This window comes from Kitasatospora sp. NPDC097605, assembly GCF_040302725.1.
In the GTDB taxonomy this organism is placed as follows: Bacteria; Actinomycetota; Actinomycetes; order Streptomycetales; family Streptomycetaceae; genus Kitasatospora.
This window is the reverse complement of the sequence record NZ_JBEOSF010000008.1, coordinates 55,130-111,406: the sequence shown is the minus strand read 5'-3', so window position 1 is coordinate 111,406 and position 56,277 is coordinate 55,130. Positions and strand designations below refer to the sequence as shown.

Annotated in this window: 52 protein-coding genes and 2 pseudogenes (2 of these 54 only partly in view); 33 read left to right on the top strand and 21 right to left on the bottom strand. The window is 74.6% G+C overall.

Annotation, left to right across the window (positions count from 1 at the left end; all coding sequences use genetic code 11):
* Positions 1-919 carry the 3' portion of a cytochrome P450 gene (locus tag ABTX81_RS12035; RefSeq protein WP_350543463.1) on the top strand. It extends 398 nt beyond the left edge of the window, so only the last 919 of its 1,317 coding nucleotides appear in the window; the start codon falls outside the window, past its left edge; it ends in the stop codon at positions 917-919.
* A 36-nt stretch (positions 920-955) separates the two neighbouring features.
* Here ABTX81_RS12035 and ABTX81_RS12030 read toward each other — a convergent pair.
* Positions 956-1,649: pseudogene (locus ABTX81_RS12030) on the bottom strand (MBL fold metallo-hydrolase).
* A gap of 105 nt (positions 1,650-1,754) precedes the next feature.
* On the opposite strand from ABTX81_RS12030, the gene ABTX81_RS12025 reads away from it, so the two are divergent.
* Positions 1,755-3,173, top strand: coding sequence for a CoA transferase (locus tag ABTX81_RS12025; RefSeq protein ID WP_350543459.1), 1,419 nt, complete (start codon positions 1,755-1,757; stop codon positions 3,171-3,173).
* A gap of 16 nt (positions 3,174-3,189) precedes the next feature.
* Here the strand turns inward: ABTX81_RS12025 and ABTX81_RS12020 are convergent, their stop codons facing one another.
* Entirely contained in the window at positions 3,190-3,867 is a 678-nt protein-coding gene (locus tag ABTX81_RS12020; RefSeq protein WP_350543457.1) for an HdeD family acid-resistance protein, read from the bottom strand.
* 121 nt (positions 3,868-3,988) lie between these two features.
* Here ABTX81_RS12020 and ABTX81_RS12015 point away from each other — a divergent pair, with 121 nt between their 5' ends.
* From ABTX81_RS12015 to ABTX81_RS12005, 3 genes are all read left to right on the top strand, one after another.
* Positions 3,989-5,797: an NAD-binding protein gene (locus tag ABTX81_RS12015; protein WP_350543455.1), complete on the top strand. Its 1,809-nt coding sequence runs from the start codon at positions 3,989-3,991 to the stop codon at positions 5,795-5,797.
* 183 nt (positions 5,798-5,980) lie between these two features.
* On the top strand, positions 5,981-8,743 hold the full coding sequence (locus ABTX81_RS12010) for an IPT/TIG domain-containing protein (RefSeq protein WP_350543453.1): 2,763 nt from the start codon (positions 5,981-5,983) through the stop codon (positions 8,741-8,743).
* A gap of 100 nt (positions 8,744-8,843) precedes the next feature.
* Positions 8,844-9,281, top strand: a complete 438-nt coding sequence (locus ABTX81_RS12005) for a hypothetical protein (protein WP_350543451.1) — start codon at positions 8,844-8,846, stop codon at positions 9,279-9,281.
* A 38-nt stretch (positions 9,282-9,319) separates the two neighbouring features.
* Here ABTX81_RS12005 and ABTX81_RS12000 read toward each other — a convergent pair whose 3' ends face one another.
* Entirely contained in the window at positions 9,320-10,168 is an 849-nt protein-coding gene (locus tag ABTX81_RS12000; RefSeq protein ID WP_350543449.1) for an SDR family NAD(P)-dependent oxidoreductase, read from the bottom strand.
* Between the two features lie 104 nt (positions 10,169-10,272).
* Between ABTX81_RS12000 and ABTX81_RS11995 the strand changes: the two genes are divergently transcribed.
* From ABTX81_RS11995 to ABTX81_RS11985, 3 genes are all read left to right on the top strand, one after another.
* Positions 10,273-10,884, top strand: coding sequence for a CGNR zinc finger domain-containing protein (locus ABTX81_RS11995; protein ID WP_350543447.1), 612 nt, complete (start codon positions 10,273-10,275; stop codon positions 10,882-10,884).
* Between the two features lie 85 nt (positions 10,885-10,969).
* The gene (locus tag ABTX81_RS11990; RefSeq protein ID WP_350543445.1) at positions 10,970-11,482 is read left to right on the top strand and encodes a hypothetical protein; all 513 of its coding nucleotides are present in this window, start codon (positions 10,970-10,972) and stop codon (positions 11,480-11,482) included.
* A gap of 132 nt (positions 11,483-11,614) precedes the next feature.
* On the top strand, positions 11,615-12,445 hold the full coding sequence (locus ABTX81_RS11985; RefSeq protein WP_350543443.1) for an APH(3'') family aminoglycoside O-phosphotransferase: 831 nt from the start codon (positions 11,615-11,617) through the stop codon (positions 12,443-12,445).
* 28 nt (positions 12,446-12,473) lie between these two features.
* Here the strand turns inward: ABTX81_RS11985 and ABTX81_RS11980 are convergent, their stop codons facing one another.
* The 3 genes and pseudogenes from ABTX81_RS11980 to ABTX81_RS11975 form a co-directional block, all read right to left on the bottom strand.
* On the bottom strand, positions 12,474-13,229 hold the full coding sequence (locus ABTX81_RS11980; RefSeq protein ID WP_350543441.1) for a methyltransferase domain-containing protein: 756 nt from the start codon (positions 13,227-13,229) through the stop codon (positions 12,474-12,476).
* A 245-nt stretch (positions 13,230-13,474) separates the two neighbouring features.
* A pseudogene (locus tag ABTX81_RS39630) lies at positions 13,475-13,576 on the bottom strand (NUDIX hydrolase); the annotation flags it as partial.
* Between the two features lie 201 nt (positions 13,577-13,777).
* A complete protein-coding gene (locus ABTX81_RS11975) occupies positions 13,778-14,335 on the bottom strand; it encodes a flavoprotein (RefSeq protein ID WP_350543439.1) in 558 nt (185 codons plus the stop codon).
* Between the two features lie 84 nt (positions 14,336-14,419).
* On the opposite strand from ABTX81_RS11975, the gene ABTX81_RS11970 reads away from it, so the two are divergent.
* From ABTX81_RS11970 to ABTX81_RS11950, 5 genes are all read left to right on the top strand, one after another.
* Positions 14,420-15,604 (top strand): helix-turn-helix domain-containing protein, encoded by a 1,185-nt coding sequence (locus ABTX81_RS11970; RefSeq protein ID WP_350543437.1) that lies wholly within the window; start codon positions 14,420-14,422, stop codon positions 15,602-15,604.
* Between the two features lie 104 nt (positions 15,605-15,708).
* Positions 15,709-16,257 (top strand): ATP-binding protein, encoded by a 549-nt coding sequence (locus ABTX81_RS11965; protein ID WP_350543436.1) that lies wholly within the window; start codon positions 15,709-15,711, stop codon positions 16,255-16,257.
* Between the two features lie 40 nt (positions 16,258-16,297).
* Positions 16,298-17,803, top strand: a complete 1,506-nt coding sequence (locus tag ABTX81_RS11960; protein ID WP_350543435.1) for a tetratricopeptide repeat protein — start codon at positions 16,298-16,300, stop codon at positions 17,801-17,803.
* Between the two features lie 234 nt (positions 17,804-18,037).
* Positions 18,038-18,172: a hypothetical protein gene (locus tag ABTX81_RS11955; RefSeq protein WP_350543434.1), complete on the top strand. Its 135-nt coding sequence runs from the start codon at positions 18,038-18,040 to the stop codon at positions 18,170-18,172.
* Positions 18,173-18,180: 8 nt separating this feature from the next.
* The gene (locus ABTX81_RS11950) at positions 18,181-19,293 is read left to right on the top strand and encodes a methyltransferase domain-containing protein (protein ID WP_350543433.1); all 1,113 of its coding nucleotides are present in this window, start codon (positions 18,181-18,183) and stop codon (positions 19,291-19,293) included.
* 42 nt (positions 19,294-19,335) lie between these two features.
* Here the strand turns inward: ABTX81_RS11950 and ABTX81_RS11945 are convergent, their stop codons facing one another.
* The 7 genes from ABTX81_RS11945 to ABTX81_RS11915 form a co-directional block, all read right to left on the bottom strand.
* A complete protein-coding gene (locus ABTX81_RS11945) occupies positions 19,336-20,115 on the bottom strand; it encodes an enoyl-CoA hydratase (RefSeq protein ID WP_350543432.1) in 780 nt (259 codons plus the stop codon).
* Between the two features lie 108 nt (positions 20,116-20,223).
* Positions 20,224-21,258 (bottom strand): enoyl-CoA hydratase/isomerase family protein, encoded by a 1,035-nt coding sequence (locus tag ABTX81_RS11940; RefSeq protein ID WP_350543431.1) that lies wholly within the window; start codon positions 21,256-21,258, stop codon positions 20,224-20,226.
* 138 nt (positions 21,259-21,396) lie between these two features.
* Complete coding sequence (gene fahA, locus ABTX81_RS11935; protein ID WP_350543430.1) at positions 21,397-22,617, bottom strand: fumarylacetoacetase; 1,221 nt, start codon at positions 22,615-22,617, stop codon at positions 21,397-21,399.
* Positions 22,614-23,468 (bottom strand): hypothetical protein, encoded by an 855-nt coding sequence (locus ABTX81_RS11930; protein ID WP_350543429.1) that lies wholly within the window; start codon positions 23,466-23,468, stop codon positions 22,614-22,616. Before ABTX81_RS11930 ends, fahA begins: the two co-directional genes overlap by 4 nt.
* Positions 23,465-24,667: a homogentisate 1,2-dioxygenase gene (locus tag ABTX81_RS11925; RefSeq protein ID WP_350543428.1), complete on the bottom strand. Its 1,203-nt coding sequence runs from the start codon at positions 24,665-24,667 to the stop codon at positions 23,465-23,467. The genes ABTX81_RS11930 and ABTX81_RS11925 overlap by 4 nt, the downstream gene beginning before the upstream one ends.
* Before the next feature lie 126 nt (positions 24,668-24,793).
* Complete coding sequence (gene hppD, locus ABTX81_RS11920) at positions 24,794-26,008, bottom strand: 4-hydroxyphenylpyruvate dioxygenase (RefSeq protein ID WP_350543427.1); 1,215 nt, start codon at positions 26,006-26,008, stop codon at positions 24,794-24,796.
* Between the two features lie 331 nt (positions 26,009-26,339).
* On the bottom strand, positions 26,340-27,701 hold the full coding sequence (locus ABTX81_RS11915; RefSeq protein ID WP_350543425.1) for a phosphoribosyltransferase family protein: 1,362 nt from the start codon (positions 27,699-27,701) through the stop codon (positions 26,340-26,342).
* Between the two features lie 237 nt (positions 27,702-27,938).
* On the opposite strand from ABTX81_RS11915, the gene ABTX81_RS11910 reads away from it, so the two are divergent.
* The 12 genes from ABTX81_RS11910 to ABTX81_RS11855 all read left to right on the top strand — a co-directional run bounded on the left by ABTX81_RS11910 (position 27,939) and on the right by ABTX81_RS11855 (position 37,921).
* On the top strand, positions 27,939-29,285 hold the full coding sequence (locus tag ABTX81_RS11910; RefSeq protein WP_350543423.1) for a sedoheptulose 7-phosphate cyclase: 1,347 nt from the start codon (positions 27,939-27,941) through the stop codon (positions 29,283-29,285).
* Positions 29,278-29,982 (top strand): cupin domain-containing protein, encoded by a 705-nt coding sequence (locus ABTX81_RS11905; protein WP_350543421.1) that lies wholly within the window; start codon positions 29,278-29,280, stop codon positions 29,980-29,982. The genes ABTX81_RS11910 and ABTX81_RS11905 overlap by 8 nt, the downstream gene beginning before the upstream one ends.
* Positions 29,979-30,395: a hypothetical protein gene (locus tag ABTX81_RS11900; RefSeq protein WP_350543419.1), complete on the top strand. Its 417-nt coding sequence runs from the start codon at positions 29,979-29,981 to the stop codon at positions 30,393-30,395. Before ABTX81_RS11905 ends, ABTX81_RS11900 begins: the two co-directional genes overlap by 4 nt.
* Positions 30,396-30,644: 249 nt before the next feature.
* Entirely contained in the window at positions 30,645-31,712 is a 1,068-nt protein-coding gene (locus ABTX81_RS11895) for a dehydroquinate synthase/iron-containing alcohol dehydrogenase family protein (protein ID WP_350543417.1), read from the top strand.
* 195 nt (positions 31,713-31,907) lie between these two features.
* A complete protein-coding gene (locus ABTX81_RS11890; RefSeq protein ID WP_350543415.1) occupies positions 31,908-32,540 on the top strand; it encodes a hypothetical protein in 633 nt (210 codons plus the stop codon).
* Complete coding sequence (locus ABTX81_RS11885; protein WP_350543413.1) at positions 32,537-32,947, top strand: pirin family protein; 411 nt, start codon at positions 32,537-32,539, stop codon at positions 32,945-32,947. Before ABTX81_RS11890 ends, ABTX81_RS11885 begins: the two co-directional genes overlap by 4 nt.
* The gene (locus ABTX81_RS11880) at positions 32,944-34,140 is read left to right on the top strand and encodes a zinc-dependent alcohol dehydrogenase (RefSeq protein WP_350543411.1); all 1,197 of its coding nucleotides are present in this window, start codon (positions 32,944-32,946) and stop codon (positions 34,138-34,140) included. Before ABTX81_RS11885 ends, ABTX81_RS11880 begins: the two co-directional genes overlap by 4 nt.
* On the top strand, positions 34,137-34,961 hold the full coding sequence (locus ABTX81_RS11875; RefSeq protein WP_350543409.1) for a cupin domain-containing protein: 825 nt from the start codon (positions 34,137-34,139) through the stop codon (positions 34,959-34,961). Before ABTX81_RS11880 ends, ABTX81_RS11875 begins: the two co-directional genes overlap by 4 nt.
* Positions 34,958-35,890: an SDR family oxidoreductase gene (locus ABTX81_RS11870; RefSeq protein WP_350543407.1), complete on the top strand. Its 933-nt coding sequence runs from the start codon at positions 34,958-34,960 to the stop codon at positions 35,888-35,890. The genes ABTX81_RS11875 and ABTX81_RS11870 overlap by 4 nt, the downstream gene beginning before the upstream one ends.
* Entirely contained in the window at positions 35,887-36,465 is a 579-nt protein-coding gene (locus tag ABTX81_RS11865) for a VOC family protein (protein ID WP_350543406.1), read from the top strand. The genes ABTX81_RS11870 and ABTX81_RS11865 overlap by 4 nt, the downstream gene beginning before the upstream one ends.
* A complete protein-coding gene (locus ABTX81_RS11860; protein ID WP_350543404.1) occupies positions 36,462-37,586 on the top strand; it encodes an NAD(P)-dependent alcohol dehydrogenase in 1,125 nt (374 codons plus the stop codon). The genes ABTX81_RS11865 and ABTX81_RS11860 overlap by 4 nt, the downstream gene beginning before the upstream one ends.
* 158 nt (positions 37,587-37,744) lie before the next feature.
* Positions 37,745-37,921 carry a hypothetical protein gene (locus tag ABTX81_RS11855; RefSeq protein ID WP_350543402.1) on the top strand — a complete coding sequence of 59 codons (177 nt, stop codon included), beginning with the start codon at positions 37,745-37,747 and terminating at the stop codon, positions 37,919-37,921.
* 218 nt (positions 37,922-38,139) lie between these two features.
* On the opposite strand, the gene ABTX81_RS11850 is transcribed toward ABTX81_RS11855, so the two are convergent.
* Entirely contained in the window at positions 38,140-40,407 is a 2,268-nt protein-coding gene (locus tag ABTX81_RS11850) for a sensor histidine kinase (protein ID WP_350543400.1), read from the bottom strand.
* Positions 40,408-40,738: 331 nt separating this feature from the next.
* Between ABTX81_RS11850 and ABTX81_RS11845 the strand changes: the two genes are divergently transcribed.
* The 3 genes from ABTX81_RS11845 to ABTX81_RS11835 all read left to right on the top strand — a co-directional run bounded on the left by ABTX81_RS11845 (position 40,739) and on the right by ABTX81_RS11835 (position 45,334).
* Positions 40,739-41,380: a response regulator gene (locus ABTX81_RS11845; RefSeq protein WP_350543698.1), complete on the top strand. Its 642-nt coding sequence runs from the start codon at positions 40,739-40,741 to the stop codon at positions 41,378-41,380.
* Between the two features lie 119 nt (positions 41,381-41,499).
* Positions 41,500-43,734, top strand: coding sequence for a sensor histidine kinase (locus ABTX81_RS11840; protein ID WP_350543399.1), 2,235 nt, complete (start codon positions 41,500-41,502; stop codon positions 43,732-43,734).
* Between the two features lie 271 nt (positions 43,735-44,005).
* The gene (locus tag ABTX81_RS11835; protein ID WP_502892762.1) at positions 44,006-45,334 is read left to right on the top strand and encodes a M28 family metallopeptidase; all 1,329 of its coding nucleotides are present in this window, start codon (positions 44,006-44,008) and stop codon (positions 45,332-45,334) included.
* Between the two features lie 96 nt (positions 45,335-45,430).
* On the opposite strand, the gene ABTX81_RS11830 is transcribed toward ABTX81_RS11835, so the two are convergent.
* Both ABTX81_RS11830 and ABTX81_RS11825 read right to left on the bottom strand, forming a co-directional pair.
* Positions 45,431-47,131 carry an acyl-CoA dehydrogenase family protein gene (locus ABTX81_RS11830; RefSeq protein WP_350543395.1) on the bottom strand — a complete coding sequence of 567 codons (1,701 nt, stop codon included), beginning with the start codon at positions 47,129-47,131 and terminating at the stop codon, positions 45,431-45,433.
* A 67-nt stretch (positions 47,132-47,198) separates the two neighbouring features.
* Complete coding sequence (locus ABTX81_RS11825; RefSeq protein ID WP_350543393.1) at positions 47,199-47,786, bottom strand: PadR family transcriptional regulator; 588 nt, start codon at positions 47,784-47,786, stop codon at positions 47,199-47,201.
* 287 nt (positions 47,787-48,073) lie between these two features.
* Here ABTX81_RS11825 and ABTX81_RS11820 point away from each other — a divergent pair, with 287 nt between their 5' ends.
* Positions 48,074-48,544: an SPW repeat protein gene (locus ABTX81_RS11820; protein ID WP_350543391.1), complete on the top strand. Its 471-nt coding sequence runs from the start codon at positions 48,074-48,076 to the stop codon at positions 48,542-48,544.
* An 87-nt stretch (positions 48,545-48,631) separates the two neighbouring features.
* Here the strand turns inward: ABTX81_RS11820 and ABTX81_RS11815 are convergent, their stop codons facing one another.
* Entirely contained in the window at positions 48,632-50,035 is a 1,404-nt protein-coding gene (locus tag ABTX81_RS11815; protein WP_350543390.1) for a class II fumarate hydratase, read from the bottom strand.
* Between the two features lie 150 nt (positions 50,036-50,185).
* A complete protein-coding gene (locus ABTX81_RS11810; RefSeq protein ID WP_350543388.1) occupies positions 50,186-50,908 on the bottom strand; it encodes a carbon-nitrogen hydrolase family protein in 723 nt (240 codons plus the stop codon).
* 215 nt (positions 50,909-51,123) lie between these two features.
* On the opposite strand from ABTX81_RS11810, the gene ABTX81_RS11805 reads away from it, so the two are divergent.
* Positions 51,124-53,031, top strand: coding sequence for a cholesterol oxidase substrate-binding domain-containing protein (locus ABTX81_RS11805; protein ID WP_350543387.1), 1,908 nt, complete (start codon positions 51,124-51,126; stop codon positions 53,029-53,031).
* A 33-nt stretch (positions 53,032-53,064) separates the two neighbouring features.
* Here the strand turns inward: ABTX81_RS11805 and ABTX81_RS11800 are convergent, their stop codons facing one another.
* Positions 53,065-53,643, bottom strand: coding sequence for a helix-turn-helix domain-containing protein (locus tag ABTX81_RS11800; RefSeq protein WP_350543385.1), 579 nt, complete (start codon positions 53,641-53,643; stop codon positions 53,065-53,067).
* A 111-nt stretch (positions 53,644-53,754) separates the two neighbouring features.
* Between ABTX81_RS11800 and ABTX81_RS11795 the strand changes: the two genes are divergently transcribed.
* Together ABTX81_RS11795 and ABTX81_RS11790 are read left to right on the top strand one after the other, a co-directional pair.
* A complete protein-coding gene (locus ABTX81_RS11795) occupies positions 53,755-54,483 on the top strand; it encodes an AzlC family ABC transporter permease (protein WP_350543383.1) in 729 nt (242 codons plus the stop codon).
* On the top strand, positions 54,483-54,791 hold the full coding sequence (locus ABTX81_RS11790; protein WP_350543382.1) for an AzlD domain-containing protein: 309 nt from the start codon (positions 54,483-54,485) through the stop codon (positions 54,789-54,791). The genes ABTX81_RS11795 and ABTX81_RS11790 overlap by 1 nt, the downstream gene beginning before the upstream one ends.
* A 53-nt stretch (positions 54,792-54,844) precedes the next feature.
* Here ABTX81_RS11790 and ABTX81_RS11785 read toward each other — a convergent pair whose 3' ends face one another.
* Both ABTX81_RS11785 and ABTX81_RS11780 read right to left on the bottom strand, forming a co-directional pair.
* Positions 54,845-55,174 carry a hypothetical protein gene (locus ABTX81_RS11785; RefSeq protein WP_350543380.1) on the bottom strand — a complete coding sequence of 110 codons (330 nt, stop codon included), beginning with the start codon at positions 55,172-55,174 and terminating at the stop codon, positions 54,845-54,847.
* Positions 55,175-55,226: 52 nt separating this feature from the next.
* A complete protein-coding gene (locus ABTX81_RS11780) occupies positions 55,227-55,778 on the bottom strand; it encodes a GNAT family N-acetyltransferase (RefSeq protein WP_350543379.1) in 552 nt (183 codons plus the stop codon).
* A 102-nt stretch (positions 55,779-55,880) separates the two neighbouring features.
* Between ABTX81_RS11780 and ABTX81_RS11775 the strand changes: the two genes are divergently transcribed.
* Positions 55,881-56,277: the 5' end (the start) of an acyl-CoA dehydrogenase family protein gene (locus ABTX81_RS11775; RefSeq protein ID WP_350543377.1), read on the top strand. The gene runs 794 nt beyond the window's last position; only the first 397 of its 1,191 coding nucleotides appear in the window; its start codon is at positions 55,881-55,883; its stop codon lies beyond the right edge, outside the window.

Genomic DNA, 56,277 nt, shown 5'->3' with positions numbered 1-56,277 from the left:
CGCCTTCACCCCGCGCCTGATCGCCCGGGTCGAGGACGACATCCGCCTGGTCGCCACCGACCTGGTCGACCGGGTGGAGCGCGAGCGTCCCGCCGACTTCGTCAACGCGGTGGCCGCCGAACTCCCCTTCCGGGTGATCTGCAACATGATGGGCATCCCGGAGGAGCCCCGCCGCGCCATCCTCGCGCAGGTCGACCACGCCTCCGAGAACACCGGTGTCGCCCGTCCGCTGCGCCGGAGGATCCGGATGCCCGGCCGAGGGCTGCGGGCCCTGGCCCGGATGCAGGGCATGGTCGCCGACCTCGGCCGTGAACGCCGCCGCCGGCCCACCGATGACCTGATCTCCGCCCTGGTCACCGCCGACGTCGACGGCCGCCGCCTCACCGGCCGCGAGCTCGGCGCCTTCTTCTCCCTGCTGCTCGTCGCCGGCGTCGAGACGACCCGCAACGCCCTCGCGCACGGCCTCCACCTGCTCACCGCCCACCCCGAGCAGCGCGCCCTGCTCCTCGGCGACCTCGACCGGCACCTCGGCGGCGCGGTCGACGAGATCGTCCGCCACGCCACGCCGATCATCCAGTTCCGCCGCACCCTGGCCGTCGACCACCGGCTCGGCGGCCCCGACGGCCCGCTGCTGCGGGCGGGCGAGAAGGTGGTGCTCTACTACGGCTCCGCCAATCGCGACGAGACCGTCTTCACCGACCCCGAGGCCTTCGACATCACCCGCAGCCCCAACCCCCACCTCGGCTTCGGCGGCGGCGGGCCGCACTACTGCCTCGGCGCGCACCTCGCCCGGCAGGAGATGAAGGTGCTCTACCGGGAGCTGTTCACCCGGCTCCCCGAGGTGCGCTCCCTCGGCGAACCGGACTTCGTCCCGTCCAGCTTCGACCACCGGATCCGCTCGCTGCGCTTCACCTTCTGAGCCTCGCGGACCCTCCCCGCCCCCGCCTGCGCCCGCTCACACCGGCTCGGCCGGCTCCCGGACCGCGTGGTCGTGCGCGAGCAGCACCCGGCGCGGACCGGACGCCGCCGGCCGCTCCGGCCAAGCCGGGTACCCGGGCAGCCCGGCGCGCCGACCACCCCCTCCCGGGCCGCCCGCCGCGCCGGCACCGCCGCACCGTACGCGGACGCGGTGTCGTACGCCTGCCCGGCCGGCACCGTGCAGCCGTCCGGACCGGCCACCGTCAGCGACTGGTGCCCGGCGGTGTGACCGGGCGTCGGTACCACCCGCACACCCGGCCACACCTCCGCCTCCCCGTCCAGCTCCCGGTCACGGACGCCCGGGAAGTCCACCAGCGCGTCGATCGTGTACCCGCCCGCCCGGGCCCGCGCCGGTTCCGCCGCCTGCGTCCACACCGGCACCCCGGCGAGCAGCGGGTTGCCGCCGCAGTGGTCGAAGTGCAGATGGCAGTTGACGACCACGTCCACGTCCCCCGGAGCCGCACCCGCCGCCGCCGGCGCCGCCGTCAGCGGCCGCCGCACCGGGCGGTAGTGCGCGTCGGCCTCCGGATCGCCCTCGCCGAGGCCGGTGTCCAAAAGCAGCAGCCCCTCCGGCCGGCGCACCGGGTACGCCGGCACCGGCTCCACCCGCGGCTCCGGATTGCCGCCTCCCCGGCCGGACGGACGAAGCAGCCGAGATCGAGCCGCCGGATCGCGGGCGCCGGAGCGGGGGCGGGGACTGGCCATGCGGGTCCTCCCGGGGGAAGCGGTGGCGGACGTCACTGCGTCCACCCCACCGCACGGGCCACAATGCCGACATGACCAACCGTCCGCTCCCCGTCCCGTCAGGCCCCGCTGAAGGCCCCACGGAAGGCCCCGTCGACGTCCCCACCGCCGACGCCTGGCGCGCCCTCGGCGGGCCGGCCGCGCTGCTGGAGCGGGTCTCCTTCCACGGCCCCGACGCGGTGCTGCCCTCCCGGCTGCCCGTGCGGCGCCTCGCCCGGGCCACCGTCGCCGCCTGCTCGCTGGCCGCCGCCGAACTCGCCGCGCTGCGCTCCGGCGGCCCCGTGCCGCGGGTCCGGATCGACCAGGGCGCCGTCGCCACGGCCTTCGTCAGCGAGCGCCACCTGCGGATCGACGGCCGCGCCCCGGTCTCCTTCGCGCCGCTCTCCGGCTTCTGGCCGACCGCCGACGGCTGGCTGCGCACCCACGCCAACTACCCCCACCACCGCGACCGCCTGCTCACCGCCCTCGGCCTGCCCGACGACACCGGGCCCGAACGGCTCGCCGCCGTGCTGCGCGAGCTGCCGGCCGCGGCCGTCCAGGAGCGCGCGTACGCGGCGGGGGCGCTCGCCGTCGCCGTCGCGCCGGTCCGGGACACCCTCCTGCCGCTGGTCGACGTCCGCGCCGCCGACGAGGCCGCGCCCCGGCCGCTCGACGCCGCACCCGCCGACCGGCCCGCCGCCGGGATCCGCGTCCTCGACCTCACCCGGGTGATCGCCGGCCCCGTCGCCACCCGCACCCTCGCCCTGCTCGGCGCCGACGTGCTGCGCCTCGATTCGCCGCACCTGCCCGAGGCCGACGACGCCCACGCCGACACCGGCTTCGGCAAGCGCTCCGCCCGCCTCGACCTCGCCGACGGCGCCGACCGGGCCGTCTTCGAGGAACTGCTCGCCACCGCCGACGCCGTCGTCACCGGCTACCGCCCCGGCGCGCTGGACGCCTACGGCCTGGCCCCCGCGACCCTGCTCGCCCGCCGGCCGGGCCTGGTCGTCGCCGAGCTGAACGCCTGGGGCTGGAGCGGCCCGTGGGCCGGGCGGCGCGGCTTCGACAGCCTCGTCCAGGCCGGCGTCGGCATCGCCGCCACCGAGGCCGGCGCCGACGGCCGCCCCGGCGCCCTGCCCGCCCAGGCCCTCGACCACGGCACCGGCTACCTCGTCGCGGCCGGCGTGCTGCGCGCCCTCACCGAGCAGCGCACCGGCCGCCCCGGCGGGCGCCACCTGCGCTACTCGCTGGCCGGCACCGCCTCCTGGCTGCTGCACGGCATCGCCCCCACCGCCGACCCGCACCTGCCGCCCAACGGCGAGCCCTACGACCCGGCCCGGTGGCTCACCGAGACCGACTCGCCGTACGGGCGGCTGCGCCACGCGCTGTCGCCCGTCGGGTACGAGGGCGCCCCGGCGGACTGGACGCGCCCGCCGGGGCGCTGGGGCACGGACGCGCCGCGCTGGGCCTGAGGACCGGTCGGCGAGGTCAGACGCCGGAGGGGAGCTGCTTGGCGGTGCTCCGCACCTGGAAGGCCGTCGCGATCTCGATCAGCCCGAGGATCACCAGCCAGCAGCCGGCCAGCACGGTCAGCGCGGTGATCGAACCGGCCGGCCAGACCATCAGCAGCACACCGGCGAGGGTGTTCGCCGCGCCCGCGAACGCCTGCCAGCCGCGGGCCGGCATGGCCTCGTCCGAGAGGGCGGCGGCGAGCTGCGTGATGCCGCGGAACAGCCAGCCGATGCCGATCCAGATCGCGAGCAGCAGCACCGACCGCGCCGCGCTGCGGAAGCAGAGCAGGCCGAGCAGCACGCAGATCGCGCCGCTGATGAACGCCAGCACCCGCATCGCGGTGGTGGCGTGCGTGCCGAACGCGGCGACCAGCTGCACGATGCCGATGACCAGCAGATAGAGGCCGAACAGCACGCCGACCACCAGCAGCGTCTCCTCCGGCCAGACGAACACGACGATCCCGAGGCCGAGCGAGACGAGCCCGGCGACCAGCAGGACCTGCCAGGCGGCCTTGGCGAGCAGGCCCAGCGGGCCCTGGACCGGGGATCCGTCGGGGGTGATGATCGGGGAGACCACGGTGGCGTCCTCCAGGGGAGCGGACGCCCCGGAGTGTGCGCGGGCGCCCTCGGCGTGCGGGTGACGGGCGCTCCTCACGATCGCCCCGCACGCCCCCGTCCGCGCGCCGGATACACCCGTTCGGGCGACCGAACGGGTTTCCCCCGGGATCTCCGGAACGTCATCTGCGCCTCACCCGGCGTCGATAAGATCCGTCGATATGACTTCTGAAGGGTGGGGGGCCCCTCCGGTCGAGCCGATCAGCCAGCACTACATCGTCTGCGGCGGCAACGCGCTCGCCCACCGCCTGGCACTGGAACTCGTCGAACACTACGAAGTCCCGGTCGTCGTCCTCGTCCCGGACCGCGCCCGCGACCACGCGCCCCGGATCGAACGGCTGGAGGGCGTCGCCGCCGTCGTCGAGTACAGCAGCGTCACCGAGGAGGCACTGCGCGCCGTCCGGGTGGAGACCGCCCGCGGCATCGCCTTCGTCGACGGCCACGACCAGGAGAACATCCACGCCGCGCTGTCCGCGCAGGGACACAACCCCGCCATCCGCATCGTCCTGCGGATGTTCAACCAGCGGCTCGGCGCCAACATCGAACGCCTGCTCAGGAACGGCACCGCGCTGTCCGGCTCCGCCACCGCCGCCCCCGCCTTCGCCGACGCCGCCCTCTCGCGCCCCGACTCCGTCCAGGTCGGCGACCGCTTCCTGCACATCGCCTACGACGACGACATCGGCTCCGACCGGCTCTGCGTCGTCGCCGACCGGATCGACCGCCAGGACCTCGGCCGGATCCGCCTGCTGCCCGCCCAGGAGGGCGACGCCGCCTCCTTCGTCCGGCTGGCCAGCGAGTTCGGCGACGACGGCCCCATCCGCTCCGGCGCCGAGGCCCGCCGCGCCGCCGACACGCCCGACCCCGCCGAGCCGGACGGCGGCGTCGCCGCCCTGCAGACCCTGCGCAGCGAACCCGCCGTACGGATCGCCTGGTGGCGGCGGCTGCGCTGGCGGCTGCTCGACACCCTGCGCTTCTTCACCAGCGCCCGGCTTCGGGTGGTGCTGATCACCGCCCTGGCCGCGGTGCTGCTCGCCTTCGGCCTGCTCTGGCACCTCAACGGCAACGTCGCCTGGACCCTCTACACCTCGCTGCTCGACCTCGCCGGCGCCGCCCAGCCCGACCAGCCCGGCGCCCCGGGCGGGACCGGCGGCACCTGGCAGCGGGTCGCCCAGGTCGTGATCACCTTCTGCGGCATCACCTTCGCCCCCGTCGCCACCGCCATCATGGTCGAGGTGCTCGCCTCCGGCCGGCGCGGCCAGCCCCGCAACCCCGGCGCCGGCACCCGCGACCACGTCGTCGTGGTCGGCCTCGGCAACGTCGGCACCCGGGTGGTCAGCCGGCTGCACGCCCTCGGCGTGCCCGTGGTCGGCCTGGAGAGCGACCCGCAGGCCCGCGGCATCTCCGCCGCCCGCGCGCTCGGCGTCCCGGTGGTGGTCGACGACGGGCCGCTCGCCGAACAGCTGCGCCGGGCCAGGCTCAAGCACAGCCGCGCCGTGGTCGCGGTCAGCGGCGACGACGCCACCAACCTGGAGGCGGCCCTGGAGGCGCGCGCCGTGCGGCCCGACGTCCGGGTGGTGCTTCGGCTGTTCGACGACTCCTTCGCGAGCCACGTCTACGCCACCCTGGACAACGTGGCCTCCCGCTCCACCTCCTACCTCGCCGCCCCGGCCTTCGCCGCCGCGCTGATGGGCCGCGAGGTGCTCGGCACGCTGGCGGTGTTCCGGCACGTGCTGCTGATCGCCGAGTTGTCCGCCGAGCTCGGCAGCGGCCTGATCGGCCGCAACCGCCACGACCTGGAGGACGGCGGCGGCGTGCGCGTCCTCGCCGTCCGGCTGGCCCGCCGCCCGCGGCTCTACCAGTGGAACTACGCCGACCGCACCCGCGCCCTCGAACCCGGCGACAGCGTCGTGGTCGCCGCCACCCGCAGTGGCCTGGCCCGGCTCAACACCACGCCGGCGGGCGGTGACTGAGCCCGCGAACCCGACCGGCGCGGACCCGGGGGCATATCACGGACGGTCACGTTCCGCTTGTGAATGGACGGAGACGGTCATCGTCCGCCATTCTGTGTGTCGTCAAATGTCGTGAACAGGGCGCGATTTGACGCCGCCTGGCCGGGGGGTCGGGCGGTCCTGGCCCGCGGAGAGGCGGAGTACATGGCACTGGTCCCCGACATCGGGGCGACTCGTTCGAGCCGCTGGCGAAGGCTGCGGCGCGGTACGGCGGCGGCGGTGACGGCCATGGTGCTGGGCACCCTGGGCGCGGTCGTCCCGGCCGCGACCGGGCACGCGGCGCCTCCGGCGAAGCTCGTCTACATCGCCAACTCCGCCGAGAACACGGTCACCGTCTACGACCCGGCGGCCAAGTCGGTGGTCGCCACCGTCCCGGTCGGCCGCCGTCCGCAGAACCCCGCCATGTCGCCGGACGGCTCGGAGGTGTACGTTCCCAACGTCAACGGCGGTAGCGTCTCGGTGATCGACACCGTGACCAACACCGTCTCCGGCATGATCACGGTCGACCTCTCCCCCTTCGCGGTGGCCTTCTCGCCGGACGGCAAGTACGCCTACCTGGCCACCTACAGCGGAATCAACACGGTCAACGTGATCGACACCGCCACCCGGACGACCGTCGCCCGGGTCCAGGGGGGCCGCCAGGTGGCCGCCCTGGCGGTGACCCCGGACGGCAGCCGGATCTACACCGCGAATTTCGGGGCCGACTCGGTGTCGGTGATCGACACGGCCAGTAACACGGTCGTCGCCACCGTCACCCCGCCCAGCGGCGCCAGTAAGCCGACCGGGGTGGCGATCACGCCCAACGGCAAGCTCGCGTTCATCCCCTTCGGGGCCACCAACAACATCTCGGCCATCGACACCGCCAGCAACACGATCGTGGCGACCGTCGGCGTCGGCTCCCTGCCGCAGGACGTGGCCATCACTCCGGACGGTGCGCTCGCGTACGTCGTCAACGGCTCGTCCAACTCGGTGTCGATCCTGGACGTCGCGACCCTTACCGTCGTCGCCACGGTGCCGGTCGGCGGCCGGCCGATCTCGGCCTCGGTCGATGTGGACGGTGCCCACGTCTACGTCGCCAACTTCGGCGACAACACGGTCTCGGTGATCGACACCGCGACCAACACCGTCACCGGCACCGTTCCCACCGGTGCATCCCCGTACGGTTCGGCGGTCGGCAAGGTCGCCCAGCCCGCGGTCACCGGCATCAGCCCCGCCCACGGGCCGGTCGCCGGCGGCACCACCGTCACCCTCACCGGCAAGTTCCTGACCGGCGCCACCGCGGTCAGCTTCGGCGGCACCCCGGCGACCGACGTGAAGGTGGTCGACCGCACCACCGTCACCGCCACCGTCCCGGCGCACGCCGCCGGTGCCGTCGACGTCACCGCGACCGTCGCGGGCCGCGACGTCGCCGCCGGGACGTACACCTACGACGCACCGGCGCCCGTCGTGAGCGGCATCGCGCCCGACCACGGGCCGCTCGCCGGCGGCACCACCGCCACCCTCACGGGCACCAACCTGGCTGGTGCCACCGCGGTGACCTTCGGTACCAAGAAGGCCGCCGCGTTCACGATCGACAGTGACACCCGGATCACCGCCACCGTCCCCGCCGGGACCACCCCGGGCGCGGTCGACGTCACCGTCACCACCCCCGGCGGCACCAGCGCCATCCAGAAGTACACCTACGACACTCCGGCGCCCACGGTGACCGCCGTCGCACCCGGCCACGGCCCGCTGGCCGGCGCTACCACGGTGACCCTCACCGGCACGTACCTGACCGGTGCGACCGCGGTGGCCTTCGGCGCCACCCCAGCGACCGCGTTCACGGTGGACAGCGACACGCAGATCACGGCGACCGTCCCCGCCGGGACGGTTCCCGGCAAGGTCGACATCACCGTCACCACCCCCGCCGGCACCGGCGCGGCCCCGTACACGTACGACATCCCGGCGCCCGCCGTCACCTCGATCGCCCCCGGCCATGGCCCGCTCGTCGGTGGTACCACCGTCACCCTCACCGGCACGTACCTGACGGGGGCGACCGCGGTGAACTTCGGTGCGACCCCGGCGTCGTCGTTCACGGTCGACAGTGACACGCAGATCACCGCGACCGTCCCCGCCGGGACCACCCCCGGGAAGGTCGACATCACCATCACCACCCCCGCCGGCACCGGCGCGGCCGGGACGTACACCTATGAGGAAGGCTCCTACGTCTTCGCCAAGACCGCCGACCCCGCCCCGGGTTCGACGGTCAAGGCCGGCGACAAGGTCACCTACACCGTCACCGTCGCCCAGCACGGCGCGGGCGAGGTCAAGGGCGCGACCCTGACCGACGACCTGGCGAAGGTCCTCGACGACGCCACCTACAACAACGACGCCAAGGCCACCACCGGCACCACCGAAGTCAAGGACGGCAAGCTCACCTGGACCGGCGACCTGCCCCAGGACGCCACCGCCACCATCACCTACTCCGTCACCGTCACCGCCAACGGCGACAGGCAGCTGCGCAACACCGTCACCACCGCCGACGACAAGCGCGGCACCTGCGACACCGCCAAGACCTGCACCACCGACCACACCGCCACGCCCACGAGCACCCCCTCGCCCACCGCGACGCCGTCCTCGACCCCGACCCCGACCCCGACGGCCACCACGGGCACTCCCGGCCCCACCCCGTCGAACCCGCAGGGCTCATCGGCTCCGGCCGTGCCGGGAACCTCGCCCGCCCCGCAGGCCCCGCGGCTTCCGGGAGCCCCGGCGGCCCCGGCCGCTGCGGCACCCCCGCGGTCCTCGGACGGCACCCTCGCCAGCACCGGCACCACCACGCTCGCCACCGCGACGGCCAGCGCCACCCTGCTGATCCTCGGCGGCCTCACCGTCGCCTTCACCCGCCGCCGTCGCCACCACGGCTGACCGAGCAGACCTGACCGGTGGGGTGGTCGTGGCAGCCGGCCACGACCACCCCACCGGCGTTTGAAGCGGACACGGGTGCACCCGAACCGAGTTGACCGGAGTGGTCGATGGACGGTCGCGCCGCATCCACCCCCTCACCCGGATCGGTCTCGGCGGCGCATGGCTGCCTGTCACCACCGGCGAGTCGGGTGCCCTCGTCTTCCGCAGCGCCGACGCCGCCAGGTACGCCACGTGCGTACCCGCCGCCGGCGCAGCCGACCTGACGGCCGAGCGGACCGGATCGGGGGACCTCTGCCTGCCCAGCATCGTGCTCGATCCACGGAGCCTGGACGTGTCCGGATCCGTCGACCTGGGGCGCCTCGGTCAGGCCGACCGCCACGCCGACCTGGCGCTGCTCCTGGCCAACGCGCGGGAGACCTGGACGAACGAGCTCCAGGCGCAGGCGGCGGACACGGCGTTCGCCGAGAGCTACGGCCTCGTCCTCGACCACGACCGCCTGCGCTTCTACCTCCACCTGGACCCGCTCACCTGGGGCTGACCGGGATCGTCAGCGACCCTGCGGCCGACGGGACGTGACTACCGGTCGACGGCGTCGGTCACCTGCTTCCAGCCGTCCAGGTCGGCGAGGCGCGCCTCCAGCGCGGTACGCATGCCCGTGGCGCCGGCGGTACCGAGGGCCAGGCGCAGCGGAGGGTTCGGGCTGTCGACCGCGGCCCGGATGCCTTCGGCGACCCGCGCCGCCGAGGAGAACGCGGACGCCGGCAGCTCTCCGATGCCCTTCTGGACCTCGCGGACGGTCCGGTCGTAGTCGGCCAGGCCGGCCGCGACGTCGAGGTTGGCGAGGAAGGGGGTCGCGGTCATCCCGGGCTGGATGACGGTCACCCTGATGCCGAGCGGTGCGACCTCGGCCACCAGGGCGTCGGACAGGCCCTCGATCGCGTGTTTGGTCGCGGCCAGCAGCCCCACGCCGGGGTGGGCGGACTGCCCGTAGACGGACGAGCCCTGGAGGATGTGCCCGGAGCGCTGGGCGCGGAGCACCGGCAGTGTCGCGCGGAGCACGTTGAGGACTCCGAAGACGTTGGTGTCGAACACGGCGCGAACCTGCGCGTCGGAGGCCTCCTCGACGGCTCCGAACAGTCCGTAGCCGGCGTTGTTGGCCACCACGTCGATCCGGCCGAACCGCGTGAGCGCGCGCTCCACCGCCTCGCGGACGGCCTGCTCGTCCCGCACGTCCGCCCGGACGGGGAGCAGGCGCTCGCCGTGCGCCTCGGCCAGCCGGTCGAGGGGGGCGGTGTCGCGGGCGAGCGCCGCGACGGGGTCGCCGCTTTCGAGCACCTGGCGCGTCAGTTCGAGGCCGATGCCGGACGTCGCGCCGGTGATCAGCCAGACACGGGGGCGGGTCTGCTGGTTGGGTATTCCGTTCATGTTGCGACCGTAGTGAGTTAGAAAGCAACGGGTCAAGGCTGATGGCGCTCTTGGTTGCCCGCTACTCGAATTAGCACCTGTTCCTTTTGCTGTAGGGTGAGGCCATGAGCAGCGCGGCATCCGGATCCCCCAAGCCCAGCCCGCGGACCGTCACACCGGCGGTGGAGACCGTGCTCGCGTTCGTGAACACGCGCGCGGACGGAGCGGGTGGGCGGGAACTGTTCGGGGACGGGGACGCGTTCGCGGCGTGGCTGGCGGCGTGCGACGCGTTCGACGACGCGGGCGTGGTGACCGATGCCGACGCGGCGGCCGCGCGCGAACTGCGCGACGCCCTGGTGACCGTGCTGCTCGCGCACGCGGGCGACGAGGAGGGCCGGGGCGAGCCGCTGCGGCGCGCCGAGCGGCACCTGCGGCGCGCCGGCGCGCTCCACCCGCTGGCGACGGTGGTCACGGCCGGCGGTGTCGAACTGGCGTCGCCGCAGGCGGGGGTGGAGCGGGTGTTCGGAACCGTGCTGGCCGCCGTGACGACCTTCGCCCAGAGCGGCGACTGGGGGCGCGTCAAGGCCTGCCGGAACCCCCCGTGCCATCTCGGCTTCTTCGACCGCACCCGCAACGGGGGCGGCCTGTACTGCAGCCCCGGCTGCGGTTCCCAGGTGTCCATGCGCAACTACCGCCGGCGGCAACGCCAGGAGGTCCAGGCGCCACCCCCGGCGTGACCATCGGGGAGTGCTCCGGCGGGCGGTCCGCATCGTGGCGTTCAATGGTCTCGGCACCGCAGCACGACGGAGAGGACACCAGCCGATGGGACGCAGGAAGCCGGGCAAGCCACGCCGCGAGCGCGGACCGGTCGAGTACACCCTGCAACAGCTCCGGCCGCCCGGCTACGACGAGTGGATGACCCCCGCCGCCGGCTTCGACCCCGAACGGGCCGCCGCCGACCCCAGGCTCAGCCCCCGGGCCGTCGACCTCATGCGGCGACTGGCCCGGCTGCGCCCCGCCTACGGGCCGAAGGTCCCACTGCAGGCCGCGTGGCTGGACATGGCCCTGGACCGCGGCAGCCTGCGGCTGCGCCACCCGGACGGCAGCATCGGCGACCTGCCCGCCGACGAACTCGCGAGCGTGATCGGCGGCGCGGCCGAGGGGTCGGACGTGCGGAACGCGGTGCACGAACTCCACGCCGCCGGTGCGCTCCTGGTCGACCCGGACGGTGGCGACGACACCGTTCTGCGGGTCGTCGTAAGCAAGCCCGCGAAGCCCGGCGATCCGTGGCTGTTCGCCGGCGACATCCCTGGCGACCCGGTACCCGGCGCCTGAACGTGCGAAGGTAGAAGTCCTCACGGTGGTCGGTGGTCGGTGGTCGGTGGTCATGGCAGCCGGCCGCGGCCATCCCGCAGCATCCGGAGCGGACACCGGTGCACCCGAACCGAGTTGACTGGAGTGGTCGCCATGGACGGTCGCGCCGCATCCACCCCCGCACCCGGATCCGTCTCGCCGGCGCTGCTCGGCATCGGCGGCGCATGGCTGCCTGTCACCACCGGCGAGTCGGGTGCCCTCGTCTTCCGCAGCGCCGACGCCGCCAGGTACGCCAAGTGCGTACCCGCCGCCGGCGCAGCCGACCTGACGGCCGAGCGGGACCGGATCGCGTGGCTGGACGGCCAGGGCGTTCCCGGCCCGCGCGTGCTCGACTGGTACGACGGCGACGCGGGAGCCTGCCTGGTCACCGGCGCCGTCCCCGGCGTACCCGCGGACCAGGTGGCACCCGAGGACCTGCGCGGCGCCTGGGGCCGCATCGCGGAGGCGGTCCGTCGGCTGCACGAACTCCCGGTGCGGAGCTGCCCGTTCGGCCGGCGCCTGGACAGCATGGTCGCCCGGGCACGGGACGTGGTGGTCCGTGACGCCGTGAACCCGGAGTTCCTCCCGGACGAGCAGCGGCGGACTCCTCCCACGGAGCTGCTGGCCGCCGTCACCCGGGAAGTCCCCCGACGACTGGTCCAGGAGAGCGCCGACACGGTCGTCTGCCACGGGGACCTCTGCCTGCCCAACATCGTGCTCGATCCACGGACCCTGGACGTGTCCGGATTCGTCGACCTGGGGCGTCTCGGTCAGGCCGACCGCCACGCCGACCTGGCGCTGCTCCTGGCCAACGCCCGGGAGACCTGGACGGACGAGGTCCAGGCGCAGGCGGCGGACACGGCGTTCGCCGACCGGTACGGCATGCCCCTGGACCACGACCGCCTGCGCTTTTACCTCGGCCTGGATCCGCTCACCTGGGGCTGACCGGCGGCGCCGCACCCCGCGACCGGGGTCAGGCTCGGGCCGTCACCACCACCGCGGTCTCGGCGAGGAAGAAGCGCCCGTGATCCGCGGCGAGTTGCAGCGCCTCGTGCCAGGTCTCGATGTCCGCGAGGGACACCGTCCCCCGCCCCTCCGACGCGGCACTGGTCAGCGCATGCCGGATGCCCTCGATCCGGCGGCGCGCATGACCGCTCAGCTCGGTCGAGCTCGTCACCAACGGGTGGACCCGTTCCACCAGCAGCGGCGAGTCCTGCACCAAGCCGGGCAGCTTGCGCCCGATCCTTCCGTCCACGTGGTCCATCCACGGCTGCTGGTCGTCGGTGAAGGCGTGGCAGACCCGCCGGTCGAGGTCGCGGCCGGCGCCCGCGATCACGAGGGAATCGAAGTCGACGTGCGCCACCACCGCCCGGCCGCCGGGCCTGAGGACACGCGCGATCTCGGCAAGGGAGGCGGCAGGGTCCGGAAGGCATTCGAGGACGTTGTAGGAGACCACGGCATCGACACTGTCGTCGGGCAACGGGAGTGGCTCGGCCAGATCCGCCACCTCGATCTCGGCGCCGCCCTCGTGGTCCGCCAACAGGCCTCGGGCGGCCTCGACGCTCTCCGCCGACCGGTCGAAGCCGATCAGCCGGGCGCCGGGCAGCCGGCGCGCGAAGGCCGCGAGGGTGGGACCTCGTCCGCACCCCAGATCGACGACGCACCCGCCCTCGCGCACCGCCGCCGAATCCACCAGGTACTCGTGGATCAGCTCATCGGCGTCCGACATTCGCTCTCCCCTCCCCGACCCCGCCCGCCCGGCGGGTCCGCCGGTCAGGCTCTCGGTGTCCCGCCCGCGAAGATCAGCGTACCGATGTGCCCCTCGGTCGGGGTATCGAGAATCGTGGCCTCCACCGACTCGACTCCACACCACCGAAGCAGCCCGGCCCAGCCGCGAGGAGTGCAGGAGCAGCGGTACGCGTACAGCGCCTTCCCGGCGAAGCCGCCCTTGTCCATGCGATGACCGAGGACCCGTCACCCGCTGAGGTGGCGGCCGTCGTGCGTCCGTACGGCCGGTGCCGCGTCGCCCCGTAGGGCGTCCAGGACGCGGATGGCGTACACCTCTGCCATCCGATCCGCGCTCGACGGCGGGCAGGTGGTCGGCGGTGTAGTAGCTGACGCTCAGGGGCAGGGCCACGGCAAGTGCTCCATGTGGACGCCGAGCAATAGCTGCCGGAAGCCCTCGGGCAGCGCCGCCTTCTCGTAGTGGTGCAGCTCGATCACATTCGTCTCCATTCGCCCGATCCTCACACAGCCGAGTGGTCGACGCGGGTGGGATCACTGACCACGTTGTTCCTGGCTCGAAATCCTCACAGGCCTGAGCAGTTCGAGGGCATGGGTCCAGTCGTACTGGTCGCGTGCGCCGCCGGACTTGGGTGGGTGGGGCGGGTGGTCGCTGATGAGGACGCCCATGGAGCGGAGGCGGGCCAGGCTCTCGGCGTAGGCGGGGTGGGCGGCGAGGGCGGAGTTGACGTAGGGCTGGGCGGCCACGGGGACGCCCAGCCCGTAGGCCTCGCAGAGGATGCCGAGGGCGAGGTTGTCGGCGATGCCCTGGGCCCATTTGTTGATCGTATTGAAGGTGGCGGAGACGACGGCGATGGCGTCCGCCGGTGGCAGCGGGCGGGGGCTGCCGGGTGTGCGCCAGGCGGAGCGGATCGGGTGGCCGGTCTGTGCTTCGACGGCTGTCTGGTCGAGGAACGCGAGCGCGTTGGGTGTGGCGATCACCCCGACCCGCCAGCCTTCGGCGTGAGCGGCGGTGATCAGTTCGCCGACCCCGTCGGCGACGCCGGAGGCGCAGACGACGACGTAGAGGAACGGCTCGTGCTGCTCGGCCAAGCCTGAACTCCTTTACGGTGATGGCACGTCCCGGCCGCATCGGCAGGTATCGTCCGCACTGGTCGCTACGAACGGAGTACCAGTATGCCCAGGCACACCTCCGAGCACATCGGCGAACGCATCGCGCACTACCGCAAGCTCCGCCGTCTGACCCAGCGCGAACTCGCCTCCCGTGCCCACATCTCCTACAGCATGCTGACCAAGGTCGAGCAGGGTGCCAAGCCGGCCACGCCGGCCGTGATCGCCGCCGTCGCGCGGGCGTTGTTCGTGCAGACCGCCGACCTCACCGGCCAGCCGTACCTGACCGAGCTTCGCCAGGACGAGTTGGACGTGCTGATCCAGCCGATCCGCGAAGCATTGGACCTCTACGACCTCGGCGCCGATCCCGATGTCGATCCCCGGCCGGTGGACGAACTGCACGCCGCCGCCGAACAGTTGTGTGCCCTCGTCCGTGAGACCCGCATCAAGGACGCGGCCCGCGCCCTGCCGGGCCTGATGGCAGAGGTCACGACGGCTGCGCACTCATACCCGTCCGAGAAGGCGTGGCAGGTGCTGGCGAGCACGTACCGCACGGCCTACGACATCACCACGAAACTGGGCTTCAGCGACCTCTGCGTCGTCGCGCTGGACCGGATGGCATGGGCCGCCGAGCGCGCATCCGATCCGATTCTCGTCGGAATCCGCCAATATCTTCGTTCGATCCTCTATCTCCGCTCGGGCCAGTTCGACCTAGGAAGGCGACTGGTCGGTGTCGGGATGGCCACCCTCGAACAGGCCAACGTCGGCCCGGTCCGGGATGTCGCAGTCGGGCAACTCCATCTCGGGGCCGCCATGCTGGCCGCGCGTTCGGGTGACGGCGACACGGCAGCCGGGCACTTGTCGGAGGCGGCCCGGCTCTCCGAGGCGACGGGCGAAGCCGTCCGAGTGCACTGGCTCTCATTCGGCCCGACGAACGTGGCCGTGCACCGGGTGGCGACGCTCGCAGAGCAGTACAAGTACGCGGAAGCGGTCCGAGTCGCCGAGGAGGTCCGGATCTCGGAGGACTGGCCGGCCTCGCGGGCTGCTGCCCACATCGCGGAGGTGGCGCGCGCACAGCTGTGGATCGGACGGGCGGAAGCATCGTTGAGGTCGCTTCAGCGCGCCCGGGAGCTCGCCCCCCAGCAGATGCGCTATCACCCGATGGTGCGCGAGACGATCACCGGCCTCGTCTCGGCGCACCGGACCACACCGGGCACGCTGACCGGCATGGCGCACTGGGTGGGAATCTGATGATCACTCAATGGAGCCGGACTATCACTGAGGAGTGATAGTCCGGCCCTTCTCCAGTGGCGATGCTTTCTGCAACGAGCCGGCCAAGCCATGGAGACGTACTGATGAACGTCGCTTCCGACAACGTCCGCGGTGATGCGGAGCCCCGACGGCACATCACGTCGGTGGTCGCGACGGCCGGGGCGGAACGCTGTCCGCGAGCCCCGTACGGCTTGCCGCAGGCTTCCTGGTCGATCGACCGTGAGCCTGCCGCCGTCCCCGGCCTTCGGGTCAATGTCGCTGGTGTTCTCCGCGCGTGGGGGCTCGATCCGGACGGTGACCAGACGTTCGCCGTGGTCCTGGTCCTCACGGAGTTGGTGACCAATGCTGCCCGTTACGGTCGGCCCCGCCTCGGGCTGATCGAGGTGGACATGTGGCTGGACGGTGACCGTGTCGCCGTCACGGTCACGGACAGCAGCACCGCTACCCCGGTGATGCGGGAGGCTGACGCCGGTGACGAGTCCGGGCGCGGGCTCCAGCTGATCACCGCGTACGCCGAGGCGAATGGCTACGAACTCCACCGGACCGGCAAGAGGGTCTGGGCCGTGATCAGCCCGCGCCCCGCCCCCGAGGCCGGCGCCGCACTGCTGGACGCCGCACAGATCGCGGTCTGACCTCGGTCGAACGCGGCTGATCCCCTCCGGTTCCAGCCCCGTGATCATCACCGCGCGGCGGGCGTTGCCGGAACTCATCGCCGCCGGCGTACGCCACCACCGGCTCGGCCCGCTGTCCGCCGACGCCTCCCGAGAGCTGCTCCTCAGCATTGTCGGCTCCCTACCGCGCCCTCGCATCGCCGAACTCACCGCAGCCTGCCAGGGCATACCGCAAGCGCTCGTCCTGGCCGGCGCCACCGTCCACCCGACACCCCGCACCAACACGGAGACCGCCGTGTCCGCCGCCTTCGCCGACACCTACAGCGCCCTCAACACCCAAGCAGCCCGCATCTATCGGATCGCCGCCCTGCTGCCCAGCGCAGACCTCACCATCGACCTCGCGATGGCCGGTGCCGCCGCCGGGCTCGACCCGGCGGCGGCCGCGAGCGCGTTCAGCGACCTTGCCAAGGCACGGTTACTGTGCGCCCCGGTCACGGACGGCGGCCGGTGGGAGTTCGTCTCCTCGGGAGCCCGCGCGCACGCCGCTTCGCTCGCAGGCGAGGAGCAAATTATCGCGATCCGACGGGCCCTCGACTGGCTGACCGCCGAGACCACAGCTGCCGCCCGCCTGGCCGTCCCCTACCGGGACCCGCTCGACGCGCCCCTCGCCTTCCCCCCGCCGCATCGCATCGGGATCACGACGGCGAGCCAGGCGCTCGACTTCCTCCGCCTACGCGGCGCCCACCTCGACGCCGCGCTGACCGCCGCCGAGGGCCACCACCCCGGGATCGTCCCCTTCCTCGTCTTCGCGGCCTGGCCGTACTACCTTCGCACCCGCCATTACCGCGAGTGGCTCGATCACCACGACCGCGCGCTCACCGCCCTCGGCACCCCGGCCCACGACACCGAACGACGCCTCTACCGCGAGTTGCTCGGCGCCCGTGCGACCGTCCTGCGCGCCCTCGACCGCATCCCCGAGGCACTGGCCGACTGCCATCAGGCCCTCGCCACCGCCAAGGAGACCGGCGACCGCGCCGGGATCGCCCAGCACCACTACGGCCTCGGCGCGACCTACCGCCAGGGCGCCGCGCACGTCCTCGCCCGCCAGCACTTCGACCGGGCCCGGAGGCTCTACCTCGACCTCGGCCGCCACCGTGGCGCGGCCCTCGCCCACCTCGAACTGGCCCTCACCGACGCCGACCTGGGCGAGGGCACCGCGACCGTCGCCGACCGGCTCTCGGTCGCCGAGCGCGGCCTCCTGGCGACCGGCGACCCCCTCAACTCCCACAAGGCCCGGGCATGGCGCGGCCGCATCCTCGCCACCGACGGCCGCCTCAAGGACGCCCGGCCGGTCCTCACCTCCGCCCTGGAAGGCTTCCGCGAGCAGGAAGCCCGGCTGTGGGAGGCCCGCACCCTGGCGTGGATCGCCGACATCGACAAACAGTGCGGCCACACCGGCAACGCGATCACGCTGCTCCGCCACGCCGCCACTCTCTACGAGCGCCACAGTCCCGCCGACCACGCCAAGGTCACCGCCGCTCTTCGAGACCTCCAGAGCCGGACGTGAACGACGGCTCCGAGGAGGACGGTTCCGACCGGCTCTGGGCCGCCTGCGGAGTGTCGGTGGCGGCGCTCCTGCACCTCATCGCCACCGCCCTGGTGCTCATCAACCGCTCGCACTGAGAGGAGGAACGCACCCATGCCCACGCCCGACCAGAAGCCCCCCGGACCGAAGCCCGCGAACCCGCCCACGCCCCGCCCGCCGGACCGGTAGGCGCAGCACCACACGAAGGAGACCCCCATGGCCTGGGGAACCGACAAGAACAGCAGCGGCAAGCACGGGGGCAAGAAGGACCCCGACACCGCCAAGTCGTCGCCGGACGGTGCGCAGCCGCTGCCCGAGCCCAAGCATAAGAAGGACGACGACAAGAAGTGACGGACTCCGTGCATCGACCGGAGCAGGCCGCCGTGCGCGGCCTGCTCCGGGCCGTCGGCGAAGCGTTCGGCGGCCCCGTTCCCCGCGAGTGGCAGGAAGCGCTCGAAGCCGTCCCACGGCATCGCTTCCTGCCGGAGCGGATCTGGTTGGAGAACGGCCAGGGCGGCTACGAGCCGTGTGATCTCCAGGACAACCACCTGCGATGGTTCGACGCGGCCCATGCCGACGTACCGCTCGTCACCCAGCTGAACGACGGCCGGGCATCGGCCGACGCGTGGCCGTCCTCCTCCGCCTCGGCGCCCTCGGTCGTCGTGCGGATGCTGTGCGACCTCGACGTCCGGCCGGGCATGCGGGTGCTGGAGGTCGGCACCGGGACCGGGTGGAACGCGGCGCTGCTGGCCCACCGGGTCGGGGCGGGGAACGTCGTGTCGGTCGAGATCGATGCCGACGTCGCGAGGCAGGCAGGAGAGGCGTTGAGCGGCGTGGAGGTCATCTGCGGGGACGGCGCCGACGGGTGGAGCCGACGCGCGCCCTACGACCGGGTCGTCTCCACCTGCTCGGTGCGCCGCGTGCCGTGGGCGTGGATCGAGCAGACCAGGCCCGGCGGCATCGTCCTGACGCCGTGGGACAACCCGATGATCTGCTGGGGGTTGCTCAGGCTCACGGTCGGAAGAAATCAGGCAGAAGGGCGGTTCAGCCCGCACTCGGCGTTCATGCTGATGCGCACCCAACGCCAGGACCTGCGGATCTTCCGTGACGTCGTCCGCGACGAGCACGTGCCCGCCGAGAGCCGCGCCTCGCTCTCCCCGCGGCTGGTCACCGGAGACGCGTGGGAGGCCCGGTTCGCCCTCGGACTCCGGCTCGGCGATGTGTGGACCGCCTGGGAGGAGGACGCCGCCCGGCTCTGGGTGGCGACCACCGATGCCCGGTGCTGGGCCGCCGTCGACGACGACGGCGCCGTGTGGCAGTACGGGCCGCGCCGGCTCTGGGACGAGGTGGAGGAGGCCCACCGCTGGTGGGAGGAGCGGGACCGGCCGGGGCCCGAGCGGTTCGGGTTGACCGTCGGTGCGCAGGGGCAGCGGGCCTGGTTGGACGTGCCCGCACAGCCCGTCCGGACGTGAGCGGGGAGGCCCCCGGTGGCCCGGGGGCCTCCCGCCGGCGCGTCAGCGGTGCTTGAACTCGGCGGGGCGCTTCTCGGCGAAGGCGGCCATGCCTTCCTTCTGGTCGGCGGTGGCGAAGGCGGCGTGGAAGAGGCGGCGTTCGAAGCGGACGCCCTCGGCGAGGGTGGTCTCGAAGGCGCGGTTGACGCTCTCCTTCATCATGATCGCGGCCGGGGTGGACATCGCGGCGACCTTCTCGGCGGTGGCGACGGCCTCGGCGAGGAGGTCGTCGGCGGGGACGACGCGGGAGACCAGGCCGGCCCGTTCGGCCTCCTCGGCGCCCATCATCCGGCCGGTCAGGCACAGCTCCATCGCCTTCGCCTTGCCGACGGCCCTCGTGAGGCGCTGCGAGCCGCCGATGCCCGGGATGACACCCAGCTTGATCTCCGGCTGGCCGAACTTCGCGGTGTCGGCGGCGATCAGGATGTCGCAGAGCATCGCCAGCTCGCAGCCGCCGCCGAGCGCGAAGCCGGCCACCGCCGCGACGACCGGCTTGCGCAGTTGGCCCAGGCGGTCCCACGGGCCCAGCCAGTCGTCCAGGTAGACGTCCGGGAACTCGTTGCCCTGCATCTCCTTGATGTCGGCGCCGGCCGCGAAGGCCTTCGCCGAGCCGGTGATCACCAGACAGCCGATCTCCGGGTCGCGGTCGAACGCGGTGGCGGCGGCCACGACCTCGTTCATCAGCTGGTTGTTCAGCGCGTTCAGCGCCTCCGGCCGGTTGAGCGTGATCAGCCCGACCCGGCCCTTGCGGTCGACCAGGATCGTCTCGTAGGTCTCGGTCATCGCCGTTGACTCCCATTCGGTTGCGCGCTCTGACGGACCCCACGATCTACGAACCGGCCCGCCTCGCGCCAGTCTCGGTCCGCGAGACGGTCGTCACCCGTTCGCAGGTCAGGCGACGGACCAGTCCCCGCCGGCCGGCGGTTCGAAGAACGCGGCGACCGCCCCCTCGCCGACCCCGGCGAGGGTGGCCGGCGACCAGTGCGGGTCGCGGTCCTTGTCGACGACCTGCGCGCGGATGCCCTCGACCAGGTCGTGGTGGGTCAGCGCGGCGCAGGACACCCGGTATTCCTGCGTCAGGCTCTCGTCCAGGGAGCCGTGCGTCCGGGCCCGGCGCAGGGCGGCGAGCGTGACCTTGAGCATGGTCGGCGAGCGCTCGGCCAGCTCCTCGGCGGCCTGCTTGGCCGCCGGGACGCCGCTCGCCACCAGCCGCGCCGTGATCTCCTCGACGCTGTCGGCCGCGTAACAGGCGTCGATCCAGTCGCGCTGTTCGGCGAGCGGCGCGGCCGGGGCCGGCTCCGCGTACCGGGCCAGGACCTCGTCGACCGGCGCGTCGGCGAGGCCGGCCAGCAGCGCGGGCAGGCTCGCCGACGGCACGAAGTTGTCGGCGAACCCGCACAGCAGCGCGTCCCCGGCGGTCATCGAGGCGGCGGTGAGCCCCAGGTGGGTGCCCAGCTCGCCGGGCGCGCGCGACAGCAGCCACGTCCCGCCGACGTCCGGCACCAGGCCGATCCGGGTCTCCGGCATGGCCACCACCGAGCGCTCGGTGACGATCCGCACCGAGCCGTGGGCGGAGACCCCGACGCCGCCGCCCATGGTGATGCCGTCCATCACCGCGACGTACGGCTTCGGGTAGCGCGAGACCAGCGCGTTCAGCCGGTACTCGTCGCGGAAGAACGCGCGCGTCCCGGCGCCGCCCGCCTTGGCGTCGTCGTGCATGGTCCGGATGTCGCCGCCCGCGCACAGGCCGCGCTCGCCGGCGCCGGTCAGCACCACCGCCCGCACCGCGTCGTCCCCGGCCCACCGCTCCAGCACCGCCCGCAGCTCCACGACCATGCCGTGCGTCAGCGAGTTGAGCGCCCGCGGCCGGTCGAGCACGATCCGTCCCACCCCGCCGTCCCGCGACGCCCGCACCTCGTCCGCCATCGTCCCCACTCCCGTTCGTTCTCGACCGGCTGTACTCAAGACTTCAAGATTCAAGGCTTCAAGACAAGCACGAAGGGCGGCACCGGCCGGTGACCGGGGCCGCCCTTCGTCCGGCGGGTGAAAATGGTTCAGGGGGCCTCAGGGGACGATGCGGCCGGTGACCTCGCCGAAGCCGATGACGGTGCCGTCGGGGCCGGGGGCGGTGGCGGTGATGGCCACCTCGTCGTCGTTCTCCAGGAAGGTGCGGGTCGAGCCGTCCGGGAGCTTGAGCGGGTTCTCGCCGTTCCAGGTGAGCTCGATCAGCGCGCCGCGGGTCTCGGGCTCGGGGCCGCTGACGGTGCCGGAGGCGAACAGGTCGCCGGTGCGCAGCGAGGCGCCGTTGACCGTCATGTGGGTGAGCTGCTGGGCGGCCGTCCAGTACATCGAGGCGAACGGCGGGCGGGAGACGGTGTGGCCGTTGAGGCGGACCTCCAGGGCGAGGTCCAGGCCCCAGGGTTCGCCGTCGCGGTCGTCGAGGTAGGGGAGCGGTTCGACGTCGCGGGCCGGCGGGGTGACCCGGGCGTGCTCCAGGGCGTCCAGCGGCACGATCCAGGGCGAGACGGAGGTGGCGAAGGACTTGCCGAGGAACGGGCCGAGCGGCACGTACTCCCAGGCCTGGATGTCGCGCGCGGACCAGTCGTTGACCAGGCAGACGCCGAAGACGTGCTCGCGGAAGCGGTCCAGGGGGACGGGCGTGCCGAGCGCGGAGGGCGCGCCGACGACGAAGCCGACCTCGGCCTCGATGTCCAGCCGGCGGGTCGCGCCGAAGGACGGAACGGCGTCCGCCGGCGCCTTGCGCTGCCCGTGCGGGCGGACCACCGGCGTGCCGGAGATCACCACGGTGCCGGAGCGGCCGTGGTAACCGATCGGCAGGTGCTTCCAGTTGGGGGTGAGCGGCTCCGAGCCGGGGCGGAAGATCCGGCCCAGGTTGGTGGCGTGGTGCTCGGAGGCGTAGAAGTCGACGTAGTCGGCGACCTCGAACGGCAGGTGCAGTTCCACCTCGGCGAGCGGCAGCAGCAGCGGCGTGAGGGCGTCCCGGTGGGACTCCTCGCTCAGCCAGCGGGTGAGCGAGGCGCGCACCTCGGTCCACACCGGACGGCCCGCCGCCAGCAGCGGGTTGAGCGAGTCCGCGTCGAGCAGGACCGAGGGCTCCCCGGCGGCGCGGGCGGCGGCGCCGGCGTCCAGGACGAACTCGCCGACGCGCACGCCGATCCGCCGCCGGCCCGGCCGGTCGCCGGCCGTGAAGACGCCGTACGGCAGGTTGTGCAGGCCGAACGGCGAGTCGTTCGCGGGGGCGAGCCAGCTGCGGGGGGTGGTCAACGGTCCTCCTGGGGCGTCGGATCGGGCGACAGCAGGCCGAGGGCGGCCAGGTCGTCCAGGGGCTCGGCGATGCTACAGGTGCCGAACGCGGTGAACGAGTTGCGGATCACCGTGACCTGACGGTCAGTCAGTGACAGGACGGCCTTGGCGAGCACCTCGCCGGAGCGCTCGGCGAGCACCTCGGCGGCCGCCGTCCGGTCGGTCTCCTGCGCGGCCAGCAGCACGTTCAGGAAGCCGTGGTGCTCGAAGCCGGTCGCCGGATCGGTGTGCCGGACGGCGTGGTGCAGCCCGGCCGTGCACTTGTACGGCAGGCCGCGCTGCGCGCACCCGGTGAGGAAGCCGGCCAGCTCCCGCTCGTCCGGGAAGGCGCCGGCGACGATCCCGCCGGTGCGGAACTTGGCCCGGTACGGGCTGTCGACCAGCACGTCCAGGACCTCGTCCAGGCCGTCGCCGCGCAGCAGTTCGCGCGGCAGCTCGACGGCCGCCGGCACGTCGGCCGGCAGCAGCAGGTCGAGCGCGGCGACCGCCTCGCGGGCGTCCCGGGTGGCGAGTTCGACGCCGGCCACCTCGAAGGGCGCGGCGGCGGCCAGCGCCGGGCCGAGCTCGGAGCTGCCCCCCGGCAGCACCAGCCCGACCCGGAGAACGGGTCCGGGGCCCTGCGCCGCGGCCGCCAACTCGCCCAGCCGGCCCGCCCCGCAGAGGAACGGGCCGACCGCGGCGGCGTACCAGGCGGTGCGGTGCGCGCGGTGCGCGGGCACCGCCTCGGCGACCGGAAGGTTCCCGGGCGGGAACACCGCCGCGTCGTCGAACAGCCCCTGGAACAGCGGGGGGACCGTGAGGGTGGCGCTCACTGCCGCGGCCCCCGGCCGGCCCAGGTCCAGGCGTAGCCGGAGTCCTCCGACGCCCGGCCGCCCTCGCCCAGCTCCAGCGGGCGGAAGGTGTCCACCATCACCGCGAGCTCGTCGAAGAACTCCGCGCCGATGGACCGCTCGTAGGCGCCCGGCTGCGGGCCGTGGGTGTGGCCGCCCGGGTGCAGCGAGATCGAGCCCTGGCCGATGCCCGAGCCCTTGCGCGCCGCGTAGTCGCCGCCGCAGTAGAACATGACCTCGTCGCTGTCCACGTTGGCGTGGTAGTACGGCACCGGGATCGACAGCGGGTGGTAGTCCACCTTGCGCGGAACGAAGTTGCAGATCACGAACCCGTTGCCCTCGAACACCTGGTGGGCCGGCGGCGGCTGGTGGATCCGCCCGGTGATCGGCTCGAAGTCCCGGATGTTGAACGCGTACGGGTACAGGCAGCCGTCCCAGCCGACCACGTCGAACGGGTGGTGCGGCACGGTGTACCGGGTGCCCGAAATGCCGTTCGGGCCGCGGTGCTTGACCAGCACGTCGACGTCCCCGGCGTCCTCGGCCAGCAGCGGGCCGGACGGCCCCCGCAGGTCCCGCTCGCAGTACGGCGCGTGCTCCAGCAGCTGGCCGTACTTGGAGAGGTAGCGCTTGACCGGGGTGATGTGGCTGTTCGCCTCGATGCAGTAGGCGCGCAGCGGCTCGTCGCCGGCCGGCACCCAGCGGTGGGTGGTCGCCCGGGGGATGACCACGTAGTCGCCCTGGCCGACCTCCAGCGCGCCGAAGACCGTCTCCACGGTGCCGGAGCCGGACTCCACGTACACGCACTCGTCGCCGAGCCCGTTGCGGTAGAGCTCGCTCGGCGCCCCGGCGGCGACGTACGAGATCCGCACGTCGCCGTTGCCGAGGACGAGCCGGCGCCCGGCGACGACGTCCGCGGACTTCCACTCCTGGCCGGCGAACAGCTCGTGCAGCTTGAGGTGGCGGGGGAGCAGGGGATGGTTGGGCACCGTCGACTGGTCGGGCAGCTCCCACGGCACGGCGTTCACGACGGCCGAGGGGATGCCCCGGTGGTAGAGCAGCGAGGAGTCCGAGGAGAACCCCTCCTCGCCCATCAACTCCTCGTAGTACAGCCCGCCTTCGGGTGTGCGGTGCTGCGTGTGCCGCTTGGGCGGGATGCTGCCCAGCTGCCGGTAGTACGCCATCGTCCCTGCTCCTCCCGGACCTTCCTGTGGCCCAGAGCTGCCTTGAGCTTGCTACGGCTTCTGCGGTGGCAGCCACTGCGGTGGCCGCCGCGGTGGCTGCCGCGCCCCGGGGGGCGCGGCCCGGCCTCAGAGGTTGCCGCGGCGCTCCTGCTCGCGCTCGATGGCCTCGAAGAGCGCCTTGAAGTTGCCCTTCCCGAAACCGAGCGAGCCATGCCGCTCGATGAACTCGTAGAAGACGGTCGGACGGTCGCCGATCGGCTTGGTGAAGATCTGCAGCAGGTAGCCGTCCTCGTCGCGGTCGACCAGGATGCCGCGGCTCTTCAGCTCCTCGATCGGCACCCGGACCTTGCCGATCCGCTCGCGCAGCTCGGGGTCGTCGTAGTACGAGTCGGGGGTGTTGAGGAACTCGACGCCGCGCGAGCGCAGCACGTCGACGGTGGTGAGGATGTCGTTGGTGGCCAGCGCCATGTGCTGGCAGCCCGCGCCGGTGTAGAACTCCAGGTACTCGTCGATCTGCGACTTCTTCTTGGCGACGGCCGGCTCGTTGAGCGGGAACTTCACCCGGTGGTTGCCGCTGGCGACGACCTTGGACATCAGCGCGGAGTAGTCGGTGGCGATGTCGTCGCCCACGAACTCGGCCATGTTCACGAAGCCCATGACCTTGTTGTAGAAGGTGACCCACTCGTCCATCTTGCCGAGCTCGACGTTGCCGACCGCGTGGTCCAGGGCCTGGAACAGGCGGCGCGGCGAGCCCTCCGGGTGCTGCACCTTGCTCTTGGCGACGATGTAGCCGGGCAGGTACGGGCCGGTGTAGCGGGAGCGGTCGACCAGGGTGTGGCGGGTCTCGCCGTAGGTGGCGATCGCGGCGCGGCGCACGGTGCCGTTCTCGTCGGAGACGTCGTTCGGCTCCTCCAGGATCGTGGCACCCTGGGCGCGGGCGTGCGCGACGCACTTGTCGACGTCCGGGACTTCCAGGGCCAGATCGACGACGCCGTCGCCGTGGCGGCGGTGGTGGTCCAGCAGCGGGCTGTCCGGGGAGACGCCGCCCTTGATCACGAAGCGGCAGGAGCCGGAGCGCAGCACGAAGGCCTTGCGGTCGCGGCGGCCGGTCTCCGGGCCCGAGTAGGCGACCAGCTCCATGCCGAAGACGGCCTGGTAGAACTGGGCCGTCTGGGTGGCGTTGCCGACCACGAACACGACGGCGTCCTGCGCGGTGACCGGGAACGGGTCGGCGGCCGGGTCGTGCTCGACGAGGCCGACGAGGCGGCGCAGCTGCTCGGCGTCGAGACCGGCCTCCCGCTCCTCGGGGGTCAGCTCAAGGGCGTGGGACTGCGGGGTCATCGGTCGTTCCTCCACATTGAGGCCTCGGCATTGAGGCATCCGCTTGAGGCGGCCGCTCCGCGGGGTCGGGGTGGGGGCCGGTGCGGGCGGCTGAGCGCTGAGCTTGCTCCAGTCGGGCGGATTGGGCAACAGATCGGGTTTTCACTGTTCAATGTGTACAAGGTGATCAGGAAATCGCTGGTCGGGCTGTGCAGAATGTTCGGTGGATCCGGGGGGTTTCACGAGTTCTGCGTATCGGCCCGGATCGGGCGAGTGCGCTGGTCAGGGCGGGGGTCGGTCGGAGGATTGCGGCCGTTCGGGTCGTTCGGGCCGTTCGGGTCGTTCGGGCCGCTCAGCCGGGCGGCCCGCACGGGACGAGGTGGCCGTCGAACCAGTCGCGGGCCAGCTCGGCGACCCGGTCCAGCGTTCCGGGCTCCTCGAAGAGGTGACCGGCGTGCGGGACCACCGCCAGCTCACTCTCGCAGCGCAGCCGCTCGCGCGCCCGCCGGTTCAGGTCGGTCACCGCCTCGTCCCGGCCGCCGACGATCAGCAGCGTCGGGGCGCGCACGGCCGCCAGCGCGCCCTCCCCGGCCAGGTCCGGGCGCCCGCCCCGGGAGACCACCGCGCCCACGCCGTCGCCCAGCCGGGCGGCCGTCCACAGCGCGGCGGCGGCCCCGGTGCTCGCGCCGAACAGGCCGAGCGGCAGGTACGGGCCCCCGTCGGCGCGGGCCTGCTCGGCCGGCAGCGCGCGGGCCACGTCCGTCAGCCGGCTGCCCAGCAGCTCGACGTCGAAGACGTTGCGCCGGTCCTCCTCCTCGTCCTCGGTGAGCAGGTCGAACAGGAAGGTGGCGAGCCCGGAGCGGTTCAGGAACTCGGCCACCCGGCGGTTGCGGGGGCTGTGGCGGCCGCTGCCGCTGCCGTGCGCGAACACCACGACGCCGCGGGCGCCGGCGGGGACCGTCAGCCGGCCGGTCAGCCGGACGCCGGCGGCGGGCAGCGTCAACTCGCGGTCGGACGCGGACGCCCCGCCGTCGGACCCCGCCCCGTCGTCGGACCCCGCCCCGGCGGCACGGGCCGCGGCGAGATGGCGCAGCACCTCCGCGTCCTCGGTCTGCGTGAAGTCCGCGTAGAACTCGCCGATCGCGAAGAACGGCGACGGCGTGCCCACGCACACCAGTTCGTCGGCGACCCCGCTCAGCCGCTCCGTCCAGTCCCGCGGCGCCACCGGCACGGCGAGCACCACCCGCGCCGCGCCGCGCGCCCGCACGATCAGGCAGGCCGCCCGGGCGGTCGAGCCGGTGGCGATGCCGTCGTCGACCACGACCACCGTCCGCCCGCGCAGGTCCACCGGCGGGCGCCCGCCCCGGTAGCGCCGCGCCCGGCGCTCCAGCTCCGCCCGCTCGCGGACCTCCACGGCGGCCAGCTGCTCCGGCGTCACCCCGGCGGGCCGCACCACCTGGTCGTTGATCACCCGCACCCCGTCCTCGCCGATCGCCCCCATGCCCAGCTCCGGCTGGTACGGGACGCCCAGCTTGCGGATCACGCAGATGTCCAGCGGCGCGCCGAGCGCGGCGGCGACCTCGGCGGCCACCGGGACACCGCCGCGCGGCAGGGCCACCACCACGGTGCCGGGGCCGCGCAGGTGGTCCAGCAGGGCGGCCAGCCGGCGGCCCGCGTCGGTGCGGTCGGAGAAGTGGGTACCGGTGGCGTGCATGGTTCGGCCTCCGTTCTCCACCGTACGTCGCCGGGGCGGCGCGTGGCGCGAACGGACCCGGGGGCCCCGGGGGCTCGGCGGGGGCGGTCCCGGGCGGGGCCGGGACGCGGATGGGTCCGGCCGCCCGTGCGTCCGGGACGGCGGGCGGTCCAGCGTGGTGCACACCGGCCCGGTGGTCGCTCCCTCAGCCACCGGGCCGGCCGACTCGACCCGCAGCCCCGCCGAAGGAGCCGACCTGTGTCCATCCCCCACCCCCAGCACCGTTCCGCCGTGACCGCGGCCTCCGCCGTGTCCGCGGCCTCCGCCGTGTCCGCGGCCTCCGCCGCTTCCCTCGGGTCCGCCGCGCCCGCGCCCGCGTCCGGGCCCGGCGCGCACGACCACGACCACGACCACGGCCTGCACGCCACCGGCGACCCGGTGAACGGCGCCCCCGCCACCGGCTGGACGGTCGCCACCGCCCTGCCGGTCAGCTACCGGGTCCGCTTCACCCCCGGCGTGCTGGACCCGGACAACCCGGCGCTCGCCGCGGCCGGCGGCCCGCCCGGACGCCGGCTCGTCGTCGTCGACGCCCGCGTCCACGAGCTGCACGGCGACCGCCTGCGCCGCTACCTCGACGCCAGGGGCGTCGCGTACGAGACGCACGTCCTGCTCGCCCACGAGCAGGTGAAGACCATGGACGCGGTGTTCCAGGTCGCCGACCGGATGGACTCCTTCGGGATCTCCCGCCGCGGCGAACCGGTGATCGCGGTCGGCGGCGGCGTGCTCACCGACGTCGTCGGCCTCGCCTGCAGCCTCTACCGCCGCTCCACCCCCTTCGTGCGCGTCCCGACCACGCTGATCGGCCTGGTCGACGCGGGCGTCGGCGCCAAGACCGGCGTCAACCACGGCCGCCACAAGAACCGCCTGGGCACCTACCACCCCGCCGTCGACACCCTGCTCGACCCGGCCTTCCTCGCCACCCTGGACCGGCGCCACATCGGCAACGGCCTCGCCGAGATCCTCAAGATCGCGCTGATCAAGGACGCGGACCTGTTCGCCCTGCTGGAACGGCACGGCCGCGACCTGCTCGACACCGGCTTCCAGTCCCCGGGCGCCGGCGCCGCCGTCCTCGGCCGCGCCGTCCACGGCATGCTCCAGGAACTCCAGCCCAACCTCTGGGAGCACCGCCTGGAGCGCCTGATGGACTACGGCCACTCGTTCAGCCCGACGGTCGAGATGCGCGCGCTGCCCGAACTCCTGCACGGCGAGGCGGTCTGCGTCGACATGGCGCTCACCACCGTCGTCGCCCGGCGCCGCGGCCTGCTCGACGACGGGCAGACCGAACGGATCCTGCGGCTGATGCGCCGGCTCGAACTGCCCGTCTGGCACCCGCTGATGGAGCCGGTCACGCTCGGCGAGGCGCTCGCCGACACGGTCCGCCACCGCGACGGAAGGCAACGGCTGCCGCTGCCCCGCGGGATCGGCGCGGGCGTCTTCGTCGACGACCTCGACACGGCCGAACTCGCCGCCGCGGCCGGCCGGCTGCGCATCTGGTCGGCCGGCGAGGACGCCGGCGCGGCCGTGGGGAGTGGGACACGTGCGTAGCGCCGTCGTGATCGCCGACACCACCGCGCCCGCCGACGTCCACGGTGTGCACGGCGCGGCCGGGACCACCCAGTGGACCTGCCTCGCCCGCCGCGCCGGACTCACCGGCGACTGGGAGGCCGTCGAATGGGCTCGCGTCCCGGCCGGCGGGGTCAGCGGCGAACACCTGCACACCCGCACCCGCGAGGTGTACGTGCTGCTCACCGGGGAGGGCGAGGTCACCCTCGACGGCCGCCCGCACGCCGTCCGCGCCGGCGACGCCGTCCTGACGGCCGTCGGCACCCGGCACGGCCTGCGCAACACCGGGGCCGGGCCGCTGGAGTGGCTGGTGATCGAACTGCCCGCCGGACCGCCGGCCCCGGACCCCGGCCGCCGCGTCGGCAGCACCGTCGTCCGCGACCTGCGGCGCGCCGGCCCGCTCGACCCGTCCGCCGTCCTCGGCGGACCGCTGTGCCTGCTGCGGCACGTCGAACTCGCCACCGGCGAAGGCGACTTCCTGCTCGCGGACGGCGTCGAGCACACCGCCTTCGTGATCGGCGGCACCGGCCGCGCGGGCACCGGGGGCCTCCGGGTGCCGCTGCGCCCCGGCACGGCGTTCACCCTGCCGCTGGGCACCGCGCTCGACCTCGCGGCCGGCGCCGGCGGGCTCGTCTACCTGCACGCGGAACTCGTGCCGGGGGGCGGTGGGCCGCGATGATCGTCACCCCGACCGCCGGGCCCCGCCTGCTCGTCGGCCCCGGCGCCCAGCGGATCCGCACCCGCTGCCTCGCCCGCCGCGGCATGCTGCACAGCGAGTGCGAGGCCTTCGAACACGTCAGCCTCGGCCCGGGCGCCTGCTACGACCTCACCGGCCGCGACGCCACCGAGGCCGCCTGGTACGTGCTGCGCGGGCCCGTCGTCCTGGTCGACTGCCCGGACCAACCGCTGCGCCTGCTCCAGCGCGGCACCCTGCTGCTCGCGCCGCGCGGCGAATCCGTCCATCTGCACGGCGGCCCGCTCGGCGCGGACCTGCTCTGCCTGACCGTCCTGCCGGAACACGTGAGCACCGCCCTGCCGGAACGCCGCCCGGAGGCCGGCGGGCGGGCGACGCCGGCGGGCGGGCGGCGGTAGCGGCCGTACCGGAGGGGAACGGCCGTGCCGCCGGGGAACCGCGGTGCCGGGCAGGACGTCCCAGGCCGGCCCCGAGGCCGCCCCACGGCCGCCCCACCGCGCCCCGCGTCCCCGCCCGGACCGTCCCGGGCGCGGGCGCGGGACGCGGTGGGGGCCGGCGGCTCAGGCGGGCGGGGCGGTGGGCGGCGCAGCGTGGAGCCGTTCGAACGGTCCGGAGGGTCCGGGCGGTCCGGACGGCAGGAGGCCACCATGCGTCGCAGTGTCCGGCTCGACCGGCGGATCCAGGCCGGTGCCGCGCAGGTCTTCCTCGCGGTGCGCGCCGGCGAGCCGTCCTGGGCCGAACTCGGGGTGCGGCTCGCCGCGCTCGCGGCCGACCGGTTCCTCGTGGTGACCGACGGTACGGCGCCCGCCGACCAGGCGGCCCGCGTCCACGCGCTCGCCGCCGGGCTGGCGCCCACCACCGCGCACGACCTGCGCGACGGGCCGCCGGCCACCGCCCCCACCGGGGCCGGCCGCACCGTCGTCGTCGCCGTCGGCGGCGAGCGGGCCTGCGGGCTCCCGGCCGACGTCCGGGTGCCCACCGACCTGGCCGCCGCCTGCGGCCCCGCGCTGGCCCTGCACCGCCCCGTCCCCACCGCGCTGGTCTGGGTCCGGGCCGACCTGCTCGCCGCCCGCCCCGCCGGCCTGACCCGCGCCGGGATGGTCGCCGTCGTCCGCCATGTGCTCGCCGTCTGCCCCGCCCAGTACCCGATGCTCGCCGCCCTGCTCCACCCCGAGGCCCGCTACGACGCCTCGACGCTCACCGCGCTGCTCGCCCTGTGCGCCGACGCGCGCGCCGTCCTGGTGTGCTTCGACCCCGACGAGACCGGCCCCGCGCTGGCCCTCGGCTACGGCCGGAGCCTCGCCGCCGCCGTACGGGCCGTCGCCGGCCCCGCCCTCGCGCCCGGCGACGCCGAGGCGCTCGGCCTGCTGCTCGCCGCCCGGGTGGCGGTGCGCCTCGGCGTGGCGGCCGGGGCCACCGGCTGGGCCCACCGGGACCTGCTGGCCCGCAACGGCTCGGCGACCGCCCTGCCCGGCGGCGTCGACCCCGACCGGCTGACCGCCGCGCTGGTCGCCGCGACCGCGCCCGGGCTGCTGCTCCTCGCCGAGCCCGGCCGCCCGTACTGCGCCGACGGCAGGCTGCTCACCCCGGTGGACGCCGCGGTGCTGCGGGCCGCGGTGGAGGGACTGGGCGACCTCGCCGGGGCGGGCGTCCCGCGCAGCCGCACCGCCGCCGCCGGACCCGTCCGGGACCCGGTGGTCCCGGGTGCGCGGTGAGCCCTCGGGGACACGGCCCCGGGCCGTGGCCGGGCGGCGGCCGGGCCAGGTCCGGGAAGGGGTCGGGAGCGGGCCGGGCGCGGGTCGGGAACAGGACGGGACCGGGTTCCCGTGCGACCGGGACGACAGGCGGCACACCGTGGAGATCGGAAGCGGCCCCGAACGGACCGCAGGAGACCAGAAGGAGTTCCCGTCATGTCGGGCACCGTCATCACCGACCTCCGCCGACGCGGCGCCGTCGACCCCAGCCGGGTGCTGACCGGACCGCTGCGCGCCGTCGGACTGCAGTGGCTCGACCCGGGCCGCAGCGTCGAGATCACCGCCGAGGGCGTCGAGCGCGCGCTGTACATCACGGCGGGCTCGGGCACCGCCACGGTGCCGCAGGCCGAGGCCACTGCCGAGGCCACTGCCGAGGCCGGGCCCGGAAGCGAGGCGACGGCCGCCGACGCCGGAATCCCCCTGGTCGAGGGTACCGCCGTCACCCTGCCGCTCGGCGCGCACACCGTGTTCACCGCCGGCACCGCCGGACTGGAGTTCTTCCACGCGGTGCTCGCCGTCGCCGGCCACCCGGGCCGGGCCCGCGCCCACCCGGCGGCGGAGCGGCCGACCACCGAACGGCCGCGGACCGGGAGCCAGGAGAGCGAGTGTCCCGGGGCCGAGCGTCCCGGGGCCGAGCCTCCCGGGGCCGCGCGCCCCGGGGCCGCGCGTCCCGGCGCGGAACGTCCCGGCGCGGAACGTCCGGCCGCCGAGCCGGACGGCCGCACCGCCGACCACCACCCGGACCACCCCGAAACCCCTCCGAGTCAGAAGGGAGGCGAGACAAGGTGATCGTCACCACCGCGACGGCCTCGGCCGCCGTCATCCTCGGCCCGCACGGCGAGCGCGTGCGCGTGCGCTGCCTGGCGCGCCGCTCCATGCTCACCAGTGCCTGCGAGACCTTCGACCACCTGCGGCTCAGCCCCGGCGCCCACCACACACTGCCGGGACAGCCCGAGGGCGAGACCGTCCTGTTCGTGGCACGCGGCTCCCTGCTCGTCGGCCAGAACCACGACGAGCCGGACCACCTGGCCGCCGACGGCGATCTGCTGCTGGCGACCCGGGGCCGCGCGCTGCTCCTGGAGGCCGGCCCGCTGGGCGCCGAGGTGCTCTGCCTCGCCCTGGCCGCGCCCCGCCGCACCACCGGGACCAGGCGCTCCCTGGCCCGGCGGCGCGCCGAACGGCGGAGCCGGCCGTGACCGGCCCCGCCGAGGCCGCCGCCGCGACCCGCACCGAGGCCCCCGCCACCACGGCGGGGGCCGCCCTTGCCACGGCTCCCGCCCTCACGGCCCGGGCCACCACCGCCCGGGCCACCATGGCGGCGCTGCGGTTCGAGGCGCCGCACCGGGTGGCCCTCGCCCGGGTGCCCCGGCCGGGCCCGCCCGGACCGGACGCGGTCACCGTGCGCACCTCCCTGGTCGGCCTCTGCGGCACCGACCTCGAACTCCTCCACGGCACCGCCGCCTACCTGCGCGACGGGCGGGCCCGCTACCCGCTCGTCCCGGGCCACGAATGGTGCGGCACGGTCACCGAAGTCGGCCGCGACGTCGGCGAGTTCGCGCCCGGCGACCGGGTCGTCGGCCACACCATGGTGCACTGCGGCCTGTGCCGGATGTGCCGGCGCGGCCGCCGCCCGCTCTGCGAACGCCTCACCGAGGTCGGCCTCTACGGCCGCCAGGGCGCCGCCGCCGAGTACGTGGTGATGCCGGAACGCTCGCTGTCCCGGATCCCCGGCCGGGTGCCGGACCGGGCCGCCGTCCTCGTCGAACCGGCGGTGACCGTGGTGGCCGGCCTGGAACGGGCCCGCTGCCGGCTCGGTGACCGGGTGGTCGTCCTCGGCACCGGCACCATCGGCCTGCTCGCCGTCCAACTCGCCGCCCGACTGGGCGAGTCGGTCGACGCCGTGGGCATCGACCCGGCCGGGCGGCGGCTCGCGCTGCGCTGCGGCGCGCGCCGCGCCCTGAGCCCCGAGCGGGCGCGCGCCGAGGGCGTCGCCCGGTACGCGCTCGCCGTCGAGGCGTCGGGCGCGGCGCCGGCGTTCGCGCTCGGCCTCGACCTGCTCGAACCGGGCGGCCGGCTCGCCGTGATCGGCGTGGCCGGCGGCCCGTGCCCGGACTTCGACCCGGGCCGGCTCGCCCTGCGCGGGCTGGAGGTGATCGGCGTCCGGCACGGTCTGGACCACTACGACCGCACGCTGCGGCTGTTCCGCGACGGCGTGCTGACGGCCGAGCCGCTGATCGCCGCCGTGCTGGCGCCGGCCGCCGGACCGGAGGCGTTCCGGATGCTCGCGGGCGGCCGCAGCGGCCCGCCCAAGGTGCTCCTCGACTTCGGCCGCGCCGACGACCCGGCGCCCGTCCCGCCACCCGCCCTCCCCGAAGGAGATCCCGCGTGATCCTCGTACCCGCCGCCGTCCCCCGGACGGCCCCCGCGTTCCGGCGGCTGATCGACCCGCAGCACCTGCCGTCCGCGCACGGCGGGCTGACCGTCGAGACCCTGCCGCCCGGCGTCCGCGTCGAGCACCACCCCTCCCGGGTGGGCGAATGCGTGACGCTGGTGCTCTCCGGCGCGATCCGCTCCTCCGGGCGCGTGCTCGGCCCGGGCGAGGGCCTCTACCACCCGCCCGGCAGCTCCTGCGGACTCACCGCCCTGCCCGGCGCGCCCGCCGCCGTGCTGACCGTCCGGCCCCTCGCGGTGCCCGGCGACCGGCCCGCGCAGCGCCCCCACCCCGTCCCGCTCGCCCCGCCGAGGCCCGGCCTCCGGTCGCACGGCGACGCCACGGATCCGCCCGTCCCGGCGGTCCCGGCCGCGCGCGGCGGGGACGCCGATGCCGATACCGCTGTCGCCGGCGCGCCGATCGCCGGTTCGGCCGGCATGGCGGTGCGCTGGCTGGCCACCGACGAGACCGTCGGCGCCCACCGACTCACCGTCGCCGCCTCGGAGTTCGGCGCCGGCGGCAGCCACGACCTGCACCGCCACCCGCACGCGGACGAGTTCTTTCTCGTCCTCTCCGGCGGCGGCACCCACCTCACGGCGGCCACCGAGGTCCCGGTCCGCGCCGGCGACCTGGTGTTCGTCCCCGCCGGTGAGTGGCACGGCTTCCGGACCGGCCCGGCCGGCCCGACCGCCGCCCTCTACGGCTACCTGGGCGCGCCGAGCCTCGCCCGGGCCGGCTACGAAGTCCGCCCCGCCACCGTGCCGGAGGTGACCCGATGAGCGCCGCCGGACCGCACCACCGGCACCCCGGCGGCGGCGGGCCGCCGCCCACGGTGGCGGTCGTCACCGGGGCCAGCTCCGGCATCGGCCGGGCCACCGCCGTCGCCCTGGCCCGGGCCGGGCACGCGGTGGCGATCGGCTACCGCGCCGACCGCGCCGCCGCCCGCCGCACGGCCGAACTGGCCGGCGGGCGGACCATGCTGCTTCCGCTCGACCTCGCCGACCCGGCCGCCGCGGCGCGGGCCGTGCACACCGCCGCCGACCGGCTCGGCGGGATCGACATCCTGGTCAACTCCGCCGGGATCAACCACCGTTCACCCGTCCTGGAGGAGAACCTCGACGACTGGTGGCGGATCCTCGCGGTGGACCTCACCGGACCGTTCGCCTGCGCCCAGGCGGCCGCCCGCCGGATGGTCGGCCAGGGGCGCGGCGGGCGGATCGTCAACGTCACCTCCGTCCACGAGTTCACCCCGATCCTGGGCGGCTCCGCCTACTGCGCGGCCAAGGGCGCGCTGGGCGGACTCACCCGGGTGATGGCCCTGGAACTCGCCCCGTACGGGATCACCGTGAACGCGGTCAGCCCCGGTGAGACCGCCACCCGGATGAACGGCGTCCTCGACGACCGTGCCCTCGACGACTGTGCCGTCGGCGGCCGTGCCCTCGACGACCGTGTGGCCGGCGGCCGCGACCTCCGCGGCCGCGACCTCGGCGCACTTGCCCGGCCCGCCATCCCGGTGGGCCGGCCGGGCCGGGCGGCGGAGGTCGCCGCCGCCATCGTCCACCTGACCGGCCCGGACGCCGCCTACACCACCGGGGTCTCGCTCACCGTCGACGGCGGCCTCAGCCTGATGAGCGCGATCGCCAACCAGCGCGACGCCGCCCACGAACAGCCCTTCCCCGCGGAGGGATCCGGAAGGAGCGCCCGATGACCGGCATCCCCGGTGCGCGCGCCGTGCACCACGTCGCCTACACCGTCCCCGACCTCGACCAGGCGGTGGCGTTCTTCACCGACGTGCTCGGCGCGCGCCTGCTCTACCGCCTCGGGCCGGTCGCCGCGCCGCCCGGGGACGACGACTGGATGAACCGCCAACTCGGCGTCCACCGCTCGGCGGTGGCGCACATCGCGATGCTGCGCCTCGGCCCGGTCGGCAACCTGGAACTGTTCCAGTACAGCGCGCCGGACCAGCGCCGCGCGCTGCCCGCCAACAGCGACTGGGGCGGGCACCACCTCGCGATCGCCGTCGACGACGTGGACCGCGCCGTCGCCTACCTGCGGGGCCGGCCCGGCGTCGAGGTGCTGGGCGAACCGCAGACCATCACCGACGGCGGACCGATCGACGGCGACCGCTGGGTGTACTTCCGCACGCCCTGGGGCCTCCAGTTGGAAGTGCTCGCGATGCCGCCCGGCATGCCCTACGAACGGTCCACCCCCGACCGGCTGTTCACGCCCACGGAGCCATGGGACACGGGCGGCGCGCCGCCGGCCGGGGCCGGTCCGTCATGATCGAGACCACCGCCGCCGTGGTGCGGGAGACCGGCGGGCCGTTCCGCCCGGAGACCGTCCGGCTGGACGGGCCGCGCGCGGACGAGGTCCTGGTGCGGATCCACGCCGTCGGGATCTGCCACACCGACCTGAGCGTGCGGGCCGGCCGCACGCCCGCGCCGCTGCCCGCCGTCCTCGGCCACGAGGGCGCGGGCACCGTCGCGGCGGTCGGCGACGCCGTCACCCGGGTGCGGCCCGGCGACCGCGTCGTGCTGACCTTCGACTCCTGCGGCGCCTGCCCGCCCTGCCGGGCCGGGCTGCCGGTGCGCTGCGACCACTGGGCCGCGCTCAACCTGTTCGGCGGCTTCCGGCTGGACGGCAGCGCCACCGTGCACGGGACCGGCCGCCACCGCGGCGCCGCGCTGCACGGCCACTTCTTCGGCCAGTCCTCCTTCGCCGGGTACGCGCTCGCCGACGAGCGCAACGCCGTGCCCGTCACCGGGACGCCGGTGCCGTTCGAACTGCTGGCGCCGCTCGGCTGCGGGGTGCAGACCGGTGCGGGCGCCGTCCTCAATGTGCTGCGGCCCGAACCCGGCGACACCCTGGTCGTGTTCGGAGCGGGCGCGGTGGGGCTGGCCGCCGTCCTGGCGGCGCGCTCGACGCCGGTGGTGCGGATCGTCGCCGTCGACCTGCGCCCGGAGCGGCTCGCGCTGGCCCGGGAGCTCGGTGCCACCGACGTGGTGGACGCGGGCAGCGGGGACCCGGTGGCGGCGGTGCGCGACCTCACTGGCGGGCGCGGCGCGCGGCACGCGCTGGAGACCAGCGGCAGCGTCCGCGCGCTGCGGCAGGCGGTGGAGGCGCTGGCCGTCGGCGGGACCTGCGGGGTGGTGGGCGCGCCGCCGGCCGGTACCGAGGTGGGCCTGGACGTTCCCGGGCTGCTCGCCCGGGCGCCGCGGATCGTCGGGGTGAACCAGGGGGCGAGCGTGCCGGAGCGCTTCCTGCCCGTGCTGGTGGACCTGTTGCGGGCGGGACGGCTGCCGGTGGACCGGCTGGTGCGGACGTTCCCGTTCGCGGCGATCGAGGAGGCGGCCGCGGCGGCGGAGTCGGGGGAGGTGGTGAAGCCGGTGCTGATGCTGCCCTGAGCTGCGCGGACGGCCCGCCGTCGCGTCCGCCGTCCCGTTTCTGGGACCGGAACGGGACGGCGGGCCCATGTGCCCGGGGCGCTGCGCCGACCAGAGTGGAGTGCAGAGCGGTTGATCGGTTGGACCGCTCGGAGCTGAAGAATTTGGAGCACCATCCCATGGCAACGAACACGACCTCGAAGACGCTCGGCGTCGCGTCCGCGATCGTCGGTGTCGCCGCGGCCGCCGCGGTCATCAGGAGCGCCGTCGTCGGTGCGGTGGCCAAGTCGTCGGTCCCCGCCAAGACCCCTCCGGACACCGAGCGCCACTGCAGGCCGGGCGAGAAGGACTGCTGAGCCGGTCACCCACGATCGTCCAGCCTTGCCGTCCTGGTCCCGATCCTCCGCCCCCATCCCGCCCGCCCCCAGAGCCACCGGCTCCGGGGGCGGGCGGCGGTCCGGGCGGCGCCTTGGGGGGGGAACGGCTGACAACTGACAGATGACAGATAACAGCTGACAGGATCTGAAATCTGTCAGCTGTTATCTGTCATCTGAAATCTGTCAGTTGTCAATTGTCAGCCGTCGGCGCCCGGCCGTCCGCCCTCCGCGCCGCGTCCCTGCGAGGGGTGGCGCGGGAGGACTGCCAGCACCTGGGTCCCGCTCTCCCGCGGAAGCCGGTCGACGGTGCAGTGCCCGCCGATCTCGGCCGCCCGGTCCGCCATCGACCGCAGGCCGACCCCGGCCGTCGAATCCACGCCCGCCCCGTCCGCCTCGCCCGTGCCGGTGCCCGTGCCGGTGCCGGTGCCGGTGCCGGTGCCCGTGTCCGTGTCCGTGGTGAGGACGGGGGCGGCCGGGAACAGGCCGAGGCCGATCCCGTCGTCCTGGACGGTCAGCGTCAGGTTCGACTCGTCCACCCTGAGCGCCACTTGGGCGTGCCGGGCGCGGGCGTGCCGCAGCACGTTGTTCAGCGCCTCGGCGGTGATCCGGTACGCGGCCACCTCGACGGCGGCCGGCAGCTCCGGCAGCGGGTCCGGCTGCAGCGCGGCGCTGACGGCGAGCCCGTCGCTGCTGAACGAGGACGCCAGGTGCTGGACGGCCCGGGTGAGGCCGAACTCGCCGAGCGGCGCCGGTCCGAGGCGGTCGGTGATCCGCCGCACCTCCTTGATCGTCATCGCCAGGTCGCCCGAGACGCCCCGTAGCGTCTGCGCGATCGCCTCCGGCCCCGCCTCGCCGCCGACTGTCCCGCCGGCCCCCGCCGCCCCGGCCGCCGAGGCCGCGTTGTCGACCCGCAGCCGCAGCCCGGCCAGCGCCGGGCCGAGCCCGTCGTGGATGTCCCGCCGCAGCCACCGCCGCTCCTCCTCGCGCGCCGCGACGATCTGCTCCCGGCTGGCCTGCAGGTCCTCCTGCAGCCGCAGCGAGGCGACGGCCGGCGAGGCCTGGTCCGCGAGCGAGCGCAGGATGTCGACGTCACTGGCGTCCAGCCGCTCCTCACCCGAACGCAGCCCGACCGTCAACTCCCCGATCACCGAACCGTTGTGGACCAGTTCGAAGCCCTGGACCGGCCCGTCGAGGCGCCCCACCGCCGCCAGCGACCGGCGCCCGGCCCGGGTGGTGACGGCCAACGCCACCCCCGGCAGCCGCAGCTCCTCCGCGACGGCGGTGCAGAGCGCGGACGGCAGCCGCTCCGGCTCGACCACCTGCCGGACCTGCCCGGCCAGCGTCCGCAGCACCTGGTAGGGCTGGGCGCGGTCGCCGTAGTAGAGCCGGTCCACCACGCCCACGGCCCACCGGGCGGCCCGCGGCAGGCCCGCACCCAGCGCGAAGACCAGGGCGATCAGCACCAGCGCGGCGGCGCCTCGGCCCGGCACCAGCCACCCGGACAGCACCGCCGCGCACCCCACGAACAGCACGGTGAGCCCGGTCGCGAGCAGCAGCCCGATCAGGACGGACCGGGCCGCCCGGTCCAGCCGCCACCCGCCGTCGCGCACCACCAGGAAGGCCACGGCCACCGCCCACACCGCGCCGGCCGCCGTGAACAGCGAGTAGCTCAGCCAGTACGCGTACTGGAAGTTGCGGTCGTAGTAGTCCTCCATGCCCGCCCAAAGCAGGTAGGCGCCCAGCATCCCGGCCACGTACGCGCGCCGCCGGGGCGCGCTGCGCCGCAGCAGCCGCACCAGCAGCACGGTGGCGGCGATGCCGATCAGCAGGTAGTTGGTCGTGTCGTAGAGACCGCCGAGGCGGTCGGACACGGAGCCGAGGAAGTCCGCGGGGGCGCTGTCGGCGAGCGGGTTGGGACGCCCGAAGACGGTCGGGCGGTCCAGGTAGGACATCGTGTCCGGGATCACCCAGAGGGTGACGGCACCGATGTACCACCACCACCGGCGGGTGGTGAGCCGGCCGGCCGGCAGCCAGAGCGGCAGCACGTAGAACAGGGTCACGCCGACGGTGTCGCACACCGCGCGCACCACCGCCACCGCGCCCACGATCCCGGGGTCGGAGACCTCCACCCACACGGGCGCGGCCGTCGCGCTCGGCAGGATGGACGTCAGCGCGTAGAGGAGCATCACCCAACCGAGCGGACTTCCCGGCCGGTGGGCGTGCAGCAGCATCCCCGCCGCCGCCGTCGGCAGCGCGTAGAGCAGGATGGCCAGCTGGTCCCGGGGCCCCTCGATGCCCGGGGCGCCGAGATGCACCAGGACGTAGCAGACCCAGAGGGTGGCGACCGCGAGGCAGAGCACGGTGACCGTGGCGGCGGCGGTCAGCCGGCGCTGCGCGGCGGTGCGGCGCGGCAGGGGCCCGGCGGGCGTGTGCGGCCGGGGACGGAAGGGGATCACCGTGGTCATGGCACCGCCTAGGGACGGGTGGGGAGGGCCCACCGACGACCGGACGCCGTCCCGGGCGCACTGAGTCCAGTTTCGGCCTCCCGCCGTCCCGGGCGCATGGGGCAGCGGTCTTGTCCGCGGCGGCCGCGCGGCGCCCGGCCCGCCGCGCCCCGCCGTCACCGGCCCGGCCAGGCTCCCCGCCGCACACCTCTCCGCACACCCCGTCACCAGGCCTGTCACGGAAAGTCACACCCATATCGCTGGTAGTGTCGGCCAGGTGGATGAAGAGCAGCCCGCCGAAGACCCGCAGCAGCCGGAAGCCCCGCCGGAGGAGGACCCGGCGGCCACGCCCGTGCGGGTCCTGATCGTCGACGACCACCCGCTGTTCCGGGAGGGGCTGAAGGCCGCCCTCGAGAGCGCCGAGGGCATCGTCGTCGTCGCCGAGGCGGAGCGCGCCGGCGACGTCCCGGAGGCGGTCGCCCGCCACCGCCCCGACGTCGTCGTGATGGACCTCTCGCTGCCGGACGGCTCCGGCCTGGAGGCCACCCGCCGGCTCTCCCTCGACCAGCCCGCCCCTCCGGTGCTGATGCTCACCATGGCCGACGACGACGGCAGCCTGCTCGCCGCCCTCCAGGCCGGGGCCCGCGGCTACCTGGTGAAGGGCGCCGGCCGCGAGGAGGTGCTGCACGCCGTGCGCACGGTCGCGGCCGGCGGCGCGGTGTTCGGCGCGGATGTCGCCGAGCGGATCACCACGCTGCTCGCCGGGGCCCGGGTGCGCGAGGCCGGCCAGCTCTTCCCGGCGCTCACCGCCCGCGAGGCCGAGGTCCTCGACCTGGTGGCGCGCGGCCTGGACAACCGCCGGATCGCCCGCGAACTGGTGGTCGCGGAGAAGACGGTCCGCAACCACGTCACCCACATCTTCGAGAAGCTGCACGTCGCGACCCGCGCGGAGGCCGTCGCCCGGGCCCGTGACATGGGACTCGGCGACGGCTGACCCGCACCCCCGCGGGTCATCCGCCGCCACCCCCGGCCGGGCCGGGGCCGGGACCGGACCGCCGTCCCGCGCCGCCGGGACGGCAGGACACGCAGGATGCGGGGGAGGAGGCCCACATCATGAGCGAACCGGCCGCGACCCCGGCCCCCACCCCGGCCCGGCACACCGCCGGCCCGGCCGTCCGGCCCGCCCGCCCGGCCGGCCCGGCGGCCCCGCCCGCCCCGACGGCGTCCCTGGCACGACCCCCCGCGGCACCCCGGCGCACCGTCCTCGGCCCGGCCGCCTGGGCCTGCGCCGCCACCCTGCTCAGCGGACTCGGCTGGGTCCTGCTCGCCGTCACCCACCCGGACGCCCCCTGGACCGCCCCGTTCTACCTCCACGACGGCGAGACCGTCCTCCTCGGCTTCGCCTTCGCGCTCTCCGGGCTGCTCATCCTCGCCCACCGCGCCGCCCCCGCCCCCGACGGGACGGTGCCGGGCCCCGCCGCCGCACCGCCGGCCGGCCGCAGTCTCGGCCGCTGCCTGCTCGCCGCCGGCCTCGGCGGCTGCCTCTCCCGCTTCACCCTCCTCGCCGCCGCGGTCACCGACGCCGGGACGGCGGCGAAGGTCCTCGGCGCGGCCCTGCTGCTGGTCTCCGTAGCCCTGTTCATCTTCGTCTCCCTCGCCCTGCCGCTCTGGCTGCCCGAGGGCCGGCTGCCCGGCGGACCGGGCCGCGCGTTCGTCGCGGCCATCGCGCTGTGGAGCGCCGTGCACGCGTGCAGCGTCCGCCTGCGCGGCCCGCTGCCCTACCACGGCGACGTCCTGGTGCCGCCCGGACGCGGCCTGCCGCTGGACGAATGGCACGCCACCCTGGTCGCCTGGGGCCTGGTCGCCGCCAGCCTGGTCGTCGCCGCCGTCCGCTGGCGGCGCTCCGCCCGCCCGCACCGCAGCGTCACCGCCGTGCTGGTGCCCTACCTCGTCTGGCTGATCACCACCAACATCGCGCTGCGGCTGGGCAACTCGGAGAGCGTCGCGGCGGTCGCCTACTTCGCCGGCTCCGCGCTGTGGATGCTCGGCGCGGTCGGCTACGCGTTCACCCGCGACCGCTCCCGCTACCTCGACCGGGCGACCCGCCGGATGCTCAGCGTCCTCGCCCTCACCGCCCTGCTGATCGCCGGCTACCTCGGCATCGCGCTGCTGCTGCGCCGCGCCCTGCCGCAGGCCAGCAGCGCGCCCGCGCAACTGCTCGCCGCCGCGGCGCTGGCCGTCGGCGGACTGCTCGGACCCACCACCCGGTGGGTGGTGCGGGCCGTCGACCGCTTCTACTACGGCGACCGGGCCCGCCCCTACCAGGTGGTACGGGCGCTGGCCGAGCGACTGAGCCGCGCCGTCAGTCCCGCCGACGCGCCGCCCCTGCTCTGCGACACCGTGGTGAACGCCCTCGGCCTGCCCGGTGCCCGGGTCGTCCTGCACACCCGCACCGGACCGCACGAACTCGCCGCCGTCGGCACCGTCGGGCCCGCCGGCCAGGTGTTCCCGCTCAGCTACGAGGGCGCGGTGATCGGCGACCTCTACGCGCCGCCGCGCACCGGACAGCCCGAACTGGACGCCCAGGACCACGAGGTGCTGCGCTTCCTCGCCGACCAGGCGGCGCCCGCGATCGCCTCGCTGCGGATGTACGAGGAACTGCAGCGCGGACGGCGGCAGATCGTGCTCGCCCGCGAGGAGGAGCGCCGGCGCCTGCGGCACGACCTGCACGACGGGCTCGGGCCGACCCTCTCGGGTCTGCGGCTCGGCGTCGACACCGCGCGGGCGGCCGTGCCCGAGGACTCCCCGGCGGCCCGCTCGCTGGTCGCCGTGTCGGCCGGGATCGGGCAGGCGATCGACGAACTGCGCCGGATCACCGAGGGGCTGGCGCCCGCCGCGCTGGCGGGGGAGGGGCTGGCGGTGGCGCTGCGGCGGCTGGTCGCGGAGCTGGACGGGGCGCGGGTGCGGATCTCGCTGGTGCTGGACCCGGACCCGCCGCCCGTGCTGCCGGCCGCCGTCGAGGTGGCGGCGCTGCGGATCAGCGGCGAGGCGTTGCACAACGTGCTGCGGCACTCGGGCGCCGGCCGGGCCCGGCTGACGCTGCGGGTGCGGCCGGAGGCGGTGGTGCTGGAGATCTGGGACGACGGCTGTGGCTTCCCGGCCGGCCCGGTGGGGAACGGGGACCGGGGCGGGGCCGCGCGGCGCGCCGGTTCGGGGGTGGGGCTGCGCTCGATGGCCGAGCGGGCCGAGGAACTCGGCGGCCGGTTCGAGACGGGCAACCACGACGGGGGCGCCGTCGTCCGGGCGGTGCTGCCCCGCACCCCGGAGCAGCCTCCGGTCGAGGGCTGACAGCTGACGACTGACAGATAACAGCTGACAGATAGCAGATGACAGATGACAGCTGACAGATTTCAGATTCTGTCAGCTGTCAGACCTTCGTTGCCCCTTGACGGACTCCCCGGTTCGCCCAATCATCATGGTCGCGTCAACTTTTCGGCGCGGCCGGCGGCCCCACACCCCCTCACCATCCCCCCCGCCGCCCGTGAAGTGGCGCGCTTCCGTTCTGCCCCACCGGATACCGGAGCCCCCATTGACCGAGCGCGCCCCGCGGCGATCCCGCCTGCGCCGAACCGCCCTGTCCGCCGCTGCCGCCGTCACCCTCGCGGCCGCCTTCCTCGCCCCGGCCGCCTCGGCGGCCCCCAAGGCCCCCGCGGCCCCCGTGCCCGCCGCCGCGCCGGCGGTCGCCGCCGCCCCCGACATCCCGGTCGCCAACGTCAAGGCGCACCTCGCCCAACTCCAGTCGATAGCCACCGCCAACGGCGGCAACCGGGCCCACGGCCGCACCGGCTACAAGGCCTCGATCGACTACGTGAAGGGCAAGCTGGACGCGGCCGGCTACACCACCAGCCTGAAGACCTTCAGCTACAACGGCTCGACCGGCTACAACCTCATCGCCGACTGGCCCGGCGGCGACACCTCGCACGTCATCATGGCCGGCGCCCACCTCGACTCCGTCACCGGCGGTCCGGGCATCAACGACAACGGCTCCGGCTCGGCCGGTGTCCTGGAGACCGCCCTCGCCGTCTCGCGAGCCGGCCTGCAGCCCACCAAGCACCTGCGGTTCGGCTGGTGGGGCGCCGAGGAGTACGGCATGATCGGCTCCCAGAATTACGTCAACAGCCTTGCGGCCACCGAGCGTTCGAAGATCGAGACGTATCTCAACTTCGACATGATCGGCTCGCCCAACCCCGGCTACTTCACCTATCGCTACGACAGCGCGCTCGACGCCCTGTTCCGCGACTACTTCGCCGGTCTCGGCATCAGTACCGAGCAGGACTTCGAGGGCGACGGCCGCTCCGACCACGCCCCGTTCCAGAACGCCGGCATCCGGGTCGGCGGCCTGTTCAGCGGCGCCGACTACACCAAGACCAGCGCCCAGGCCGCGAAGTGGGGCGGAACGGCGGGCCAGCCCTTCGACCGCTGCTACCACTCCTCCTGCGACACCACCGCCAACATCAACGACACCGCCCTGGACCGGATGAGCGACGCCATCGCCCACGCCGTCTGGACGCTCGCCGCCGGCAGCACCACCCCGCCCACCGGCACCGTCTTCGAGAACACCGCCGACGTCCAGATCCCCGACTACGGATCGGCCGTGACCTCCGACATCGCCGTCACCGGCCGCACCGGCAACGCCCCGTCGGCACTCCAGGTCGGCGTGGACATCAAGCACACCTGGCGCGGTGACCTCGTCATCGACCTGGTGGCGCCGAACGGCACCAGCTTCCGCCTCAAGGCCTCCAGCGGCAGCGACTCCGCGGCCAACGTGCAGACCACGTACACCGTGAACGCCTCCGCCGCGCCGGCCAACGGCACCTGGAAGCTCAAGGTCCAGGACGTCGGCCCCCAGGACACCGGCTACATCGACAGCTGGAAGCTCACCTTCTGACGCCCTTCTGGTGCCCTTCTGACGTCCGCCTGACGCCAGGCCCCCGAAACGCCCCGGGGGTGCCGGACCGCCGACCGGCACCCCCGGGGGATTCGCCTACGGGGCCATCTCGTACGCGCCCGACAGCGCCTCGACCATGCCCCACACCTTCGCCGCCCGTGCGCCGTCCGCGACCGGGCGGCGCACGTGCGCCAGCGCCCACGCGGCCTGCGCCTCGCTGGCGGACGCCTTGCCGTGCAGCTCGGTGGCGTGCGCGGAGAAGTCCCGCACCAGCGCGTCGAAGACCTGGTCCAGCAGGTCCGCGTCCAGCCCGGTGAGCGCCGCCTGCTCCAGCACCAGCTGCCCGTAGACGATCAGCGCGAACAGCTGGCCGATCTCCAGCAGGAAGTCCAGGTCCGCCTGCTGCTCCGCGCCCGGCGCGTGGTTGAGCAGCAACTCGCAGAATCCGTCGGCCTGTTCGCGGAAGCGGGCGACGTTCGGCAGGTGCCCGTGCGCGTCGTAGGCGGCCCGCCAGTCGTGGAAGCGGATCGCGCCGAGGCCGCGGGCCGGGCCCTGCCGGAACAGGAACGCGTCGTCGGCGGCGTCCTGCCGGGTCGGCACCGGGGCGTACTCGGCCGGGTCGAACAGGTAGTTGGCCATGAACTTGAGGATCAGTGCCAGGTTGACGTGGACGGTGCCCTCCAGCTTCGGCAGGCCGCGGATGTCCTTGGCGGCCTTGTCGAAGTAGGTGTCCGCCTCGAAGCCCTTGGCCGCGATGACGTCCCACATGAGGTCGATGACCTTCTCGCCCTCGGTGGTGACCTTCATCTTGGTCATCGGGTTGAAGAGCAGGTAGCGGCGGTCCTCGGGGGAGGCGGTGCGGAAGTAGTCCACCGAGCGGGCGGAGAACAGCTTCATCGCCACCAGCCGCGCGTAGGCGTCGGTCAACTCCCGGCGCACGTGCGGGAAGTCGGTGACCCGCTTGCCGTACAGCACCCGGTTGTGGGCATGCGTCACGGCCTCGTACATCGCGTGCTCGCAGATGCCGACCGACGCGGTGCACAGGTTGAACTTGCCGACGTTGACGGTGTTCAGGGCGGCGTCGAAGGCGGCCTTGCCGGTGTGCAGGACGTCCTCGGCGCGGACCGGGTAGTCCTCCAGCCGGAACTCGCTGACGTACATCTGGGCGTTCACCACGTTCTTCACCAGGTGGTACGCCTCGTGGCGGCTGTCGGCGGCGAAGAAGACGTAGCCCTCCGGCCCCTCGACGTCCGAGCGGCGGCCGAACACCGAGACCAGGCCGGCGACGTTCCCGTTGCCGATGTAGTACTTGGAGCCGGTGGCGGTGAAGCCGCCCTCGCCGTCCGGGGTGAGGACCATGTCGGTGGAGTAGATGTCGGCGCCGTGGCCGCGCTCGGAGAGGCCGAACGCCATGACGTGACCCTCCGTCAGGAGTCGGGCCGCGCGCGCCCGTACGGCCTCGTTCCCGCTCTGCCACACCGGACCCAGGCCCAGGATGGTGACCTGCCAGGTGTACCAGTAGCCGAGCCCGTAGAAGCCGAGGATCTCGTTCAGCTCGGCGATCCGCGAGGTGTCCCAGCGCTTGTCCGGGTCGGCGGCGGAGGGCGTCAGGAACTCGGCGAACAGGCCTTCTTTCGCGGCGAATTCGAGGAAGTCGGCGTACCAGGCGCGGTCGATGTAGGTGTCGATCAGCGCCTTCTTGCCGCGCGATTCGAACCAGTCCACGGTCGCGCGCAGCAGCCGGCGGGTCGGCTCGTCGAACTGCGCGGGGTCGTAGGTGCGCGGGTTGAAGAGCATCGCGGGCTCCCGGAGGGTCGAGGGTGAGGGGGGCGGGGGTGAGGGAAAGAGGGGGCGGCGGGCGGGATCAGCGGCCGTCGGCCAGCTCGCGCAGGGTGGCGAGCACGTCGTCGAGCCAGGCGAGCGTCATCCGCTCGTACTCGATGCCGCCGCGCAGCACCACGTGCTGGAGCCGCCGCTGGGCGTCGAGCGCGTCCACGGCGGATCTGCCGGGGCCGGCGGCGTCCGGGGCGTAGGCCTCCGGGAAGTCGCGCCGCTCGCCGTGCAGGTAGCGGGCGAGCAGGGCGGCGTGTCCCTCCCGGTGGCGCTCGACCTCGGGGATCAGCGCGGCCGGGTCGTCGAAGGCCGCCGCCCGGATCCGGACGGCCAACTCGTGGCGGACGGTCTCCGGTTCGACGGGCTCGCGCAGCCAGCCGGCGAGCGCCTCACGGCCGGGCGGGGCCGCCGAGTAGACCTTCTTGTCCGGCCGGCCGTCCTGGGCGACCTCCTCGGCGCGCACCCAGCCGTCCGCCTCCATCCGCCGCAGCACCCGGTAGATCTGCTGGTGGGTGGCGGTCCAGAAGCGGCCGATGGACCGGTCGAAGCGCCGGGCCAGTTCATAGCCGGAGCCGGGCCGTTCCAGCAGCGAGACGAGGATCGCGTGCTCCAGTGCCATGCCCGGCATCCTGCTATGCAACGAGTTGCATAGGCAAGGGAGGCAGGCGACGGTGAGACGGAGGTCACCCGCGCGTGCACCGCCCGCTCACCCGCCCCTCCGCCCGCGCCGGCCGCCCGCGCGGTCACCCGCCCCTCCGCCCGCGAGGCCGCCCGCCCGGTCACCCGCCGGGACGGATCGGGCGCGAAAGGGTAACGGCCCAGGTGAAAAGGTGCAAAACGGATGAACGGCGCCAGAATGGTACTGGGCTAGAGCCCTCCATGTTCGAAACCTAGGAGGTGGTATCGGTGTCGACCCAAACGCCGATGGGCATGGAGCACCATCCGGACATCCTCGAACTCCGGGAGCACTACGAGCGGGTCACCCTGACCCCGCGGGCCCAGGCCGTCGAGGCCCTGGCCGTTCTGGCCGGTCTGTTCCTGGCGGCCTCGCCGTGGATCGTCGGCTTCACCGCGTTCAGCACGCTCACCGTCACCTGCCTGATCGTCGGCCTCGCCTACAGCGTGCTGATGGCCGGCTACGGCTCGGCGTACGAGCGAACCCACGCACGGGCCTGGGCGGCGACCCTGCTCGGCGCGTGGACGATCATCTCGCCGTGGGTCGTCTCGGGAGAGGTGGACCGGGGCCGGAACATCGTCACCTGCCTGATCGCGGGCGGCGTGATGTGTCTGCTGGGCATCGCCGCCATCTCGATGGCCACGATGACGTCGAACGGAGCATCGATGCGGCGCGGCCGGGCAGGCCGGGCCAGGGGCTGACGGTCACCGCAAGCCCGACACCCGGGGCGCGGAGGGCGGCAGCGCCGCTCCGCGCCCCGGGCGCGCCAGGGCCGGGCCGGCGGGCGGCTACGGCCGGGTCATCCGCAGCACGTCCAGCGCCTCGTCCAGCTGCTCCACGGTGAGCCGCCCCTGCTCGACGTACCCGCGCTCCAGCACCACCTGACGGATGGTCTTGCGCTCGGCGAGCGCCTGCTTCGCCACCTTGGCCGCCTCCTCGTACCCGATGTAGCGGTTCAGCGGCGTCACCACCGACGGCGAGGACTCCGCGTACTCCCGGGCCCGTTCGGCGTTGGCCGTGAGGCCGTCCACCGCGCGGTCGGCCAGCAGCCGGGCGCTGTTGGCGAGCAGCCGGACCGACTCCAGGACGTTGCGGGCGATCACCGGCAGCATCACGTTGAGCTCGAAGTTGCCGCTCGCCCCGGCCACCGTGACGGTGGCGTCGTTGCCGATCACCTGGGCCGCGACCATCAGCACCACCTCGGGCAGCACCGGGTTCACCTTGCCCGGCATGATCGAGGAGCCGGGCTGGAGGTCCGGCAGGTTCAGCTCGCCGAGACCGGTGCGCGGGCCCGAGCCCATCCACCGCAGGTCGTTCGCGATCTTGGTGAACCCGACGGCGACGGTGCGCAATTGGCCGCTCAGTTCGACCAGGCCGTCGCGCGCGCCCTGCGCCTCGAAGTGGTCGCGGGCCTCGGTCAGCGGCAGCCCGGTGACGTGCGCGACCTCCTCGATCACCGCCGCCGCGAACCCGGGCGGGGTGTTGATGCCGGTGCCCACCGCGGTGCCGCCGAGCGGCAGTTCGGCGACCCGGGGCAGGGTGGCCAGCAGCCGCTCCCGCCCGTGCCGGACCTGCGCCGCGTAGCCGCCGAACTCCTGCCCCAGGGTGACCGGCGTGGCGTCCATCAGGTGCGTGCGGCCCGCCTTGACGACGCCCGCGAACTCCGCCGACTTGCGCTCCAGTGCCTCCGCCAGGTGCTCCAGCGCCGGGATCAGCTCATGGCTGACGGCGGCGGTGGCGGCGATGTGGATGGAGGACGGGAAGACGTCGTTGGACGACTGGCTGGCGTTGACGTGGTCGTTGGGGTGGACCGGCCGGCCGAGCCGCTCGCCGGCCAGGCTGGCGATCACCTCGTTGGTGTTCATGTTGGACGAGGTGCCCGAGCCGGTCTGGAACACGTCCACCGGGAACTCGGCGTCCCAGCGGCCCGCCGCCACCTCCTCGGCGGCGGAGGCGATCGCGGCGGCGGTCTCCTCGTCCAGCACGCCGAGCCGGGCGTTGACCCGCGCGGCGGCGGCCTTGATCCGGGCCAGTGCGGCGATGTGCGCCCGCTCCAGGCGCTGGCCGGACACCGGGAAGTTCTCCACCGCCCGCTGCGTCTGCGCCTGCCACTTCGCCCCGGCGGGCACCCGGACCTCCCCCATCGAGTCGTGCTCGATCCGGTAGTCGCCGGACATCTGCTCGTCACCCATCGTGCGCTGCACCTCCTGAACGGTCCCGGCCGGATCGGCGTCCCTCCGGGCGAGGCCCGGGGTCCCCGCCCCGGCCGGGTACGGCTTCCGCACACCACAGCCGCGCGCGGGCCCCGGGTATTTCCGGTGGCCGGAGGGCTGCTCCCGCCGTCACCCCAGCACCGCGGCCACGACCTCGTCCGGCGCCGTGCCCGCCTGGACGACCTCGCTGCCGTCCGGCGCCCAGACGCCCGAGCCGCCCGAGGTCGCGGCGAACTCGCCGCTCGGCCCGGCGGAGGTGGCCAGCACCACCCAGACGCCGTTGTCGGCCGCCCGTGCCGGGTACCGGGCCGCCTTGGTGGCCAGCGACTCGGCGCCCGCCCCGTACAACGTGGAGGCGACGTAGGCGTCGGCGCCGAGCGCGACCAGCCGCTTCACGTGCTCGGGGTCGGCGGCGTCCGCGCAGATCGCCAGGCCCAGCCGCCAACCATCCAGCTCCAGGACGGCGGGCCGGTCGGCGGGGGAGAAGCGCTCGCTCTCCTTCCCGTACAGGTTGGTCTTGCGGCAGACCACCGAGGCGCCCGCGCCGGTGACGGCGAGCGTGGCGATGTGCTCGCGGCCGTCCGCCCCGGCCACCGGCGCGCCGACCAGGGCCGTGGCGCCGGTCTCGGCGCAGGCCGCGACCAGCGGCGCGAGCCGGGCGTCGGACGGGTCGACGGCGGGCGCGGCCAGGTCGTAGCCGGTGAGCGAGAACTCCGGGAAGACCACCAGGCGCACCGCCCCGGCCGCGCGGACTGCGGCGGCGTGCCGTTCGACGTTGACGGCGACGGTCTCGGGCCGCCCCGACGGGTGGCAGGCGGGCTGGGCGACGGCGACGGCGAGGGGAGCGGGCACGGGAGCGGGCACGGGAGCGGGCGCGGGCACGGTGGGGCCTCCGGGGGCTGATCAGGGGTGGCGATCACGGTCAACCTACGAGCGGACCGCGAAATCCGGCAAGGTTCATCCCTTCGAGTGAAGATCGCCAGCGTGGCGGCGGGGCCCGGCCGGCCGGTTCGTACGCTCACCCGGATCGGGGAGCGACCACGGACACCAGGGACCAGGGGTGGGGCATGAGCACGGGAAACCACGACGACCGGTACGGCCACGACGAGCCCCACCGGGGCCTCACCCGCCGCCGCCTGCTCGGCGCCTCCGCCGCGCTCGGCGCGGGCACCTGGCTGCTGCGCGGCACCGTCGGCCCGGACGGCGCCCGGGCCGACGTCCCCGTCCCGCCCGGGCTCCCCGCCGGCACCGAACCGTTCCGGCGTGTCTACCGGAACTGGTCCGGCGAGGTCCGCACCGACCAGCTCTGGACCTGCGCCCCGCGCACTCCCGAGGAGGTTCCGGCGCTCGCCGACTGGGCCCGCGCCCACGGCTGGCGCCTGCGCGCCCAGGGCCACCGGCACACCTGGGCGCCGCTCACCGTCGCCGACGGCACGCCCGAGGCGGCCCGGGTGCTGCTGCTCGACACCACCCGCCACCTCACCGCGATCACCGCCGACTCACCCACCACCGTGCGCGCCCGGAGCGGCGCGACCATGGAGGCGCTGCTCGCCCACCTCGCCGAGCGCGGCCTCGGCCTCACCGCCGTCCCGGCGCCCGGCGAGCTCACCGTCGGCGGCGTGCTTGCGATCGGCGGCCACGGCACCGCCGTCCCCGCCGCCGGCGAGACCCGCCCCGAGGGGCACGGCTACGGCTCAATCAGCAACCAGGTCGTCCGGCTGACCGCCGTCGTCCTCGACCCGGCCACCGACCGCTACACCCTGCGGACCTTCGACCGCTCCGAGGCCGACGCCGCCGCCTTCCTGGTCCACCTCGGCCGGGCCTTCGTCACCGAGGTGGTGCTGCGGGCCGGCGCCGACCGGCCGCTGCGCTGCGTCAGCCGGCTGGACCTGACGGCCGCCGAACTCTTCGCCCGCCCCGGCGCGTCCCCCACCCCGACGTCCACCTCGACGTCCACCCCGACGTCCACCTCGACGCCCACCACAGCGCCTTCCCGCCCGCGCACCTTCGCCGACTTCGTCGAACGCGACGGCCGCGCCGAGGCGATCTGGTTCGCCTACACCGACCGGCCCTGGCTGAAGACCTGGAGCGTCACCCCGAACCGCCCCTTCGCCTCCCGCGCCGTCGACGAGCCCTACAACTACCCCTTCTCCGACTCCGTCCCGGAACCGGTCGCCCGGCTGGCCGGCGACCTCGTCGCCGGCGCCTGGGGATCCGCCCCGCTCTTCGGCCAACTCCAGTACCTCATCGCCAAGATCGGCCTCACCGGCGACCTCACCGACGTCCTGCTCTCCGGCGGGCTGCTGCGCGAACTGCTCACCGGCGAGGTGCTCACCCACCTGCTCGCCGGCGGCCTGCGCTCCGACCTCTGGGGGCCCTCGCGCACCCTGCTCCAGTACGTGCGCCCCACCACCCTGCGGGTCACCGCCAACGGCTACGCGATCCTCGCCCGGCGCGCCGACCTGCAATGGGTGGTGGCCGAATTCGCCGACCGATACCGGGCGTTGCTCGACGCCTACCGGGACCGCGGCGAGTTCCCGGTGAACGGCGCGGTGGAGATCCGGGTCACCGGCGTGGACGACCCGTCCTGGTCCGGGGTGCCCGGCGCCCGGCCGCCGCTGCTCTCCGCGCTGCGCCCGCGCCCCGACCGCCCCGACTGGGACACCGCCGTCTGGCTCGACGTGCTCGGCTTCCCCGGCACGCCAGGGCTGCACCGCTTCGGCCGCGACCTCGAACAGGCCCTGCTGCGCTCGTTCGACGGCACCCGGGCGGGCCTGCGCGTCGAGTGGTCCAAGGGCTGGGCCTACACCGAGGACGCCGCCTGGGCCGACCCGGACGTCCTCGACCGGGTCGTCCCGGCCAGCCACCGCGACGGCGGCGGGCCGGGCTGGGACGAGGCGGTCACCACGCTGGACCGCCACGACCCCTACCGGGTCTTCGGCAACCCGTTCCTCGACCGGCTGCTGAAAATCTGAAGTCCCTTTTCCCGCACGGGATGTGGCTGTCCGTCAGACGTGTTCCATGACGATCACCGCGAGGGTGCCCGGCGCCAGGGCGCGGAACACGTGCGGCGCGTCGCCGGGATAGCTGACGTAGTCGCCCGGGCCCAGTTCGACGGGCGCCTGCGTCGGCCCGGCGAGCGCCCGTCCGGCGCTCAGCAGGACGTGTTCGACGGTGCCCGGCATGTGCGGGTCGGAGTCCCGGGTCTCGCCCGGCTCGGCGTCGATCCGGTAGATGTCGCGCCGGGCGCCCGGCGGGCAGGAGGCGAGCAGGGTGGCCGCGTAGTCGGCCCGCTCCGAGTGGGTGACCGGGCCCTCGCCGGCCCGCACCACCCGGACCGCCGGGCGCGGCGGGTCGACCAGCCGGCTGAACGGCACGTCCAGGGCGACGCCGAGCGCCCAGAGCGTCTCGACGCTCGGATTGCCGGCTCCCGACTCCAGTTGGGAGAGCGTCGATTTGGCGATTCCCGCCCGCCGGGCCAGCTCGGCCATCGACAGTCCGGCGCGCTCGCGCTCGCGCCGGATCGACGCCGCGATCAGCTCGATCAGCTCGCCCCCGGAGGGGCTGGAGCCGCTGTTTCCGCTCATCCGCCGCTCACTCGTCCGTTCCCGCTCATCCGTTCCCCTCACTCCGCGTTCGCTCCGGGCGTCCGGGCGTTCGGCTTGACGAACGGCCCCCTTCCGTTCACTCTACTGGACATGCGTTCGTTTCTTCGAACCCTCGAACGTGCCACCCTCCGCGACATCGCCCTGGTCTGTCTGGCGGACGCCCTGGTCGGTGCCTCGTTCGGGGCGATCTCCGTCTCCGGCGGCCTCCCGCTCTGGGTGCCCGTCGCCCTGTCCGTGCTGGTCTTCGCCGGTGGCGCGCAGTTCGCCGCCGTCGGCGTCGTGCTCTCCGGCGGTGGCGCGCTCGCCGCCGTCCTCACCGCCCTCGTCCTCAACGCCCGCCTGCTGCCCTTCGGCTTCACCGTCGCCGACGCGCTGAACGGCCCCCGCTGGCGCCGGCTGCTCGGCGCCCAGCTGCTGACCGACGAGACCGCCGCGTTCACCCTGATGGAGTCCGACCCACGACGGCGCCGGGCGGCGTACTGGGTCTGCGGCCTCGCCCTGTTCGCGGCCTGGAACCTCGCCGTCCTGGTCGGCGCCGCGGCCGGCGGACTGCTCGGCGACACCGACGCCCTGGGCCTGGACGCCGCGTTCCCCGCCGTGCTGCTCGCCCTCGTCCTGCCCGCGCTCCGCGAGCGCCGCACCCGCACCGCCGCCCTGGCCGGCGCCGCCGTCGCGGTGGCCGCCACCCCGTACGTCCCGGCGGGCCTGCCGGTGCTGCTCGCCCTCGCCGGACTGCTGTTCGCCGCCCGCCCGGCGGCCCCGGCGGCGTCCGCAGGCGGCTCCGGCCGGGTCGAGCCCCTCGCCGAGGAGGTCCGCTGATGTCCCTGACCGCCATCCTGCTGCTGGCCGCCGGCACCTACGCGTTCCGCCTGGCCGGCCCGCTGCTCGGAGACCGGCTCACCGTCTCCGAGCGGCTGCGCCACCTGCTCGCCGTCGCCGCCGCCGTGCTGCTGGTCGCCCTGGTGGCCACCGGCGCGCTCACCCAGGGCCACGGGTTCGCCGGGTGGGCCCGACCGGCCGGCGTGCTGGTCGCGGGCGTCCTCGCGCTGCGCCGCGCGCCGTTCCCGCTCGTGGTGGTCGCGGCCGCCGCGACCACGGCGGTGCTCCGGCTCTGCGGCGTCTCCTGACCGACCGACCGCCTGAGCCGCCGCCCGGCCGCCTGACCGCCAGGCCTCCGGCCTCAGCCGGCGCTGTCGCCCCCGGCCGCCGCGAGCCGCTCCTGCTGCACCTCGGGCCGCTTGCTGTCCCACAGCATCTCCCACACCTTGAAGACGCAGTGGTAGTCCCGCATGCTCCCCTGGGTGATCAGCAGATAGCTGTCGCCGTCCCGGAACAGCCGGCGCCGCCGGCCGTTGAACGGGTGCTGCGGGGTGTACGTCGGGACGATCCGCCGCAGCTCGGCGAGCGCGTCCTCCCGGCTCCCCTCGACCTCGGCCAGCACCTTGGCCCCCCAGATCCGGTCGTCCCCGACGCCCTCGGTCTCCTGCACGACCACGGCCCACCGACCCACGGCCACCACCCCTCACGCCTCGTCCCGTACCGCCCGCCCGCGCGGGGAGGCGTCATCGTAGCGACGCGGCCCCCGCGACCTCCAGCGCCTTGTAGAAGACGGTCGTCGCGCACGGCACCCCCGCCGGATCGGTCGCGAAGTCCGGCACCGTGCCGACCCGGGTCCAGCCCGCCGCCGCGTACATCCGCTCGGCGGGGCTTCCCGTCTCGGTGTCCAGGACCAGCGTCCGCAGCCCGCGCGCGGCGGCCGCCGACTCCAGGGCCGCGAGCAGCCGGCCGGCCAGCCCCCGCCCCCGGTCCGCCCGGTGCACCATCAGCTTGGCGACGTCCGCCCGGTGCCGGCCGTTGGCCGTCGTCGCCGGACGCAGCTGCACCGTCCCGGCGATCCGGCCCTCCCCGTCCGACTCGGCCACCCAGAGCAGCAGCCGTCCCGCCTCGACGTCCGGGGCCAGCGCCCGCCACCAGTCGGCCGCCGCGCCGCGGTCCAGCGGGGCGAGGAAGCCGATCGAGGCCCCCGCGTCGACGGTGTCCGCCATCAGCTCGCCCAGCTGCCGCGCCGCCCCGCCGCGCAGTTCCCCTGCCGTCACCAGCCGGACTGTGTACATGCTCACTCCCTCGTCCCCGGACCGGCACCGGCCGGGTGCGCCATACTCGCCGGTACTCAACGCCGCGGCGGCACGCACCCGCCGAGACTACAAGGAGCTTCAATGGCGAAGCCGACCAGGATCGACCCCGCCGACCTGCTCGCCGTCGGTGACCTGCTCACCGACGAGGAACGCCTCGTGCGCGACACCGTGCGCAGGTTCGCCGACGACCGGATCCGCCCGCACATCGGCGACTGGTTCGAGCGCGGCGTCTTCCCCGCCCGCGAGCTCGCCCCCGAACTCGGCGCCCTCGGCGTGCTCGGCATGCACCTCGACGGCTACGGCTGCGCCGGCTCCGGCGCCGTCGCCTACGGGGTGGCCTGCATGGAACTGGAGGCCGCCGACTCCGGCCTGCGCAGCTTCGTCTCCGTCCAGGGCTCGCTGGCGATGCGCTCCATCCACGCCTTCGGCTCCGAGGAGCAGAAGCGGCGCTGGCTGCCCGGCCTCGCCGCCGGCGAGC

Bases quoted from the DNA above. Each gene is read 5' to 3' on its own strand.
- ABTX81_RS11815 (WP_350543390.1), bottom strand. From the start codon at position 50,035: ATGGGTGACGAGCAGATGTCCGGCGACTACCGGATCGAGCACGACTCG.
- ABTX81_RS11925 (WP_350543428.1), bottom strand. From the start codon at position 24,667: ATGGCGTACTACCGGCAGCTGGGCAGCATCCCGCCCAAGCGGCACACG.
- ABTX81_RS11825 (WP_350543393.1), bottom strand. From the start codon at position 47,786: ATGGCACTGGAGCACGCGATCCTCGTCTCGCTGCTGGAACGGCCCGGC.
- ABTX81_RS11995 (WP_350543447.1), top strand. From the start codon at position 10,273: ATGAGCAGCGCGGCATCCGGATCCCCCAAGCCCAGCCCGCGGACCGTC.
- ABTX81_RS11780 (WP_350543379.1), bottom strand. From the start codon at position 55,778: ATGTACACAGTCCGGCTGGTGACGGCAGGGGAACTGCGCGGCGGGGCG.
- hppD (WP_350543427.1), bottom strand. From the start codon at position 26,008: ATGACCCCGCAGTCCCACGCCCTTGAGCTGACCCCCGAGGAGCGGGAG.
- ABTX81_RS11940 (WP_350543431.1), bottom strand. From the start codon at position 21,258: ATGGCGGACGAGGTGCGGGCGTCGCGGGACGGCGGGGTGGGACGGATC.
- ABTX81_RS11985 (WP_350543443.1), top strand. From the start codon at position 11,615: ATGGACGGTCGCGCCGCATCCACCCCCGCACCCGGATCCGTCTCGCCG.
- ABTX81_RS11890 (WP_350543415.1), top strand. From the start codon at position 31,908: ATGTCGGGCACCGTCATCACCGACCTCCGCCGACGCGGCGCCGTCGAC.
- ABTX81_RS11945 (WP_350543432.1), bottom strand. From the start codon at position 20,115: ATGACCGAGACCTACGAGACGATCCTGGTCGACCGCAAGGGCCGGGTC.
- ABTX81_RS11990 (WP_350543445.1), top strand. From the start codon at position 10,970: ATGGGACGCAGGAAGCCGGGCAAGCCACGCCGCGAGCGCGGACCGGTC.
- ABTX81_RS11840 (WP_350543399.1), top strand. From the start codon at position 41,500: ATGAGCGAACCGGCCGCGACCCCGGCCCCCACCCCGGCCCGGCACACC.
- ABTX81_RS11795 (WP_350543383.1), top strand. From the start codon at position 53,755: ATGCGTTCGTTTCTTCGAACCCTCGAACGTGCCACCCTCCGCGACATC.
- ABTX81_RS12010 (WP_350543453.1), top strand. From the start codon at position 5,981: ATGGCACTGGTCCCCGACATCGGGGCGACTCGTTCGAGCCGCTGGCGA.
- ABTX81_RS11900 (WP_350543419.1), top strand. From the start codon at position 29,979: ATGATCGTCACCCCGACCGCCGGGCCCCGCCTGCTCGTCGGCCCCGGC.
- ABTX81_RS11865 (WP_350543406.1), top strand. From the start codon at position 35,887: ATGACCGGCATCCCCGGTGCGCGCGCCGTGCACCACGTCGCCTACACC.
- ABTX81_RS11855 (WP_350543402.1), top strand. From the start codon at position 37,745: ATGGCAACGAACACGACCTCGAAGACGCTCGGCGTCGCGTCCGCGATC.
- ABTX81_RS11895 (WP_350543417.1), top strand. From the start codon at position 30,645: ATGCGTCGCAGTGTCCGGCTCGACCGGCGGATCCAGGCCGGTGCCGCG.
- ABTX81_RS11970 (WP_350543437.1), top strand. From the start codon at position 14,420: ATGCCCAGGCACACCTCCGAGCACATCGGCGAACGCATCGCGCACTAC.
- ABTX81_RS11860 (WP_350543404.1), top strand. From the start codon at position 36,462: ATGATCGAGACCACCGCCGCCGTGGTGCGGGAGACCGGCGGGCCGTTC.
- ABTX81_RS11955 (WP_350543434.1), top strand. From the start codon at position 18,038: ATGGCCTGGGGAACCGACAAGAACAGCAGCGGCAAGCACGGGGGCAAG.
- ABTX81_RS11805 (WP_350543387.1), top strand. From the start codon at position 51,124: ATGAGCACGGGAAACCACGACGACCGGTACGGCCACGACGAGCCCCAC.
- ABTX81_RS11915 (WP_350543425.1), bottom strand. From the start codon at position 27,701: ATGCACGCCACCGGTACCCACTTCTCCGACCGCACCGACGCGGGCCGC.
- ABTX81_RS12000 (WP_350543449.1), bottom strand. From the start codon at position 10,168: ATGAACGGAATACCCAACCAGCAGACCCGCCCCCGTGTCTGGCTGATC.
- ABTX81_RS11800 (WP_350543385.1), bottom strand. From the start codon at position 53,643: ATGAGCGGAAACAGCGGCTCCAGCCCCTCCGGGGGCGAGCTGATCGAG.
- ABTX81_RS11830 (WP_350543395.1), bottom strand. From the start codon at position 47,131: ATGCTCTTCAACCCGCGCACCTACGACCCCGCGCAGTTCGACGAGCCG.
- ABTX81_RS11790 (WP_350543382.1), top strand. From the start codon at position 54,483: ATGTCCCTGACCGCCATCCTGCTGCTGGCCGCCGGCACCTACGCGTTC.
- ABTX81_RS12015 (WP_350543455.1), top strand. From the start codon at position 3,989: ATGACTTCTGAAGGGTGGGGGGCCCCTCCGGTCGAGCCGATCAGCCAG.
- ABTX81_RS12025 (WP_350543459.1), top strand. From the start codon at position 1,755: ATGACCAACCGTCCGCTCCCCGTCCCGTCAGGCCCCGCTGAAGGCCCC.
- ABTX81_RS11870 (WP_350543407.1), top strand. From the start codon at position 34,958: ATGAGCGCCGCCGGACCGCACCACCGGCACCCCGGCGGCGGCGGGCCG.
- ABTX81_RS11850 (WP_350543400.1), bottom strand. From the start codon at position 40,407: ATGACCACGGTGATCCCCTTCCGTCCCCGGCCGCACACGCCCGCCGGG.
- ABTX81_RS11980 (WP_350543441.1), bottom strand. From the start codon at position 13,229: ATGTCGGACGCCGATGAGCTGATCCACGAGTACCTGGTGGATTCGGCG.
- ABTX81_RS11965 (WP_350543436.1), top strand. From the start codon at position 15,709: ATGAACGTCGCTTCCGACAACGTCCGCGGTGATGCGGAGCCCCGACGG.